We start from the raw sequence: 55,135 nt of genomic DNA, 5'->3' as shown, positions 1-55,135 counted from the left end.
TTCCATCCTCGGAGGGCCTCGACCCCTATCCAGCGACCGACGCGCCCAACCCGACTACACTCTCAGCTGCGAAGAGCCCCTTTGCCTTCGAGTCCTCCACGTAGATACGCGGTGTTGCCGTCATATACAGGCGTTTCTTCGCGCGAATGAATCCATCATTGTGTACACGCACAAAGGCGGAGTCGTCGGCTCCTGGCTGGGAAATGCCAGTGGTGCGGTGGGCTTCGTCGCAGATGATCAGGTCGAAGTCCGGCAAACCCTTTTCGAATGCGCCCATTCCGGGAAGTCCGGCTTCACCGCGCTGAGAACCCTGTTGCTGAGCTTGGTGAATGACGTCGATTGACTGGTAGGTGGAGAACACCACGCTGATTGACTCGTCACCGGTCGAGATATTGAAACGTGCCGCTAACTTGTTCGGGTCGGTCGTGGCAGGGAATCCGAGGTCGTGAACCGACACATCTTCAGACTGCTTCTGCCCCACAGAGGTATCCGAGCACACAGCGAAAGGGCGCAGATTCACGTTTGCCTGTGCCGTCCACTCGTTCAACGTCTGCTGCAACAACGCAATAGACGGCACGAGGAAGAGGACGCTGCCACCTGCTGGGACATACTGCTCGACCAGAGACAATGCAGTGAATGTCTTTCCTGTACCGCACGCCATGATGAGTTTTCCACGAGAATGAGTGGTGAAGCCGTCGATGACGTCGTCAATCGCTTCACGCTGGTACTTACGAGGTTGTTTGCCAGGCTTGGCGGTCAGTTCGTGGGGACGGTCGAGGTCGAAAACGGACCAGTCGATAGTGGACTCAGCGAAATCGCGCAAACGGATACGCTGGACTTCCTTCGTCTGCCCCGCCAGGGCAGCTTCGGCATGAGATGACCATTGGTCGGTCGATGACACGATCATGCCCCGAGCGAATGGCTCCTTACCGAGTTCGGTGAAGAACGAGTCAATGTGGTGTTTCTCGAGCTTACGCTCGGGATCGTAGAACTTTGCTTGGATCGCGACGAGTTCACCTGTGTACCGGTCTTCGGCGACGAGATCGATGCCGGTATCAACCCGCCCTGCACGGCCTGGCCAGTGTTGCCATCGCCAGACCTTAGAAAACTGGTCTGCATACTTCGGTTCCGTTTGGAGATAGGACTCGAGGAGTTCCTCGAACTTTGATCCCTTGTCGTGCTCGCTCGTCGCGGAGAAGTAGAGGCGGTCAAACACCTCGTCAAAAGCCATAGCCGTCATATAGACGATTATGCCTGCTTTGAAAGGCCTTTTCGTCAGTGAAAACCACGATCTTCATAACAAGTCGCCGCCCACGACGTGGATGAGCATCAGGCTCGATAGACACCGCCCCCTGGGCACAACCGGCTTGGAGGGTGCGACAATGGAATCACTAGCCCCTCAGCATCTTCACAGTCCGCATAGAGTCCGCAAGAGAGTCGCAAATGACCAACTTCAGTCAACATAGCCAACGCTATAACCACTGGTCAGCTCTAGTGTTCAAACACTGCCAACACCAGTCAACGCCAGTCCAGGCGTTCCCCTGGTACTACTGAGCCCGTGGCAGAGCTGACCCCAGCACAGCTGCCGGAGGCGATCGACCGGGCCCTTGCCGGGGAGTCGATCCTCCTCCTGCCGACCTCCCGGACCGGGTCCATCGCCGAGGCGGACCCCGCCCTCTGGCGCGGAGACGGACCCTCCCCCGCCCTCATCCTCCACACCTCGGGGTCGACGGGGGCAGCGAAGGCCGTCGCCCTCTCGTCCGAGGCCCTGACCACCTCGGCGCGGGCGACGGAGCGCTTCCTCTCCGGTCCCGGCCGCTGGTACCTCACCCTGCCGGTCAACCACATCGCGGGCTTCCAGGTCGAAATGCGCGCGCGCCTGGCCGGGGAGGACCCGGTCCGCTCGACCGCCGCCTCGTTCACCGCAGCGAACTTCGCCGAGGACGTCCGGGCGCTCGTCGCCCGCGGAGGCGAGCGCCCGCGGTACACCTCCCTCGTCCCCACGCAGCTGCACCGGATCCTCGCCGACCCCGCGGCCACCTCGGCGGCTGCGGACTTCACGGCGATCCTCCTCGGCGGATCCGCGATCTCCCCCGCCCTGCTCGAAGGAGCGGAAGCGGCGGGGCTGAAGATCGTGCGGACCTACGGGATGTCGGAGACCGCGGGCGGGTGCGTCTACGACGGCCGACCCTTCGACGGCGTGGAGGTGAGCATCACCGAGGCCGGCACGATCGACCTCACCGGACCCGTCGTCGCCGACGCCTACGTCGCCATCGCCGGGGACGGTGCCCTCACCCCGATCGACTCCCCGGCCCTCGTGGGCACGGGTGCGGGGAGGACGATCCGCACCTCCGACCTCGGGCGGATCGATAACGGGGTGCTCAGCGTCCTCGGCCGCGTCGATGACGTCATCGTCTCCGGCGGGGAGAACGTCTCCCCGCACGCCCTCGAATCCGCCCTCCTGCCGGCCTGGCAGGGCCACGGCATCGCCGAGGTGCTCGTCACCTCCGTGCCCGATGCGGAGTGGGGCCAGCGGATCGTCGCCCTCGTCCGCCTCGGCGAGGCAGCCTCGGAGGCGGTGCGGGCACGATCGGGATCCCCCACCGGACTCGGTGAGGTGCTGCGCGGCCTCGTCCCCCCGGACACGGCGGGAATGCTTCCGCGGGAGGTCCTCGTCGTCGATGAGATCCCCGTCCGTTCGATCGGCAAACCCGACCGCAGACAGGCCGCCGAGGTGGCCCGGGCACGGCTGCAGATGCTCACCGAACCGTGACCGATCGATGACCGGAGGGAAATTCCCGATCAAGTGAACTCTCGGTAATATGAGACGGTTCAACCAACCCGGAGGAAGGTGTCCGACCCCTATGGCAACTGCCGCGCAGTGGATCTCCGGCGCGCGACTGCGGACGCTGCCGCTCGCACTCGCCCCCGTGCTCATCGGCACCGGAGCGGCGATCGGAGCGGTCGGGGGCTTCACGTCGTTCATCATCGGCGACTACACGAACGACGGGCACGAGCACTCGTTCTCGGGGATCGTCTTCAAGGGCTTCCTCGCCCTCCTCGTCTCCCTGTTCCTCCAGATCGGCTCGAACTACGCCAACGACTACTCCGACGGCGTCCGCGGCACCGACGATGTGCGTGTGGGACCTGTGCGGCTGACGGCGACCGGTCTCGCCGAGCCGTCAGCGGTCAAGCGCGCGGCGTTCATCTGCTTCGGCATCGCCGGTCTCGTCGGAATCGCGCTCGTCCTCATCTCGCAGGCGTGGTGGTTCCTCCTCGTCGGGGCCGCGGCTGTGGCCGCCGCGTGGTTCTACACCGGCGGGACGCGGCCCTACGGGTACCTCGGACTGGGCGAGGTGTTCGTCTTCATCTTCTTCGGTCTCGTCGCCACCCTCGGCACGATGTGGATGCAGGTGGGAGCCCTGACCCTGAGCGGGTGGACAGGGGCCGTCTCGATCGGGCTGCTCGCCTCGGCGGTGCTCATGGTCAACAATCTTCGCGACATCCCCACCGACACCGAGGCGGGGAAGATCACTCTCGCCGTCCGCCTCGGCGACCATCGCGCGCGCATCGCCTACGCGATGCTCGTCCTCACACCCTTCGCGCTCTTGGCTCTCGCCATCCTCGACGGGCACCCTGCTGTGGCGCTTGCGGTGCTTGCTCTCGTGCCCGCGCTCTCAACGCTGAAGACCGTGCTCAGCGGGACGACCGGCGAAGGGCTCATTCCGACGATCAAGTCGACTGGGCTCACGGCACTGTGCTTCGCGGCGCTCATGGCGCTCGGTCTCGCGCTCTAGTCGATCTCTGCGGCGGGAAGCCGCGGACGGCATTCGTGCTCAGCGACTGAGTGCCGAGCTCGGCGGCGGAGCTGTGGGAGTCTCAGGCTCCCGATTCGGGCTTCTTGGCTTCTGACTTCGTCTCAGTCGCTGCGGCCTCGTCGGCGGCGTTCTCATCGACGAGGCTGTCCTCGAACGACTCATCGGCGCCCTTGCGCTTCTTGGACTTCCTGCGGTTGGCGAGCCGGTGCTCGATGTCGCCGGCGACCTTCGCCCGCATCCCACCAAGCGCGAGGTAGCTGATGAGTGCGCCGATGAGGATCGCCGCGACGGCCATGACGAGAGTGAACCCGAGGAAGGGTTGGAGAAGCAGCCCGACGGCGACGATGATGCCGAGCCGGGCGAGGGTGTAGATCCAGAAGCTGCGCATTGCACCCATTCTAGTCGGGTCAGCCTGCGTGGACTCTCAGAACCGCGCGCGGCCGTCCGGGGTGCAGCCGTGCACCGGTGATCGGGCAATGCGTCCTGTCGAAACTCATCACCCCCTGACTGAGCGGGTCTTCAGGTTGGTCGACTATCCTTGATCCATGGCTCGAGTACTCATTGCCGGGATAGTCCTAGCGGCAGCGATCACACTGTACGGACTCTTCGACTGTCTGCTGCGCGATCGGAGTCTCGTCCGAGTCCTGCCCAAGCCCGTCTGGGCGCTCATCATCCTCATCATCCCGATCATCGGCTTCGTCCTCTGGTACGTGTTCGGGCGCGGTTCCGAGGCCAGGCCCGACCCCTCGCCGAGGCGCAGCGGACCCACCGCCCCCGACGACGACGAGGACTACCTCCGCCAGGTCGACCGCGAGGTCAAGCTCGGCAAGCATCGCCCCCGTGACGACGAGCCGACCGACTCCGAGACCCCTCCCGGGGACACCCTCGATCCCGAGGACCGTCCCGACGACCCGGACTCCGAGGACGAGCACGGCTCAGAAGGCTCCAAGGGAGAGGGCCGCGGCCACACGGGCTGAGGCCGGCGTCAGTCGCGGGTGCCGACCTGTCCTGGGTTGCCATCACCTTGAGCGCCGAGCACCCTATGGAGATGTGCGAGCAGACGTCGGAGTGACGCAGCCAGATCATCACGCTCATGCTGTGGGAGACCCGCAAGCAGCCCTTCCTCGTGGCGCAGGACGGCCTCGACCAATTCGTCACTGACCCGCCGCCCGCGGTCGGTCAGCTCGACTTCCGCGACTTTCCTTCCAGGCGCGGTCACACGGCGCACGTACCCTTGCGCCTCTGCACGATCGACCCTCTGCGTGATCGCCCCCTTGGTGATGAGCGATGCTCTCGCCAGCTCACCCGTCGACATCCGATACGGCTGTCCTCCGCGCCGCAGTGTCGACAGCAGATCAAGCGTGGCCGGATCGGCATCGTGTCGCCTCAGCAGTCGATTCCGGTCATCTCCGAGCAGTTTCGACGCATGCCAGATCCGCGTCACGATGCCGATCGAGTCGCCCGGCAGGTCGGGGCGTTCGCGTGCCCAAGCACCGGTGATCGAATCAGCAGCGTCGCCGGGGTTGTCAGAGCTCATGTCTTCAGCCTACCGTGTTTAGATCTAAACGTTTAGATCTGAACGGAAGGACTGACCATGCCACGCACAATCGTCATCACTGGGGGCGGAACCGGGATTGGCCGCGCCTGCGCAGAACGCTTCGCACGGGAGGGCGAGCACGTCATCATCACCGGGCGGCGCCGGAGCGTCCTCGAGGCTACGGCTCGGGAAGTCGAGGGTGACATCGTTGTGAGACCCGTCGACGGCACCGATTCCGGCCAGGTCGAACGATTCGCAGAACAGCTGGAAGCCGTTGACGTCCTCATCAACAATGCCGGGGGCAACACCGATTTCGAACGCCCGCGACCCGCCAGCCTCGCCGACATCGCGGCGGCATGGCATGCGAACCTCGACGCCAATCTTCTCAGCGCCGTGCTCATGACAAGCGCTCTTCTGCCGAGCATGCGCGAGAACGGTCGCATCCTGTCGATCGGATCCATCGCCGCCGACAAGGGCGCGGAGTCCTACGGTGCCGCCAAGGCCGGAATCGCGTCATGGAACATCGGCCTGGCGCGCGAGGTCGGCGCCCGCGCAATCACCGCCAACGTCGTCTCTCCGGGATACATCGCAGACACGGAGTTCTTCGGTGACAACCTCACCGACGAGCGCCGGGCATCGCTCATCGACGCTGCGATGACGAAGCGCGCCGGGGCTCCGGAGGACATCGCAGAGACCATATGGTTTCTCGCATCGGCCGGCGCCGGTCAGATCACCGGCCAAACGTTCGCCGTCAACGGCGGAGAGCAGCCGACGCGCTGACTTCTGCCCGATCGAGTGCCTTCTGTGTCCGTCAGGCGCAGCGCACAAGGCCGGGACACAGAGCTGAGACCATGGGGCCATGGTGCTGGCCGTGACGGCGCTGCCCACCCCTGTATCACCCAAGACCCCACTTGTGACCCCAGTTGTGGTCGAAGAACCGAGGCCAAAACGCGAAAATGGCCGATCTGGCTCGGTCTTCCGACCGCACACGGGGTGGCGGCCACCGGCCACCGGCCACCGCTCCCGCCTCGGCGCGAACCAACGCAGTTGTGGTCGATATACCGAGGCCGAAACGCTCAAACGGCGTTTCGGCCTCGGTTTATCGACCACAAACGGTCTCGGTAGGGAGGAGAGAGCCTCACCCGAGCCCGGAGTAGGAGTGGAGTCCGTTGAAGTAGACGTTGACGACGGTGAAGTTGAAGATCACCGAGGCGATGCCGATGAGGTTGAGGACGGCGACCTTCGTCGGACCCCAGCCGCGGGTCGCGCGGGCGTGGAGGTAGGCGGCGTAGATGACCCAGACGACGAAGGTCCAGATCTCCTTCGTGTCCCAGCCCCAGTAGCGGCTCCAGGCGACCTCGGCCCAGATGGCGCCGGCGATGAGGGTGAAGGTCCACGTGATGAAGCCGACCGCGGCGAGCATGTAGGAGGTGCGCTCGAGGTCGGTGCTCGACGGCAGGCGGCGCATGAAGCGCAGCAGTTTGGGATCCTTGTCCTCGCTGACGGTCTTGAGGATCTGGAAGACGGCGAGGATCGCGGAGATCGAGAGCAGAGCGGTCGAGAGGATCGCGATCGGCACATGGATGGCGATCCAGTAGGAGTCGAGCGCCGGGATGAGCTGCGCCGCGGGCGTGTAGAACACCGTGATCGCCAGGCCGAGCGAGAGTAGCACCGCACCGGAGAGGAAGGTCCCGAGGTAGCGGATGTCCTTGCGGGTGAGCACGATGAGGTAGACGATGACGGTGATGGCCGTCGCCGTGAGCACGTACTCCATCATGTTGCCCCACGGCACGCGCATCACCGAGAACGTGCGGGTGAGCACCGAGGCGACGTGGAGGATGATGGCGAGGACGAGCAGCGAGGTGCCGATGCGGGCGCCGCGACGGGCACGGCCCTTGAGGTCCTCGGCACCGCCGGACGCCGACCCGGAGCCGGAGTCGTCACCGGCACCCGGCCGATCGAGCAGAGCTGTCGCGGTCCGCCTGTTGGTGCGTCTGACGGTGCTCGGCTTCGCGGCGACCGTCGCACCTTCGGAGCGCTTGAGCTCACGTCCGCCGAAGAGGTCGAAGGCGTAGAAGATCATCGCAACGGCGTAGACGACCATCGCGGAGACGATGAGCTGGTTCGACCACATCGCCAGATCAAGGTTGACGTCCATGATTCCTCCGCACCGTGAGGTGCTCAATTCCTAGCGTTGTCGGACTGCCGTGCTCGCTGCAGGGCAGCACACGGACACGATTCTACTCCCTGTAGTAGGCCCGGCTCATCTTTCCCTGTCGTCATCGTCGTCGCGGCTCTCGCTGCCGAGGTCCTTGGCGAGTTCGCGCGCGGCGCGTTCGACCATCGGATCCTCGCCGCGGGCGAGCGCCGCCACTTCGACATCGGCGCCCTTGATCCGCACCCACATGCGCCGGCGCGGGATGAACAGGGAGAGTCCGAGGCCGATGAGGACGAGGGCGGAGCTGATGAACATGAGCGCCTGGGTCGGGTCCTGGGAGATGTCGACGGCGATGAAGCGCTTGACCCCGTCGAACGTCACCGAACCCCCATTGGGCAGCTGCTGCGTCTCCCCCGGAACGAGCTGGATGACGAGCGGATCGCCTGAGGCATCGGTCATCTGCGTCATCCTCGAGGCGTCGAGGGTGTACACCGACTGCGGCACCCCCGAATCGAGGCCGAGATCACCGGTGTACCCGCTCATGACCAGGTAGGGATTGCGCAGCTCTGCGAAGTTCGAGACGAGGTCGCCCTGCTCGTTCTGCGTCGCCGTCGGCAGCAGGACGCCGACGAATCCCATCTGCTCACCCGCGGCATCGGGAACCTTGATGGCCCCCTCCGAGGTGTAGCCGGGGTCGCCGTTGGCGGGGATGAAGACCTGTGGGCCGGAGCGCACGACCTTGCCCGTCGCGTCCCGCACCGTCACCTCGGGAGCGTACCCGTTGCCGGTGAGGTAGATGCCGGTGTCGGCGACGCGGATGGGTTCGTTGACCTTGAGCGTCTCCGTCTTCGACTTCCCGTCCACCGTCGAGGTCACCTGCGCTTCGAAGGTGCGGGGCTGACCGAACTGGTTGCCGAGGGCCTGGTCGTCGAAGGTCGCTTCGAAGTCGTCGAGGGTGAGGCGGAACTGGGGAAGATTGTCGGGATCGTAGTAGGTGCCCGGATCGAAGGAATCGTAGGCGACGAGGGAGTTCGTGAACGTGTCCCCCTCGACGAGGACGCGCTGACCCTCGTACCCGAAGAGCGATCCGATCGCCATGGTCAGGGTCGTCATGAGGACCGCGATGTGGAAGACGAGGTTGCCGGTCTCGCGCAGGTAGCCGCGTTCGGCCGCGACATGGTCACCGTAGCGGGAGGTGCGGTAGCCGAGCTTCTTCAGCCGGGCCTGCGCGGCGTCGAGGAACTCCTCGTCGGTGAGTTCCCCGTCCTCGACCTCCGCCGAGGTGAACGCCACGTATCCGGGCATCCTTCCCAGCCGCCGCGGTCCCTTGGGAGGCGCGGAGCGCATCGCCTTCCAGTGCTGGCCGGCGCGTGGGACGATGCATCCGACCAGCGAGATCATCAGCAGCAGGTAGACCGCGGAGAACCAGATCGAGGAGTAGACGTCGAACATTCCGATGGCGTCGAGGAAGCCTCCCCACGCCCCGTTCTCGTCGAGGAAGGTGTTCACCCGCCCCGGATCCTGGATCCGCTGCGGCAGCAGTGAGCCGGGGATCGACGCGAGCGCGAGGACGAGGAGGAGGATGAGCGCCACGCGCATCGTCGTCAGCTGCCGCCACGCCCACCGGCACATGCCGATGAAGCCGAGCTGCGGTTGGGTCACAGCGGTGCGATCCGGGCCCTTCCCCGACGCGGGCGCCGTCGGGCCTGCGTCGCGGCCGCCCGCGGTCGTCGTGTTGTCAGCAGTCTTGTCTGCCACTAGATCACCACTTCAAATCCGTAGATGAGTCCCTGCAGGGAATTCATCCACTGGTTCCACAGTCCGATGGCCATGACGAAGCCGAGCGCGATGAGCAGGGCGCCGCCGATGCGCACGATCGTCGTCTGGTGCTCGCGCACCCAGGAGAGGCGGCCGGCACCCTTGTGGATGGCGATCGCCAGGAAGATGAAGGGGATGCCGAGGCCGAGGCAGTAGACGAACGCGAGGAAGGCGCCGCGCCACAGCGTTCCGTCGGAGCCGAAACTCAGCGACATCGTCAGCACGGCTGAGAGCGTGGGCCCCACACAGGGTGCCCACCCGATCGCGAACGTCGCTCCGAGCACCGGCGCACCCCAGAGTCCCGCCTTCGGCTTCTTCTGGATCCGCCGTTCCCTCTGGAGGAACCCGAAGGCTCCCATGAAGACGAGCCCGGCGATCATCACTCCGACGCCGAGGATCCGGATGACGATGTCCTGCCATTGGGAGAACAGGGCGCCGAGGGCGGAGAAGCCGGTGCCGAGGATGACGAAGACGATGGTGAACCCGAGCACGAAGAGCGTGATCCCGAGGACCACGCGCCACGTCTCCTTGTCCTTGAGGGAGGACCCGCTCAGTCCCGTGACATAGCCGACGTAGCCGGGCACGAGCGGGAGCACACACGGAGAGACGAAGGAGACGAGTCCGGCAAGCGCTGCGGCACCGGCCGCGAGCAGCAGAGGACCGGTGAGCACCGCCTGGGCGAAGTCCGCCCCGATCCCACTCACTCCGCCAGCACGTCCTCGATGAGTCCCCTGAGAGTCGACTCGTCGACGGCGCCGACGACACGGGCCGCGGCACGGCCCTGCGCGTCGAGGATGACGGTCGACGGCGTCGCCTGCGGCGGCAAGACACCGGAGAGGAGGGCGACCATGTCACCGTTCGAGTCGATCATGTTCGGGTACGGGATCTGGTAGTTCGCGATGAACGCGCTCGCCTCGGGCTCCTGGTCCCGGACGTTGACGCCGATGAACTGTGCCCGGTCGGCGAACTCCTCGGAGACGGCTTTGAGGTCGGGGGCCTCCACTCGGCAGGGCGGGCACGCGGCGTACCAGAGGTTGATGACGGCGGGCTTCGGGCGGATGTCGGCCAGCGACATCTGCGTGCCGTCGATCGTCGTGAAGCTCAGGTCGAGCGGTTCGCCGCGGTCTTTGAACGGCACCTGGGAGACGACGCCGGATCCGGAGACGTACCCCTGATCGGATCCCGCCTGGGCGGCGAGGTCGTCGTTCTCGCTGCACGCGCTGAGGACGAGCGCTGTGCCTGCGACGATGCCGGAGAGGACCGCTCGTCGGCCGAGGGGCCGGTTGTCGCCGATCATGCTCCTGCCACCGCGTGGCCGGGCTGGAGATCCGCGCAGATGTTCTCGTAGCTCACGGATACCAGTGTGGACGAGTCGAATGTGAAACTCGTGACAGAGGCCAGAGCGCATTCGCGTTTGCGCGGGTCGTGGACGAGGGAGCGTCCTTCGCCGGCGAGCCTGGCCATCCAGATCGGAAGCTGATGGGAGACGACGACGGCCTCGGCGTCCTCGCCGTGGGGTGCGAGCCGGGCTCGGAGGCTGGCCATGGCCGCCTGCATCCGCAGCACGATCTGCCGGTAGGGCTCGCCCCACGAGGGGATGAGCGGGTTATAGAGGCGCACGAGGTTCTTCGGTTCGCTGAGCTTGCGTGCCGAGAGCTTCTGCCCCTCGAACGAGTTCGCCGCCTCGATGACGCGGTCGTCGGTGGTCACCGGCAGACCGAGGCGCTCGGACAGCGGGGCCATCGTCTGCTGCGCGCGCAGCAGCGGGGAGGCGACGAGCGCGACGGGCTGCGTGTCGGCCTCCGCGAAGTGCTCACTGACCCGGCGCGCCATCTCGTGACCGCGCTCGGTCAGCCCGAAGCCGGGGATCCTGCCGTAGAGGATGCCCTCGGGGTTGTCGACTTCGCCGTGGCGGACGAGGTGGATCGTGCTCATCACGCCTCCTGGCCGGCGGGCTTATCGGGCACCGCGGCGGCGGCCTTCGCGGCGGCCGGCAGGGCCGCGATGATCCGCTCGAGGATCTCGTCGGTGTGGGCGTAGGAGAGGAACCACGCTTCGAAGACACTCGGCGGCATGTGGATGCCCGAGGCGAGCATCGAGTTGAAGAACGCCGAGTAGCGCTCGACGTTCTGCGCCCGGGCGTCGTCGTAGTCGACGACCTCGCGGTCGGTGAAGAAGACGGAGAACATCGAGTTCGCCGACTGGATCGTGTGGGCCACCCCCTCGGCCGCGAGCGCTTCGGCGACCGCGGGACGGAGGATGTCGGCAGCCCGGCCGATGTGCGAGTAGACGTCGAGGTCGGTGGTCAGCCGCAGCGTCGCGAGTCCCGCTGCCGTGGCGACCGGATTGCCCGAGAGCGTGCCCGCCTGGTAGACGGGACCGGCCGGAGCGAGGTGGGCCATGACGTCGGCGCGACCGCCGAAGGCCGCGGCGGGGAATCCGCCGCCCATGACCTTGCCGAACGTGAAGAGGTCGGCCGGACCCTCGGGGTAGCCGAGCGTCTCGGATTCGTAGCCGTACCATCCGGCGGCGGAGACGCGGAACCCGGTCATCACCTCGTCGCTGATCATCAGCGCACCGTGCGCCTTCGTGAGTTCGCGGATCGTGTTCGTGAAGCCGTCCCGGGGCGGGACGACGCCCATGTTGCCGGGACTCGCCTCGGTGATGACGCAGGCGATGGAGTCCCCGTGTTCGGCGAAGACGGCGCGCAGGCCCTCGGCGTCGTTGTAGTCCACGACGATGGTGTCCTCGGCCTGGGCCCCGGTCACCCCCGGCGTGTCGGGGAGGGAGAAGGTCGCGAGCCCGGATCCGGCCTGCGCGAGCAGCGAGTCGACGTGACCGTGGTAGCAGCCGGCGAACTTGACGACCTTGGGTCGGCCCGTGAAGCCGCGGGCGAGGCGGATCGCGCTCATCGTCGCCTCGGTGCCCGAGGACACCAGGCGCACCTCCTCGACGGGGTCGACTCGGGAGACGATCTCCTCGGCGAGTTCGACCTCACCGACGGACGGGGTGCCGAAGGAGAAGCCCTTGACGGCGGCCTCCTGGACTGCGGCGAGGACCTCGGGGCGCGAATGGCCCATGATCATCGGCCCCCACGAGCCGATGAGGTCGATGTAGTCGTTGCCGTCGGCGTCGCGCAGCCAGGCCCCCGTCGCCGAGGTGATGAAGCGCGGGGTGCCTCCGACCGCCCGGAACGCCCGCACCGGCGAGTTCACCCCGCCGGGGATGACGCGTTCGGCTCGGGTGAAGAGCGCCGCCGATTCGGTGGTCGGCTGGTTCGCGGTGGTCCGGGTCTCGGTCATGAGTTCTCCTTCGCCCTGAGGTGCCGGGTGACCTTCGTGAAGATGGTTCCGAGTGTCGCCATCTCCTCGGGTTCGAGCAGGTCGACGAGGTTGTCGCGCACGCTCTCGACGTGCGTCGGGGCGGCCGAGACGAGGAGGTCCCATCCTGCGTCGGTCATCGCACAGCTCACGCCGCGACCGTCCTCGGGGATCGGGCACCTCGCGAGCAGCCCCTTCTTCTCCATTCTCGCAACACTGTGGGTCAGACGCGAACGCGACATCGTCGTGTCCGCGGCGAGCTGCGCCATGCGCAGCGAGCGGTTCTCGCTCTCGCTCAGGCGCACGAGGATCTCGTACTCGGGCAGGCCGATGCCGAAGTGCTCGCGCAGGTCGGCTTCGACCTGGGTGTGGAGCAGCTGGCTGCCGGTGAGGTACTTGCGCCACGACTTCTGTTCGGCGGTCGAGAGCCAGCGCGGTTCGCTCATCGTCGGCCTCCCGTCAGCTGCCGGGCGACCTCGGTGGCCCAGTAGGTGAGGATCGCGTCGGCTCCGGCGCGCTTGAAGCCGATGAGGGACTCCTCGATCGCCCTCTCCCGGTCGATCGCCCCGGCCGCCGCGGCGAACTCGATCATCGCGTATTCGCCGGACACCTGGTAGGTCCACACGGGCACCGGGGACTCGGCGGCCACCTCGGCGAGGACGTCGAGATAGGGCTGGCCGGGCTTGACCATGACGATGTCCGCGCCCTCGGCAAGGTCGAGGTCGAGTTCGTGCATGGCCTCGCGGCCGTTTGCGGGATCCTGCTGGTAGGTCTTGCGGTCGCCCTTGAGCTCGGAGTCGACGGCTTCACGGAAGGGCCCGTAGAACGCCGAGGCGTACTTCGCGGTGTAGCCGAGGACGACGACATCGGTGAAGCCGTGGTCGTCGAGGGCCTCCCGGCACACGGCGACCTGGCCGTCCATCATCCCCGAGAGACCGACGACGTGGGCACCGGCGCGGGCCTGGGCGACCGCCATCGACGCGTAGCGCACGAGGGTCGCGTCGTTGTCGACGCGGCCGGTCTCGTCGAGCACGCCGCAGTGGCCGTGGGAGGTGAACTCGTCGAGGCAGAGGTCGGCCATGATGACCGTCTCGTCGCCGAACTCATCACGCAGCAGTCGCAGCGCCCGGTTGAGGATGCCTTCGGGATCATCGGCCTGTGACCCGGTCTCGTCGCGGACCTCGGGGATGCCGAAGAGCATGAGCCCGCCGACTCCGGCCGCAACCGCTTCGCGTGCGGCGTCGAGGAGCGAGTCGAGGGTGTGCTGGACGACCCCCGGCATGCCCGAGAGCGGCGCGGGCTGGCTGAGGGACTCCTTGACGAACATGGGCAGGACGAGGTCGGCCGGATGGAGCCGCACCTCGCTCACGAGGCGGCGCATCGCCGGTGTCGAGCGCAGGCGGCGCGGACGGATGATCGGTGCCATGTCAGGCCTTCTTTCTCCGGCGTTTCTGGCTGGGGCGCATCGGGGTCTGCCCCGCGGCGAGGTCCTCATCGCGCATCGTCGTCGCAAACGCGACGAGTCCGTCGATGAGGGAGGTGAGGTTGGCCTCCTCGGCGAGGACGTCGACGCGCAGGCCGTGCTCCTCCGCGGTGTTCGCCGTGGCCGGTCCGATGCAGCAGATCACCGAGGTGGCCGCGGGCTTGCCGGCGATGCCGACGAGGTTGCGCACCGTCGACGACGACGTGAAGAGGAACGCGTCGAAGTCGCCGGCCTTGATCGCCTCCCGGATCGGCGCCGGCGGCGGGGAGGCGCGAACCGTGCGGTAGGCGGTGACGTCGTCGACGTCCCAGCCCTTCTCGAGCAGGCCGGCCACGAGCACCTCGGTGGCGATGTCGGCACGCGGCAGGAGGACGGTGTTCATCGGGTCGATGTCGTCGACGTAGTCCGGCCAGGAGGCGGCGAGTCCGCGGGCGGAGTGCTCGCCGTCGGGGACGAGGTCAGGGGTGATCCCCCAGTCGAGCAGCGCCGCGGCGGTGCGTCCGCCGACGGCGGCGACCTTGACACCTGCCAGGGAGCGGGCGTCGAGGCCGAAGTCCTCGAACCACATGCGCACGGCGCGCACGGCATTGACCGAGGTGAAGCCCACCCATTCGTAGGATCCGTCGACGAGGCCGCGGATCGCCTTCTCCATCTGCGTGGGGGTGCGCGGCGGCTGGACCGCGATGGTCGGCACCACGGTGCCGACGGCGCCGAGCTCGGCGAGCGCCTCGGCGGTCGAGGTCCCCTGCTCCTTCGTCCGCGGGATGAGGACCTGCCAGCCGAACAGGGGCTTGGTCTCGAACCAGCTGAGCTCTCCGCGGTCCTCGACGCCCTGGCCCATGATGACGACCATCCGGTCCCCGGCGGACCGGCACAGGGCTGCGGCCTGGCCGAGGGTCGTCTCCACCGTCGTCTGCTCCGTCGTCGAGATCCCCCAGCCGACGAGGACCTTCGTCGTCTCGTCCCAGCCGTCGGCGAGCAGGGCGCGGAAGGCCTCTTCGTGCTCGGCGGCAGTGCCGGTGAGCACGTGCGTGGTGTTGCGGTGCTTGGACACGTCGACGTGGGTCTGCGGGCCGGACTCGATGTAGCGCACCGAGCGGACGCGGTTCGTCGTCAGCGGAGTGCCCGTGTAGGCGGCGGTCGCCGCGGACAGGCCGACTCCGGGGACGATCTCGACGTCGATGCCGGCCTTGCGGCACACGGCCGCCTCGGTGGTCGTCGTCGTGAAGAGGAGTCCGTCGTCCGAGCTCAGGCGCACGACGGTCTTGTCGGGGCGGGCGAGGTCGGCGAGGCGGCGCCCGCGGGTCGAGGCGGCCTGGCCGAGTTCGGCGGCGTCGATGACCTCGGCCGCCTGCGGGACGTAGGCGGTGACGATCTCTGCGTGGACCTGGGCGTCGTAGACGACGAGGGAGGCGTCAGCGAGGATGTCAGCACCCCGGGCGGTCATCAGTCCCGCCTCCCCGGGCCCGGAGCCGATGAAGACGACGCGTGGGGCCACCGGCAGCAGCCGACGGGGCTGGACCTGTCCCGTCGGCGCTTTCTCCGGCATCTCCGCGCTGCTCATGCGCGCCCCTGGGACGACGATTGGGCGGCGGCCTTGACGGGGGTGAGGTGGTCCGACGACTGCGCAGGGTCGATGTCGAGTCGGCGCAACAGGTCCTCGGCGGCGGCGGTGCCGAGTTCGTCCGCGACACGGGCGATCTCCTTGCCCGCGACCTTGAGCGCTTCGTCGTCGCGGGAGGAGAGGTCGCCGTCGACGACGGGCAGCGGCGCGGACATCCGGGTGCGGGCGATGGTGCCGTCGTCATCGGCCATCATCGCGGTGACGACGACCTCTTCGCCCTCGATCGTCGCAAGGGCCCCGATCGGGGCCGAGCAGCCGGCTTCGGCGCGGGAGAGGATGGCCCGTTCGCAGGTCACGGCGAGGTCGGTGGCCTCGTCGTGGAGGCGGCGCAGGGCCGTGCGGATGGCGACGTCGCCGGCCATGAGCTCCTCGTCCTGGGTGAACGGGCTGTCGGCGCCGCGGGTCTCGATCGCCAGCGCCCCCTGTCCGGGAGCGGGAAGCATCGTGTCGAAGTCGAGGAGGTCGGTCGCCTCGGCGAGGCGCCCGATGCGACGGACACCGGCTGCGGCGAGGACGACGGCATCGAGGCGGCCGTCGCGGACATGGGCGATGCGGGTGTCGACGTTGCCGCGGACCCCGCGGACCTCGATGTCGGGGCGGGCGGCGCGCAGCTGGACGGCGCGCCTCGGCGAACCGGTGCCGACGACGCTGCCGGCGGGCAGCTCGCTCAGGCTGAGGCCGTCGCGGCCGATGAGGACGTCGGCGGGATCGACGCGGGGCGGGATCGCTGCGAGCTGGATGCCCGGCTCCGGCGTCGTCGGCAGGTCCTTGAGCGAATGGACGGCGACGTCGATCTGGCCCTGGTGGAGGGCCTGGCGCACGGCGGAGACGAACACGCCCGTGCCGCCGAATCCGGCGAGCGGGGACATGTTGACGTCGCCTTCGGTGACGACCTCGACGATCTCGACCCGCCAGCCGGTCAGGGCCGCGATCTGGTGGGCGATCGCCGTCGACTGCGAGCGGGCGAGCTGGGAGCGGCGGGTGCCGAGTCGGATCGTCCGGCCCGTCGGATGCTCGGGTTCGACGACGTCGAGGGTGTGGTCGGCGACGGGACGGAGTCCGTCGGCTTCGATGTGCTCGGGGCTCGAGGCCTTCGCGACCTTCGTCTCCGGGGTCGCCTTCGCGTGGGCGACCTTGATCGTCGGCAGGTCGAAGAGCTGGATGAGGGCCTGGGCGTAGTCGACGTCGGAGTCGGAGACCGCGAGCTCCTTGACCTTGACGGTCGGGGTGTGGATGAGCTTCTCGGCCACACGGTGCAGCGACTTGCGGATCTCGGCGAAGACCTTCTCGTCGACGGATTCGCCGATCTTCTTCTCCAGGCGCTCGGTCTCGGCGGCGATGACGTCCTTGGCATGCGTGCGCAGGGCGGTGACGGTGGGGGCCACGGCGCGTTCCTTCGCCCCGGACTCGAGCTTGTCGGCCTCCTCGGCGATGATAGCGCGCACGGCTTCGACGGTCTCGACGACGGCGGCGTCGCGTTCGTTCGCGGAGCTCGTGAGCAGATTGCGGATCTCACCGAGGCCGAAGAGGGCGACGTGTTCGAACTCGCGCACGCTCGGGTCGATGTCATGCGGCAGGGCGAGGTCGATGAAGGCCTTGTTCGCCGCGGACTTCGAACTCTGCGAGAGACCGGCGACGATGTCGTCGCGGGTGACGACGACGCCGCGGGCGCCGGTGCAGGAGATGATGAGGTCGGCGTCGGCGATCTCCTCGGCGAGTGTCCGCGGAGTGAGCTCACGGGCACGGCCGCCCACCTCGGCGATGAGGCGTTCGGCCTTCTCGATCGTGCGGTTGAGCACGGTGAGGTGGTTGACGCCCTCCTTGTGGAGGCCTGCGACGACGAGGCCCGACATCGCACCGGCCCCGATGACCAGCGCGTTCGCCGCGCGCAGCGAACCGATGTGGGCCTGGGAGGCCTCCAGGGCGGCACCGAAGAGGGAGCGGGCCACCTGGTCGAGGCCGGTCTCGGAATGGGCTCGCTTGCCCACCCGCAGGCTCTGCTGGAGGGCATGGGAGAGGTCGGAGGTCAGGGCTCCGGCCGCCATCGAATCGGTGAACGTCGAGCGCAGCTGACCGAGGATCTGGGCCTCGCCGATCGCCATCGAGTCGAGTCCGCAGGCGACCTTGAGGAGGTGCTGGAGGGCCTGGGAGTCGTAGTGGGCGTAGAAGTGCCCGGCGATGTCCTGCCATTCCTTGTCGATCGAGGACACGAGTGCGTTGCCGAGGTCGGCGAGCCCGCCGTGGAAGGCGGAGACGTCGGCGATGAGTTCGAGGCGGTTGCACGTCGAGAGGACGGCGAGACCGTCGACGCTCGCACCGCCGAGGGCGTCGGTCCGCAGACGGTCGACGTCATCGGTGCCGAAGGCCAGGGCGTCGAGCATGTCGATCGGCGCCGACTGGTGGGAGATGCCGAGAACCAAGAGAGTCAATTGCTGTGCTCCTCAACTGGAGTGCCGGCGTTGTCATCGAGCGCCGAGTAATACGCGAGTACTTGCAGCTCACTGGCCAGATCCACCTGTCGGACCCGCACGGAGTCCGGGGTCTCGAGCACTGTGGGTGCGAAGTTGAGAATGCCGCGCACGCCGGCGTCGGCGGCGATGCGCGCCGCCGCCGGTGCCGCGGAGGCGGGAACCGCCATGACCACGAGGTCGATGTCATCGGGCCAGGTGGCGAGTTCGCTGAGGTCGGAGACGGTGAGCGCTCCGATGGTGGTGCCGATCTTCGCCTCGTCGACGTCGAAGATCGCTGTCAGCCGCAGGCCCCGGCCGCGGAAGCCGGCATAGTCGGCGAGCGCGGAGCCGAGCCGTCCGGCGCCGATGATCGCCACGCTCTGAGCGCGGTCGAGGCCGAGGAAGGACCGCAGCGTCGCCGCCAGCTCCGCACACGCGTAGCCGACGCCGCGGCGTCCGGGACGGCCGAGCTGGGAGAGGTCCTTGCGCAGGATCGACGGGGAGACGCCGCTGCGGCTGGCCAGCGCCTCCGAGGACACGGTGGTCTGGCCGGTGGCCGCGATCGTCTCGACCGTCTGGAGGTAGATCGGGAGTCGGGAGATGACGCGCTCGGGGACGTCCTTGCGAACGACACCCTCGATGCTGCCCGCGGAGAGAATCTCGCCCACTGGACCGTGTCACTCCTTCACTCTGCTCATGCGTTCCGGGATGCGGCCGCTGGGCGCCTCATGCGCCCAGCGCCTCGAGCGCCCGGGACAGCCTGTCCCGGTCGACCCGGTGGAAGCTGTGCTGTCGTCCTTCGAGGAGCACCACGGGGACGTCCCAGCCGTACCGGCCGGTCAGCTCCTCGTCGGTGTCGATGTCGATCTCGGTCACGGTGACGTCCCTGCCGGACACCACCTCGGCGACGGTGGCCTTCGCGGTCTCGCACAGGTGGCAACCGGCGCGGGTGAGGAAGGTCAGCTCGACCACGACACACTCCTGTTGTGAAGGTGACAACAAACCCCGCCGAAATGGGATTCGAGCGGGGGCGTAGGACCGTACCCGGTCTTACTTCTTGTTGCGACGCTGGTGACGTGTCTTGCGAAGCAGCTTGCGGTGCTTCTTCTTCGACATACGCTTGCGGCGCTTCTTGATGACTGAGCCCACGCGGGTACCCCTTGTGCTTGTCGGTGGAGGTGAACTTCAGGTGCCCACCCTTTGAACTAACCGTGCAATTCTATCGCCCCGGCCCGTTCTTTCCCAAAACTGTGTCGAGATCCACAGCGGGCGCGGAGGCCGTTCGGGTCAGTCGAAGTACGGGTCGAGGCCGAAGAAGGGGAAGAGGTTCTTCCGGGTGCCCATGACCGCGCGGTCGAGCTCGGTTTCCGGGTCGAATCCGTGCGACCACGGGGTGAAGGAGCCGTCGAAGCCGTCGGTCATCGTCAGCGGCGCTTCGCGGCCGGTCTTCGTCTGCGCGTAGTGCGCCCAGCGCCCGGGGATCCGTGTCCCCGGGTCGATGTCGGCGTCGGCGGCGATGGCGATGAGGTTCGTCCAGGCGCGCGGCACGACATCGATGATCGCGTACCCTCCTCCCCCGGTCGAGAGCCACCTGCCCTCGGCATGGTCCTCGGCGAGCCGGCGGACGCGTTCGGTGGCGACGCGCATCGCATCGATGCTCAGACGCATGTGGGTGAGCGGGTCCATCCGGTGTCCGTCGCACCCGTGCTGGGAGACGATGACCTGCGGGGAGAAGGCCTCGACGAGGGCGGGCACGGTGGCGTCGAAGGCGCGCAGCCAGTCCTCGTCGCCGGTGCGCGGGGGCAGGGCGATGTTCGCCGCCGAGGCGGCCGCCCGGAGTCCGCCGATGTCTGCCGGGTACCCGGTGCCGGGGAAGAGGTATTTGCCGGACTCGTGGATGGAGATCGTCAGCACCCTCGGGTCATCCCAGAAGAGGGCTTCGACGCCGTCACCGTGGTGGGCGTCGAGGTCGATGTAGACGATGCGCTCGAAGCCGGCGTCGAGGAACTCGGTGATCGCCCCGGCGACATCGTTGTAGACGCAGAATCCGCTCGCCCGATCCGCCATCGCATGGTGCATGCCGCCGGAGAAGTTCACCGCGCGGCGGTAGTCGCCGCTGGTGATCGCCCGGGCCGCATCGACCGACCCCTGGAAGAGCATCGCCGAGGCGGAGTGCATGTTCTCGAACACGGGCACGTCGTCGGTGCCGAGCCCGAACCGCTCCGCCTCCCCATGGTCGAGACCGGCGGGACTGCCCGCCTCCTTGACGGCGGTGATGTAGTCGTCGTCGTGGACGCGGGCCAGCGCCGCCTCGTCGAGGTCGGAGATGGAGCGGACGTCGACGCCGTCGCGGTCGAAGAGCTCGAAGTCGATCGCAAGCTTCGCGGTGAGGTCGAGTCTCAGGGGGTGCATCGGATGGCTGGGACCGAAGTCGTACCCGGTCACCGCCTCGTCCCAGACGACGTAGACATCGCTATCTGCCATGGGGCAATGCTATATGGCGCGGCTCACCTACGGGGATTCGCCCCTCGTCCGTCCTACCATGGAGTCTGTGTCCACCAATTCCCCCTGGAGCCTCGACCGCTTCCTGCGCCCGGGGCGCTGGGTCCGCGACTTCGTCGACGACCTCGCCGTCGCCTCCCCCGCGCGGCTGGCGATCGTCTCGTTCGTCGCCGTCGTCGCGGTCTTCGCCGTCATCCTCATGCTGCCGGCGAGCATGCGCGACCCCGCATCGGTCCCTCTCTCCGAGCACATCGCCAACGCCGTCTTCGTCGCCGTCTCCGCGGTCTGCGTCACCGGCCTGACCCCGGTGGTCACCGAGGACTACTGGTCGGACTTCGGCATCTCCGTCATCACCGCCGGCATCCAGGTCGGCGGTCTCGGCATCCTCACCCTCGCCTCGCTGCTCGGGATGGCGGTCTCGAGGCGGCTGGGAGTCCGGCAGCGCCTCATCGCCCAGCAGGCCACCTCGGCGCTCAACCTCGGTCAGGTCGGCACCCTGCTCAAGACGGTCTTCGTCACGATCCTCACCGCCGAGGCGATCCTGGCGATCCTCCTCTTCCCGCGCTTCCTCATGCGCGGCGACAGCGTCGGCGATTCGATCTGGTACTCGGTGTTCTACGCGATCTCCGCGTTCAACAACGCCGGCTTCACGATCCACCCGGGTGGGGCCGAGTACTTCTCCGAGGATCCGTGGATCCTCTCGCTCATCATGATCGGCGTCTTCGTCGGCTCCCTCGGGTTCCCCGTCGTCCTCATGATCGCGATGAACTGGAACCGGCCGAAGAACTGGGACCTGCACACCCGCCTGACCCTGACGACGACGACGATCGTGCTCGCGCTCGGGTTCGTCTTCCTCCTCCTCTTCGAATCGGGCAACCCGAAGACCCTCGGGGACAAGAACGCCGGCCACACGCTCATGGAGGTCCTCTTCATGGCCGTGATGCCGCGTTCGGGCGGGTTCTCGACGATGGATGTCGCTGATATGAGCCAGTCGACGCACCTGCTCATGGACGTGATGATGTTCATCGGCGGCGGGTCGTCATCGACGGCGGGCGGCATCAAGGTGACCACAGTGGCCGTGCTCGTCCTCGCCGCCTACGCCGAAGCGCGGGGCCTCACCGATGTCAACGGGTTCGGTCGCAGGCTCACCGCCTCGACGATCAAACTCTCGATCTCCATCCTGCTCACCGGCGCGACGATCGTCTTCGTCGGCACCCTCGTCATGCTCCAGATCAGCGACGAATCCCTCGACCGAGTGCTCTTCGAGGTGATCTCGGCGTTCGGCACCGTCGGGCTGAGCGCCGGCGTGTCCGCCTCGGTCTCGGAACCGGGGCTCTACACGCTGTCCGTCCTCATGCTCATCGGGCGTCTCGGTACGATTACACTGGCGGCAGCCCTGTCGATGCAGGACTCTGCCCGTCTCTACCGCTACCCCGAAGAAAGGCCGGTCGTTGGCTAACGAGAACTCCTCCATCCTCGTCATCGGGCTCGGACGCTTCGGCTCGGCGACTGCGGTCACGCTCACGCGACTGGGACGCGAGGTCATGGCCATCGAGCACAACGCCGAGCTCGTCAAGGACTGGAGCGGCAAACTCACCCACGTCGTCGAGGCCGATTCGACGAACATCGACGCCCTGCGCCAGGTCGGTGCCGCGGACTTCCAGACCGCGGTCGTCGGCATCGGCACCTCGATCGAGGCGAGCGTGCTCACGACGGCGAACCTCGTCGACCTCGGGGTCTCGCAGGTGTGGGCGAAGGCGATCTCCCCGGCCCACGGCAAGATCCTCCACCGCATCGGCGCCCACCACGTCCTCTACCCGGAGTCCGATGCCGGCATCCGCGTCGCCCACCTCGTCAGCTCCCGGATGATGGAGTACATCGAGTTCGACGAAGGCCACTTCGCGGTCGTGAAGATGCGCCCACCGCGGGAGATCCAGGGGTTCACCCTCGGCGAGGCGAAGGTCCGCGACAAGTACGGCGTGACGATCGTCGGCATCAAGAGCCCGGGCCGCGACTTCACCTACGCCGAACCGACCACCCGCGTCGGCAAGCAGGACCTCCTCATCGTCGCGGGCAACGTCGAACTCCTCAGCCGCTTCGCCGGACGCCCGTAGGGGGCGCCGCGCTCTCCTGGGGCAACCGCTCGGTGTGAATCCGTATGGCATGGATCGATCCATGCCATACGGATTCACACCGAGCGATTGCGAGTCACGCGCCCTCGCAGCCACGGAGCTTGCCCGTAGAGCTTCGTCGCGAATGCTTCGAGGTCCATCACCTCGGCGAAGGTGAACCTCACGATGCGGTAGCCCAAGGCGACCAGGCGGTTGAATTGAGTCGCCTCCTTCTGCAGCCGCGCTCCCCCGTTCTCCACGTATTTGGCGGCCCCGTCGACGAAGAGCACAGTCTTCGCCACCCGGTCCATGAAGTCGACGCGCGCGACGAGTCGGCCTTTCTCGTGGACCTGCACCTGCTGTTCGAACCCGCAGAGCCCGAGGAGGCTGAGGTTGTAGGAGCACCGGCTCTCCGCGTAACTCTCCGAGCGAGCGCCGATCCGACCGATGAGCCGCGCGGCACGCGCCCGCCCCTTGGGCAGACGCGCGAGCACGGGGGCGAAGTGCTCCTCCACCGCCTTCCGCTCCAATTGCCCGACGTCGGGCGGATATCCGAATCGCCCTGCACTGGCCTCCTCGGCCCCGAAGACTGAGCGCCTCACGACCGATTCCATCGCGGCGAACGCCCCCGGCTCCCCGATCTGCGGAATCAGGTCCAGGCTTGTCAGCGCAGGTGAGGTGAGTCGCATCTTGCCGACCATGACGGTGTCGGCTGCAGGCACCTCTCGCGTCGTCCGGCTGACGATGCCGGTCCTCAGTCTGTGCGATGGCGAGGCGATGTGGATGCGCTGGGTTCCCACACGATACAACGGCAGGTCGTGGATGCGAGCCGCAGAGACGCCGCAGATGACGTCATCCACCCGGTAGTGGGGGTAGGACGCGATCTTGAGTTTCTCGAGCAGGTCGGCGTATTCGTAGTCGTGCTTCTGTGTGCTCTGAGCGTGCTCCCTGACTCGCCGCAGCCAGTCCTCATCGGTGATCAGCTCGGCGATCCGCGCATGCTGGGGATTCTCGCACCGGCGGATGACGCTGTACATCCCGCGGGTGAGTCTGAGCAGACAGCAGTCCACCGCGGACTTGACGACTCGGCTGTGCACTCCATGTGCTCGAAGCTCCTGTGAGCGGATGACGTTGTACATCTGCACACGGTCACCGCGGGACTTCGACAACGTCAATGGGGACGCAGTCGGCCTGTGGAGTGTTCGTCGGCGTCCTCAGGCGATCTGAGCACCGGTCGCAGACATTCCCACAGCCGATCGCACAGAAGTGGCGCCGGTCGCTGCGGACGGCGGGCAGCGGGAGAACAGGGCACCCGAGCGCGGACGATGCCCGTCGCGCCGGTCCCAGACCCAACCGACTGCGCGACTGGTCGGCCGAGCGCGAGCCCCAGACGCCGGCGGCTGGTCGCAGTGTCATCCACAGTTCGGCGAGCGCAAGTCGCAGAGATGACAACCGCTCGGTTCCGATCCCTATGGTATGGATCAGAGTCCTCCCTGGGGATCAGAACCGAGCGGTTGCCGCTGCAGCGGGTCAGCGGGGCGTCGGCAGCGGGGCGTCGGAGGCAGCGCCGCAACGGCCGCCCGCCGCAGCGCCGCGCCGACCGGCGCGCCTCACCTCGTCTAGTGCTCGACGGCCGCCTCGGCGCCGAAGCCGGTGTGGGCACGGACGTCCATCTCGGCTGCCAGCTCGGGACTCTCGACCGTCCTGTCGGTGATCGACCCGAGCCACCCGAGGATGAACCCGAGCGGGATGGAGATGATGCCGGGGTTCGACAGCGGGAAGATCGCGAAGTCGGCGCCGGGGATCATCGCGGTCTCGGAACCGGAGACGACCGGGGAGAATGCGATGAGCAGGATCGCCGAGCCCAGTCCGCCGTAGATCGACCACACCGCACCGCGCGTGGTGAAGCGGCGCCAGAACAGCGAGTAGATGATCGTCGGCAGGTTCGCACTCGCCGCGACCGCGAAGGCGAGCGCGACGAGGAACGCGATGTTCTGTCCCTGCACCCCGATCCCGCCGAGGATGGCGACCGCGCCGATGACGACGACGGTGCGGCGGGCGATCTTCACCTCAGCGTCGGGGTCCTCGACCTTGCCCTTCTTGATCACGCTCGCGTAGATGTCGTGGGCGAAGGATGCGGCTGCGGTGATCGCGAGCCCCGCGACGACGGCGAGGATCGTGGCGAACGCGACCGCGGAGATGAAGCCCATGAGCAGCGGACCCCCGAGCTGGAGGGCGAGCAGCGGAGCCGCGGAGTTCACCCCGCCGGGAGCGTTCTTGATCGCATCGGCGCCGACGAGCGCGGCCGCACCGTAGCCGAGGACGAGGGTGAAGAGATAGAACGCGCCGATGAGCCAGATCGCCCAGACCACCGACCGCCGCGCCTCCCGGGCCGTGGGCACCGTGTAGAAGCGCATGAGCACGTGCGGCAGACCCGCGGTGCCGAGGACGAGCGCGAGGGCGAGTGAGATGAAGTCGAGCGGGTTCGACCCGTACTGGAGTCCGGGATTGAGCACGCCCTCCCCCACTCCCTCGGCGGCATTGGCGACTGCGTTGGAGAGCAGGGTCGAGAGGTTGAAGCCGTTGAGCGCGAGCACCCAGATCGTCATCGCCCCGGCTCCGGCGATGAGGAGGACCGCCTTGACGATCTGCACCCAGGTCGTGCCCTTCATGCCGCCGACGAGGACGTAGAGGATCATCAGGGCGCCGACGACGGCGATGACGAGCGACTGTCCGAGTTTGCCGTCGATGCCCATGAGCAGCGAGACGAGACCGCCGGCTCCGGCCATCTGCGCGAGCAGGTAGAAGAAGCACACGGCCAGCGTCGAGATCGCCGCGGCCATGCGCACCGGGCGCTGCCGGAGGCGGAAGGAGAGCACATCGGCCATCGTGAACTTGCCCGTGTTGCGCATGAGCTCGGCGACGAGCAGGAGCGCGACGAGCCAGGCGACGAGGAAGCCGATGGAGTAGAGGAACCCGTCGTAGCCGTTGACGGCGATCGCCCCGCAGATGCCGAGGAACGACGCCGCCGAGAGGTAGTCGCCGGAGATCGCGAACCCGTTCTGCGGCCCGCTGAACGACCGTCCGCCCGCGTAGTAGTCCGACGCGGTCTTGTTGTTCCGGCTCGCCCGCAGGACGATGAAGAGGGTGACCGCGACGAAGGCCGCGAAGATCGTGATGTTGAGGATCGCGTTGTTCTCGACCTCTGTGGTCGCCTGAGCGAAGATCTCGGTCATCGGGTGACTCCTTCCGATTCCTGTTCGAGGCGCTCACGGATCGCGGTGGCCGGTGGGTCGAGCTTCTTGTTGGCGAACGAGACGTAGAACATCGTGATCGCGAACGTCGTGACGAACTGCAGCAGGCCGAGCACGAGGCCGACGTTGATCTCCCCGACGACCTTCGTCGACATGAAGTCGTGCGCGTACGTGCTGAGGATGACGTAGAGGAAGTACCACGCAAGGAACGCGATCGACAGTGGGATCACCACTGAGAAGCGCTTGCGCTTGAGGGCCTTGAATTCGGGGTTCTCCTCCTCGGCGAGGAAGTCCACCCCTCTCGGCGACGGATCGGACATGGTTTCTCCATTCGAATGTGGTTCGAGCGTCAGTGGTCTGAATCACACATCGTCAACCTATCGTCCGCTCGGTCATGGGGAATACCACCGAAAGTTGGTAGCGTATTCACATGAACGTCATGGCCAAGGAAGCTCGGGCGCTGAAATCCGAATCCCGCCGTCTCTTCGCCGAGGCGGTCGACTCCCTGCACGCGAACGGCACCGGCGACGTCGTCTTCGGCGGCATGGTCGAAGAGGGGGCGGTCGCCGTCGAGGCGGTCGCCGGAGCGAGCCGGGACGGCCTGGCCTCGCTCATCGTCAGCACCGGCCGCGGCCTCGGCGGGCGCGCCCTGACCGAGGGCACCCCGCAGCTCACCCGTGACTACGAGATCGACCCGTTCATCACGCACCATTACGACGAGGAGGTCCTCGGCGAGGGCATCCAGGTGCTCATCGCCGTCCCCACCCTCCTCGGCGGCGAGGTCACCGGGATGGTCTACTGCGGACATCGCAAGGCCTACGCCGAGGCGGCCCCGCAGACCGGCGACCTCGTCCGCCGGGTGCGTCAGCTCTCCGTCGACCTCGGGCGCCTCGGACTGCGCCGACCGCAGCCGGTCACCCCGGTCGTCGAGCCTCTCGCCGACCTCGACTCCTCGAGTCGCGAAGCGCTGCGCCGCACGTTCGCCGAGCTGCGGGCGATCCGCTCCGACGTCGCCGACGACGCCACCCGCGAACGACTGACCTCGATCGAGACCCGACTCGCCGACATCCTCTCCGGGCACAACCCGGAGTCCGCTCCCGAGCCGACGACGTCGGTGAGCCTCTCACCACGGGAGACCGACATCCTCTCGCACGTGGCCCTGGGATGGTCGAACGCCCGCATCGCCGAGGCACTGGGACTGCGGGAGTCGACCGTGAAGTCCTACCTCAACACCGCGATGGTCAAGCTCACCGCGCGCACCCGGCACGAGGCCGTGTCGATCGCCCGGGCCGCGGGCATCCTGCCCTGACGCGACGCCCGGCACCCGGGCCTGCCCCGGCACCCGGCCCGGCTTCGGCACCGCACTCAGGCCGCCGTGCCGCGGCATCCCGCCCGAACGCGACGATTCAGTCCGACCGACCGGCTCCGCTGCCGCCCGACTGATTCCGAACGCACCCGCGCTGCCCGCTCGAACCGCATCCGATCGCACAGATCACCCGTCGATCGCGGCGGAGTTCTCCTTCTCCATCTCGAGCGAGCGGTCAGCGGCCGCGGTGACGGCCGCCTCGGCGAGGTCGAAGATGCCGCCGTCGATGAAGGTGTTGAGCGCGGCCAGGGTGGTCCCGCCCTTGCTGCTCACGGCCTTCCGCAGGGCCGCGGGGTCAGGGTTGTCGGCCAGCAGGCGTCCGGCGCCGTCGGCGGTGGCGACGACCATCTTCGCTGCAGTCTCCTCGGTGAGCCCGAGCTTGACGCCGGCGGTGATCATCGCCTCGGCGAGGAGGAAGAAGTACGCCACACCGGACCCGGAGATCCCGGTCATGGCGGGGATCTCGGCTTCGTCGAGGGGGACGACGAGGCCTGCGCCCGAGAGCAGCCTGCGCAGAGTCGCGGCGGCGGTCGGGTCGACTCCGGGAGCCGGGGACAGGGCGATGACGCCGTGGCCGATCGCGCTCGGGGTGTTCGGCATGATCCGCACGATCGGGCTGTTCGGGGCGAGTCGGGCGAGGTCGGCGGCGGAGACGCCGGCGGCCATCGACACGAGCACGGACTGCCCGGTCAGGGCGGGGGCGAGGTCGCGCACGGTCTCGGCCATCATCCACGGCTTGACGCCGAGGAAGACGAAGTCCGCGGATTCGGCCGCCGCCCGGTTGGCGTCGGGATCATCCTCCACCGAGGTGACGGTGGCGGCAGGCAGGGCGGCGGCGAGGCGCTGCGCCGAGGCGGCGGAGTGCGTCGTCGCCCGCACCTCGATGCTCGGATCCGCGTCGAGGATGCCCTTGATGAGCGCCGTGCCCATATTGCCGGTGCCGATGGAAGCGATCGTGGTCATGGAGGTCAGCCTTTCTGAAGTCGTCCCTCCCCGATGGTGTCAGAGGAGCCGGTGACCGCGAAATCGGTGCCGCGACCGCGCGACAAGAGTGGGCGGAACTCCGAAGGGGTGCCCTCCGTGCGGGCACGCCGCAGGCACGGCGCAGGCAGGTGACGAGGTCAGATGGTCAGCTCGCGTCGGCGGAGGCGCGCTTCGACGACGCTGACCGGTGAGAAGTCCCCGGTTCCGGCGAGGTCTCCACAGGCGACGCCTCCCCAGGAGTCGTCGGCTCTGAGTGGGAGGTCCCACCGTCCGGTGCACCAGCGCCCGCAGCCCCGGTTCCGGAGCCCGCGGACCCCGACCCCTCCCCCGGCACACCGTCGAGTCCGAGGTGCTTGCGGGCGACGGCGAGGGAGTCGGCGAGCATCTGCTCACGGGTGGACTTCTTGGCGACGAAGCGGGTATTGACCTCGACGACGACGTCGCCGGACCAGTTGTGCTTCGCGAGGTATTGGAGCGTCTCGGCCACGGGCATGGTCCCCGCCCCGGGCACGAGGTGCTCGTCCTTGAGCGAGCCCGCACCGTCGGTGAGGTGGACGTGGCGCAGGCGCGGGAAGATCTCGGCGACGGTGTCGAGCGCGTTCATCCCCGCCGTCGAGGCGTGGGAGAAGTCGAAGGTGAGAGCGTCGTAGTCCTCGTCGAGCGGGTTCCAGTCGGGGTAGTAGACGAGGATCTCGCGCACTCCCGCCCGCCACGGGTACATGTTCTCCACCGCGAGGACGACTCCGGTCTCCTCGGAGACCTCTCGCACCCCGTCGACGAATTCGCGCGCGTACGCCCCCTGCCAGCGGAAGGGCGGGTGGAGGACGACGGTGGTCGCCCCGACCTCGCGGGCGAGGTTCGCTGTGATCCGCAGCTTCTCCCAGTGGTCCTTGTGGAGGACGCGGGGCAGGAAGAGCAGCGTCGGCGCGTGCAGCGACATGACGTCGAGGCCGGTGTCCGCGGCGAGTCCGGTGATGAGGTCGACGTCCCTCGTCTCGGCGTTGTGGGTGACCATGATCTCGACGCCGTCGTAGCCGATCGACGAGGCCTGCGCGAACGTCTCCTCGACGGTCATCGGCGAGACCGACGAGGAGGAGAGTCCGATCCTGATCGGGTGGTCGGAGACGTGATGGGTGTCGTGGTCGTACACCTGGTTCGCCGCGAAGAACTCACGGTGGCGCCGGGAGTTCGACCGCGCCGAGTTCTTCGCAGTCAGAACCTTGCGCCCCGACTTCGACTTCTTCGCCTTGCTCATCTCCACCAGTCTAGTCCTCCTCGCCGGCCCTGCCGCTCCGGTTTTCCTCGGAATCGTCCCTCGCCCTCTCCTCGGAATCACCCACTCGCCTTCTCCGCGGAGTCGCCCACTCGCCGTGGTCTGGGAATCCCCCTCGCCGAGGTGACCGGATAGTCTGTGCCCATGATTCCTGCCGACGTCCGTCCCGCCCGCGTCTCCGACGTCCCCCGCCTCGCCGAGATCCACGTCGCCGCATGGCGGGCCGCCTACCGCGGCATCATGGCCGACGAGTTCCTCGACGGATTGGACGAGGACCGTTTCGCCGCGAACTGGACTCAGGCGCTCAGCGACCCCGACAACCGGGTCCGCAACTTCGTCGTCGTCGCGGGCGACCGGATCCTCGGCTTCGGCGGGGTGAGCGCACCCCGTGACCCCGCCGAGGTGCTCGACCGTCTCCCCGTCACCGCGGACCTCGGCCAGCTCGCCCATATCAACCTCGCCCCCGAGGCCTTCGGCACCGGGGTCGCCGCCGTCCTCTTCACCGCACTCGAGGACGAGCTGCGCCACGACGGCTATGCACGCGCCTACCTCATGGTCGCCGAGGGCAACGACCGGGCGATGCGCTTCTACGAGAAGCAGGGGTGGGCGCGCACGGAGATCACGCACGTCTACGACGGCGTCGAACCCGCGGTGCCCGAGCGGATGTACACGGTCGAGCTCTGAGTCTGGCCGCCTCGGCGGGGTCCAGGGTTCGCTGACCCGACGATCGGCACCCGCCCCGGCAACCCGAAGGGCGCCCAGCCACCCGGCGAAGGGTGGCTGAGCGCCCGGAAGGCGGCTCAGACCGCGCGGCTGAATGCGTGCCGCTCAGACCGCGCGGTTGAATGCGTCGCGGCTCAGCCGTAGAGCTCCTCGACGTCCTCATCGACCCAGCCCTTGGACTTGTCGACGGCCTTGTTCCACAGCCGGTAGACGCGGGCGACCGTCTCGTCGTCCATCTCCGGCTCCCAGCGCTTGTCCTCGTGCCAGTTGTTCTTCACGTCCTCCTCGCCGCTCCAGAACTTCACGGCGATGCCCGCTGCGTACGCGGCACCGAGCGCCGTCGTCTCGATGACCTCGGGGCGGATGACGGGCACGCCGAGGAGGTCGGCCTGGAACTGCATGAGCGTCTCGTTGGCGACCATGCCGCCGTCGACCTTGAGCTCGGTGAGCTCGACGCCGGAGTCGAGGTTCATCGCATCGAGGACCTCACGGGACTGGAAGGCGACCGATTCGAGGGCGGCCCGGGCGATGTGGTTCTTGTTGACGTACCGGGTGAGGCCGACGATGACGCCGCGGGCGTCGGACTCCCAGTGCGGGGCGAAGAGACCGGAGAACGCGGGCACGATGTAGCAGCCGCCGTTGTCCTCGACCTTCTTCGCGAGCACCTCGACCTCGGGGGCGTCCTTGATGAGTCCGAGGTTGTCGCGGATCCACTGGACGAGCGAACCGGTCACGGCCACCGACCCCTCGAGGGCGTAGACCGCGTCGTCCTCGCCGATCTTGTAGGCCACGGTCGTGAGCAGGCCGTTCTTGCTCGCCACCGGCTCGGTGCCGGTGTTGATGAGCATGAAGTTGCCGGTGCCGTACGTGTTCTTCGCCTGCCCCTTCTCGAAGCACGCCTGCCCGAAGGTCGCCGCCTGCTGGTCGCCGAGGATGCCGCAGATCGGGGTGTCGATGAGCAGGGTGTTCTTCGCGCCGTAGCCGTAGATCTCCGAGCACGACTTGATCTCCGGCAGCATCGACATGGGGATGCCCATGTCGGCGGCGATCTCCTCGTTCCAGTCGAGGGTGTCGATGTTCATGAGCATCGTCCGCGAGGCGTTGGTGACGTCGGTGATGTGGACGCCGCCGTTGACCCCGCCGGTGAGGTTCCACAGCACCCACGAGTCCATCGTGCCGAAGAGGAGGTCGCCGTTCTCCGCGGCCTCCCTGGCGCCGTCGACGTTGTCGAGGATCCACTTGGCCTTGGGGCCGGCGAAGTAGGTCGCCAGCGGCAGGCCCACCCGGTCCTTGTACTTGTCGGCACCCTCGTCGCCGCCGAGTTCGTCGGCGATCTTCTGCGTGCGCGTGTCCTGCCAGACGATCGCGTTGTAGACGGGTTCGCCGGTGTTCTTGTCCCACACCACCGTCGTCTCGCGCTGGTTGGTGATGCCCACGCCCTCGAGCTGGTGGCGGTTGATGTTCGCCCGCGACAGCGCCTGGCCGATCGCTTCGTTGGTGTTGCGGATGATCTCCTTCGGGTCGTGTTCGACCCACCCGGCGCGGGGGAAGATCTGCTCGTGCTCGAGCTGTCCGCTCGAGACGATCTGCCCGTTATGGTCGAAGACGATCGCCCGCGACGAGGTGGTGCCCTGGTCGATTGCGAGGATGTACTTGTCCTGGCTCATGAAGACTCCTGTGTCCGTTCGGCACCCCGGGCGCCGAGCTTCGTGGTGGTTTCTAGGATGTCACTGTTCTCAGATGAAGGCATTCGAGACGAAGCCGGCGAGGACGCCGCCGAGAATGGGGCCGACGATCGGCACCCACGCGTAGCTCCAGTCGGAGCTGCCCTTGTTCGGGATCGGCAGGATCGTGTGCGCGATGCGCGGGCCGAGGTCGCGTGCCGGGTTGATGGCGTAGCCGGTCGGACCGCCGAGGGAGGCGCCGATGACGACGACGACGAGCGCCACGGCCAGCGGTCCCAGCCCGCTGGGGGTGCCGCCGAAGAGGAGGATGATGAAGACGAGGACGAAGGTGCCGATCGCCTCGGTGAGGACGTTCCAGCCGTAGCTGCGCACCTCGGGCCCGGTGGAGAAGGTGCCGAGGATGTTGCCCGGCTCGGTCTCGGCGTCGTAGTGGTTCTTGTACGCCAGCCACGCGATGATCGCACCGAGGGTCGCACCGACGATCTGCGCGAAGAGGTAGGCGATCGTCGTCCCGAACGTGATCGGGATGCCGGGGGCGTATTCGGTGGCTCCACTGGAGAGGATGCCCAGCGTCACCGCGGGGTTGAGGTGGGCGCCGGACTTGTAGGCGACGTAGACGCCGGCGAAGACCGCGAGGCCCCAGCCGAGCGAGATCATCAGCCAGCCGCCGGCATTGCCCTTGGTCTTGGCGAGCACCGCGTTCGCGACGACGCCGACGCCGAGCAGCAGCAGCATCGCTGTGCCCGCCGTCTCATGGAGGAGGATCGTGCCAATCGGTCCCATGGTGGGTGAACTCCTTTGTTGAGATGGGATGGGAGGGGATCGTGGTCGACCCGGTGAGGGTCGGAGCGGCGGGGGCGACGTCCTCGTCCCTCCCCCGCCGAGGCGGTGTGCCGTGTCCTCCTAGCGTGCGCTCCAGCTGTCGGTGACGAGCGCTGCCGCGGCGGCGTCGTCGTGCGTGGACTCCGCGGCGACCTGGGCGTCGACGTGGGCGCGGAAGGCCGCGACCTCGGCGGCGACCTTCTCCGCGTCCCAGCCGAGGACGGGGGCGATGATCTCCGCGACCGCCTCGGCGGCGGCCTTGCCCCGGTCCCTGACCTCATAGTTGAGCCGCATCCGACGCTCGAGGACGTCCTCGAGGCGGACGACGCCCTCCGAGGTGGCCGCGTAGTGGGCCTCGACGCCGAGATAGCGCTCTGCTCCCGGCAGGGGCTGACCGAGCTCGGGGTTGTCGTCGATGAGGTCGAGGAGGTCCTCGAGCATCGTCCCGTAGCGGCGGATGAGGCGCTTGACCCGGGCCTCGTCCCAGCCGTAGCGCTCAGCGATGCCGGCCTGGCCGCGGCGGACCGCGCCGACCCCCTGGGCGCCGAGCAGCGGCACGGACTCCGTCAGCGAGGTCCGGTCGGAGGCTTCGTCGCCGAGGGCGAAGTCGACGGCGTCCTCGGCCATCACCCGGTAGGTCGTGAACTTGCCGCCGGCGATCGCCGAGAGGCCGGGCTCGACCTCCATGACGGTGTGCTCGCGGGAGACCTTCGTCGAGGCCTCGCCGTCCTTCTCCACCGGCTGGAGGAGCGGGCGCAGACCCGAGTAGACGCCGACGACGTCGTCGCGGCTGAGCTTGTCCTCGAGGATCGCGTTGGCGTGTTCGAGGAGGTAGTCGATGTCGTCGGAGGTCGCGACCGGGGCGGCGACGTCCTCCTTCCACGGGGTGTCCGTGGTGCCGATGACCCAGTAGCCGTCCCACGGGATGACGAAGAGCACTGACTTCTCGGTCTTCGAGATGATGCCGGTATCGGGGTCGGCCTTGATCTTGTCCTGGTCGACGGTGATGTGGATGCCTTTCGAGGCGAGCACCTTGAGACCGGCGTCGGCCTTCGCGAGGTCCTGCTGCTGTTCGGTCCAGACGCCGCCGGCGAGGATGGTGCGGCGGGCGTGGACGTCGAACTCCCGGCCCGAGACCTCGTCGCGCACGCGGACCCCGGACACCCGGTCCCCGTCGTGGAGGTAGTCGATGACGGAGACGTGGTTGGCAGCGGCGGCGCCGAAGCTCACGGCCGAGCGCACGAGCGTCATGACGAAGCGGGCGTCGTCGACCTTCGCGTCGTAGTATTCGAGCGCGCCGACCGCTGCGTCGTCGGCGAGTCCCGGGAAGTGCGCGCTCAGCGCCTTCTTGCCCAGGTGGCGGTGCATCGGCACGGCGCGCTTGCGGCCGGGCCGGGTGGCCATCGTGTCGTAGAGGAGGACGCCGGAGCCGATGAAGGCCCGGTCGATGAGGCGGTGTTCGAAGGGGAAGACGAACGCGACGGGTTCGACGAGGTGGGGCGCGGTGTGCGTGAGCAGCAGGTCGCGTTCCTTGAGCGCCTCGGCGACGAGTTTGAAGTCGAGCATCTCGAGGTAGCGCAGGCCCCCGTGCATGAGCTTCGAGGACCGCGAGGAGGTGCCCGATGCCCAGTCGTGGGCGTCGACGACGCCGACCTTGAGGCCGCGGGTGGCGGCGTCGAAGGCGGAGCCCGCTCCCGTCACCCCTCCCCCGACGACGAAGACGTCGAGCGGATCGTCCGGGCTCGTCGCTTCCATGGTGCGCAGGGACTCTTCACGGAACGAGGGGGATAGCTCGCCGTTTCGCATTGCCGTCTTGCCTCCAGAGATCGGGGAAACTGCCCCGTGGCGGCCGGCCCAGGTGACTGGCCGGTAATCACAAGCTAACAGGTGCGGAGAGCAAATGGGAACAGATCCGGCTGTGACTCCGGCCATCGATTCAGTCGGCGGATCTGCCCATCGCCGAGGTGGTCTCCGCCGAATCCAGCAGGTCGAGTTTCCGCATGATGATGCCCTCGCGCAGCGCCCACGGGGAGATGTTCATCACCGTGATGTCGAAGATCGTGAAGGCCGCCTCGGCGACGATGGCCCCGGCGAGGACCTGACCGGCGCGGGCCTCGGAGACCCCGGGCAGCGTGGCGCGTTCGGCCGGGGTGCGCGCGGAGAGGGTGTCGATGATGCCGGGCAGGTCGCGGCGGAAGAGCTTGCGGGGGACGTAGATTCCGTCCCCGCTCGGTGCGGCGCCGGCGATACGGGCCAGCGACCGGAAGGTCTTCGAGGAGCCGACGACCTGATCGGGTGTGCCGACCCGGTTGATCTCACCGGCGATGCGCCCGATCTGGGCGCGGGCGTACTTGCGCAGCCGGTGGATGTCGGATGCGTCGGGGATCTCCCCGGGCAGGAAGTCCGCGTACGTGCGCCCGGCCCCGAGTGGGACGGAGACCGCTGCCTGCGGGTACTCGTCCTGGCCGGCGGCGATCTCGAGCGAGCCCCCGCCGATGTCGAGCAGCAGGATCTTCCCGGCCGACCATCCGAACCAGCGGCGGGCGGCGAGGAACGTCACCCGGGCCTCGTCCCTGCCGGACATGACGGTGAGTTTGACGCCCATCTGCTCGCTGATCGAGGCGATGAGCTCCTCCCCGTTGGGGGCGTCCCTGACCGCCGAGGTGGCGAAGGCGAGGATCTGCTCCGCGCCCTGGTCCTCGGCGATCTCGACCGCCTCGGCGACGAAGTCCCGCAGCCGCTGCTGGCCCTCCTCGCCGATCGACCCGTCGGGTCCGAGGTACTCGGCGAGGCGGAGGATCTCCTTGTGCGAGGTCGCCGGCAGCGGCGGTGCCCCGACGTGGGCATCGACGACGAGGAGGTGGACGCTGTTGGATCCGATATCGAGGACGGCGAGGCGCATTCGCTCAGTGTATCCCGCGGCAGGGCCCCTCAGCCCCGCCAGTCGCCTGCGCTGAAGCCGAACTCGGGGGTCTCCTTGGCGAAGAACGCCGCCTGGCCGCGGGCGATCTCCGCACGGTAGGCCTCATCGAGCCACCGCGGCGGCTGCCCACCCCCGTCGAACTCGCCGTCGAGGACGGCTTTGGCCCCGATCTGGCTGAGCTGGGACAGGGAGGCGATGCGCTCCCCCAGCTCCTGGGCGCGGGCGAGCGGGTCGTCGGCGGTCTCGTGGATGAACCCGAGACTCTGCATCTGGTCGAAGTCGACGATCGAGGCCGTGAGCAGCAGGTACCGCGCCCACGCGTCGCCGAGGACGCGGGCGAGGCTCCTCGTCGGTCCCGGCGGGTAGACGAGTCCGAGCTTCGCGGCGGTGACGCCGAACTTCGACCCGGGGGCGGCGATGCGGATGTCGCAGGCGGCGGCGATCTCGGTGCCGCCGCCGACGCAGTTGCCCTCGATCGCGGCGATGGTCACGGTCCGCGCCGAGGCCAGGGCCGCCTCGGCGGAGGAGTTGAGCTCCCAGAAGTCGGCGATGGGGACGTCGAGGTCGGCGATGTCCGAGCCGGCGGAGAAGTGACCGCCGGCACCGGTGATGATCAGCGCACCGATCGTGTCATCGGCGTCGACGCCGGCGACGATCTCCGGCAGGGCCCGCCACATCGCCCGGGAGAGGGCGTTGCGTTTGTCGGTCCGATCGAGAACGAGGGTCCCGACCCCACCGGTGACGGTGAAGTCGAAACCCTCGAGGTCGACCGGACGGTAGCGGCCCGGGGTGGGCCGACCGTCGGTGCTCATGCTCAGCCCCGGCTGTCGGGGACTTCGCGCTGCGGCTCGCCGTCATAGGCGCTCAGCGGGCGGATGAGCGCGTTCGAGGCCTGCTGCTCGAAGATGTGCGCGGTCCAGCCGGTGATGCGGGCCATGACGAAGATCGGCGTGAACTGCTCGGTGTCGAATCCCATGAGGTGGTACGCCGGACCCGACGGGTAGTCGAGGTTCGGGTAGATGCCCTTGCGGGAGACGAAGTCCTCTTCGAAGGTGTTGTAGAGGTCGAGGAGGTCGGTTGCGCCCTTGACCTCGGCCATCTCCTCGAACGCCTTGCGCATGGTCGGCACGCGCGAGTCGCCGTTCTTGTACACGCGGTGTCCGAAGCCCATGATCTTCGCCTTGCGGGCCAGAGCGTCGTCGATCCACGCCGAGGCCTTGTCGGCGGTGCCGACCTCCTCGAGCATCGCCATGACGGCTTCGTTCGCGCCGCCGTGCAGGGGTCCCTTGAGGGCACCGATCGCTCCGGCGACGGCCGAGTAGAGGTCGGAGGTCGTCGAAGTGATGACGCGGGCGGTGAACGTCGAGGCGTTGAAGGAGTGCTCGGCGTAGAGGATCATCGAGATGTCGAAGCTGCGCACCACCTCGTCGGCGGGGACCTCGTCGAAGACCATCTTGAAGAAGTTCGCCGCGTAGTCGAGGTCCTTCGTCGGCGCCACCGGGTCGAGCCCGTGGCGACGGCGGTGGTCGATCGCGACGATCGTCGGCAGCTGCGCGTAGAGGCGCTCGGCCTTCGCGAGGTTGGCCTCGGGTCCCTCGACGTCGGCCTCGGGGTCGACGGCGCCGAGGTAGGCGACCGCGGTCTGGACGACGTGCATGGGGTGCGCGTCCTTGGGCAGGCCGAGGATGATCTCGACGAGCTCCGGCGAGATCTCACGCTGGGCGTGCTCACGGGCCTTGAACTCGGCCAGCTGCTCCTCGGTGGGCAGTTCGCCGTTCCAGATGAGGTAGGCGACGTCCTCGAAGTTCCGCTTGGCAGCGAGCTCTTGGACGGGGTATCCGCGGTAGGTCAGCGAGTTGGTTTCCTGGACTACCTTCGAGACGGCCGTGGTGTCGACGACGACTCCGGCGAGGCCCTTCTTGATTTCTTCGGTCACTGGTGACCCTCCTGTGAGAAGTTGAATACGGCCGCGTCGAAGTCGTTGTACGCGGCGTAGTCGATGGTGTCGTAGAGGTCCGCGCGGGTCTGCATCCCCTCGAGCAGGTCCACCTGAGTGCCCTTGTCCCGGATCGTCTGCAGGCCCGACTTGATCGCACCCATGGCGAGACGCAGGGTCGTGACCGGGTAGATCACGAGTTTGACCCCGACGTTCGCCAACTGCTCGGTGGTGAACAGTTCGCTCTTTCCGAATTCCGTCATGTTCGCCAGGATCGGCACGTCGACGCTGGCGGCGAAGCGCTCGAACTCGTCGAGGTCGCGCATCGCCTCGGGGAAGATCATGTCGGCTCCCGCGTCGACGTAGGCCTTCGCCCGGTCGATCGCGGCGTCGAGTCCCTCTCCCGCGCGGGAGTCCGTGCGGGCGCAGATGACGAAGTTCTCGTCCCGCCGGCCCTTGACGGCCGCGGCGATGCGCTTGGTCATCTCGACGGTGGTGACGACCTCCTTGCCGTCGAGGTGGCCGCACCGCTTCGGGTTGACCTGATCCTCGAGGTGCATGCCGGAGATCCCTGCGTCCTCGAACTCCTGGACGGTGCGGGCGACGTTCATCGCCTCGCCCCACCCGGTGTCGGCGTCGATGAACGTCGGCAGGTTCGTCACCCGGGCGATCGCACGGCCGTGGTCGGCCACCTCGGTGAGGGTGGTCAGGCCGATGTCGGGCACCCCCAGGGCCGCGGAGAACGCGCCCCCGGAGATGTAGACGCCCTCGAAGCCGATCTGCTCGATGATCTGGGCGTTGATCGGGTTGATGGCGCCGGGGAACTGGACGATCCCGTCGCCGGCGAGGAGCTCGCGGAACCGCTTCCGGCGCTCGGCCGGTGTCGTGGTGGCCCCGAGCATCAGAAGATGCCCTTCGAACCGCTGTGCTTCAGCCCTTCGACGGCGAAGCTGAGCTGGCCCACGCCTGCCGCGTCGAGGCTCTCGAGGTTCTCGGCGAGGTCGAGGAAGCGGTTCGCCTCGGCCTCGGTGAGGATGCCCGCGGAGAGCGTGCGGAACTTCTCGACGTAGTTCTCGCGGACGAACGGGCGGGCGCCGAGCGGGTGGGCGTCGGCGACGGCGATCTCGTCGGTCAGGGTCGACCCGTCCTCGAACTCGATCTCCACGCGACCGCCGAAGGCCTTCTCGTTCGGGTCGGTCGAGTGGTAGCGGCGGGTCCACTCGGGATCCTCGGTCGTCTCGATCTTGTGCCAGAGCTCGACGGTCTCGGGACGGGCGGCCCGCTCGGGGGTGTACGAGTCCTCATGGTGCCAGCCGCGGTCCTCGAGGGCGACGGCGAAGATGTACATGATCGAGTGGTCGAGCGTCTCGCGGCTGGCCTTCGGATCCATCTTCTGCGGATCGTTCGCGCCGGTGCCGATGACGTTGTGCGTGTGGTGCGAGGTGTGGATGATGATGCGCTTGATCTTCGTCAGGTCCTCGATCTCACCGCCGAGCTTGCGGGCGAGGTCGATGAGCGCCTGCGCCTGGTATTCGGCGGAGTGCTCCTTGGTGTAGGTGTCGAGGATGGCGCGCTTGGCCTCGCCCTTGCCCGGCAGCGGGATCGTGTAGCGGGCCTCGGGGCCTGAGAGGATCCACGCGATGAAGCCGTCCTCGCCTTCGTAGATCGGGTTCGGGGCGCCTTCACCGCGCATCGCCCGGTCGACGGCCTCGACGGCCATCTTCCCGGCGAAGGCCGGTGCGTGGGCCTTCCACGAGGAGATCTCACCCTTGCGGGACTGGCGGGTCGCCGTCGTCACGTGCAGGGCCTGCTGGATTGCCTGGAAGGTCACCTCGGTGGGCAGGTGGAGCATCGCCCCGATGCCGGCCGCGGCCGAGGGGCCGAGGTGGGCGACATGGTCGATCTTGTGCTGGTGCAGGCTCATGCCCTTGACGAGGTCGACCTGGATCTCGTACCCGGTGGCGATGCCGTTGATGAGGTCCGCTCCCCCGATGCCCATGTGCTGGGCGACGGCGAGGATCGGCGGGATGTTGTCACCGGGATGGGAGTACTCGGCGGCGAGGAAGGTGTCGTGGAAGTCGAGTTCGCGCACGGCCACGCCGTTGGCCCAGGCCGCCCACTCCGGGGAGAAGCGCTCGGCGAGGGGAAGTCCGAAGATCGTCGCACCCGGGGTGAAGGGGTGCGCCTGTGCCTGCTCGCGGGCGTGGGTGGGGGCCGAACGGTTCACCGAGGCGGCCGCGACGGCGGCGTTGTCGATGACGCGGTTGATCACCATCTCGGTGACCTCGGGATCGACGGGCGTCGGGTCGGAGGCGACCTCGGCGATCTTCCAGGCGAGCTGATCCTCACGAGCCAGGTTCTCTGAGCTCTTGTGGGTACGGACCTCATGATCAATCATGGACAATCCCTTCAATCGTCGTTGACCGCTGCGGGCCATGTCACGACCGCCGCTGGCCGGAGAGTGGTTGACTCAACTGTAGGCCACGTCACTGCGACGCTGCGGCCCGGCCGGAGTTTTATCTTGACATCAAGATACTTTACCCGACCGGCATGAGCCGCCTCGACCCCCCTCCTCCCACCCGTCCGTCGAGGTGAACTGTGACACAATCGGGATATGACCCGCACTGCCCTCGACTTCGACGAGAACTGGTTCGACGACAACGAGTTCGCCCAGCTTCGTCGCCGTCTCCCCATCCCCTATGTCAATGCCATCCCCGTCCGCGTCGGAGAGGCCGGCGATGTCGAGGAGATCGGCCTCCTGCTGCGCCGCCTCGACGACGGCACCCTGGGTCGCGAGGTCGTCGGCGGCCGCATCCGCTACCACGAGTCGATCCGCGCGGCTCTGCTGCGCCATGCCGAGAACGACCTGGGTCCGCTCGCGCTGCCGGTCGTCCCCCCGGCCATCGCGCCGTTCCACATCGCCGAGTACTTCCCCACCGAGGGAGCGGCGCTCCTCCACGACCCGCGTCAGCACGCGATCTCGATGTGCTTCGTCATGGAGGTCCGCGGCGAGTGCACCCCGCGCGCGGACGCGCTCAGCCTCGACTGGCTCACGCCGTCGGAGGCGCTGCGCGAGGACATCGCGAGCGAACTCTCCCACGGTCAGGAGCACATCATCCGCGCGGCCCTGAGTTACCTCGGCTTTCCCATCTGAGGCCGGGCTGTCCATCGGGCCTGCGCCCGGCGCCTACGCGGGGTGCCGCCCGGTTTTCCGCGGCGCGCTGCGACTCGAGGACGCTCAGTGTCGATTCGCGAGCCAGAAATCGACACTTGGCGTCCTCGACTCGGCAACCCCATGCGCCCGCCGGCCGCTCAGCCACCCCGCGGGCGTACAGCCACCCCGCGGCGCCACAGCAACTCGGCGGTGCCACAGCCACCCCGCGGCGCCACAGCAACCCGGCGACCGCCTCGGCGACTTTTCTACACGCTGTAGAAGTGCACTGGTAGACTGGAGGCGACGACGACGGATGTGGTTTTCGGGGCCGCCGTCATCGTCAGGGTTGGTCAGGCCCCGTCGAGAGGACTGCCATGAACGCTGACGCCCACCGGAACCCCGCTCGCCAGGCCGCTGCGAACCCGACCGATGACCGCGCCGCCGACCCGCGGCCCGCCGAGTCCGGACTCAGCCGCGACCTCGGCGTCCTCGTCGGCTTCGACGGATCCGAACTCGCGGCCCTGGCCCTGCGCTACGCCGCGATCGAAGCCCTCCACCGCGGCGTCCCCCTGACCGTCGTCACGGCGTTCACGATGCCGCTGATGATCTACCCGAACATGGCCTCCATACCCTCCGAACCCGAGGACGAGGCCGCACTGCGGGGAGCCGAGAAGCTCCTCGCCGAGGCGTCCGAACTCCTCGCCGATCATCCCGAACCCGTGACTTACGCGGCCGAATCCGGCGACGCCGCCGGCGTCCTCGTCAACCTCAGCTCCAACGCCGAGGTGGTCATCGTCGGCGCCCGAGGGCGCGGCGGGTTCCTCGGTCGCATGCTCGGATCGGTCTCCACGGCCCTGCCCCCGCACGCGCACTGCCCGACGATCGTCGTCCCCCAGCACTCAGCACAGCGCGGCGAGGCCCGCGGACCGGTCGTCGTCGCCGTCGACGGTTCGGAGGCCGCGCGGATCGCGATGTTCACCGCCGCCGAGGTGGCCGCCTCGAGGGAGGCCGGACTCGAGGTCGTCTCCGTCCTGCCCGCCGGCGAGGAGTGGCTCTACTGGTATCCCGAGCTCGAGCTCGGCGCCGACGTCGCCGACCGTCGGCAGAAGCAGCTCGAGACCGCGCTCTCGGCGGAGGCGGATGCGCTCGGCGAGCAGTTCCCGAGTCTGCCGATCTCCACCTCGGTGGTCGTCGGCGATGCGACCGCGATGCTCTCGGAGGCGACGAAGCGGGCGCAGCTGACGGTGATGGGCACGCGTGGTCGCGGAGCGGTCAAGAGCGCGCTGCTCGGCTCGGTCTCCCGCGGGGTCCTCCACCATGCCGAGGGTCCGGTGATGATCGTCCCGAGCTGGCCACAGCCGCACGACACATGACGACCATCGCCGCCTGCCTGATCGCCTGACGCGGTCCCGACAGGCGGCGCGGCGGGTGCTGTACAGTAAGTCTCACGACAGGGGAGCGCCAGCAGGGGCGCTGAGAGTGCAGATCATGCTGCAGACCCTCGAACCTGATGCGGCTAGCACCGCCGAAGGAAGTCGAGACTCTTCTACCCCTCCTTGAGACACGAGGAGGCACAATGCCGAGAACCACCGCGCCCGGAACCGCCGCGAAGTCCGCACCCGCCTACACGCAGGCCCCGCCGACGAAGAAGTGGCGCGTCGTCGACTACGTCGTCACCGCGGTGCTCGGCATCGCGGTCGGCCTGATCTTCTGGGTGCTCGCCGCCAGCTGGAAGGTCATCGAACTCGGCTTCCAGGCCTTCCCGCCCTCGATCGGACTCATCGCCGGACTCTGGGTGCTCGCCGGACCTCTGGCCGGCGCCATCATCCGCAAGCCCGGTGCCGCGCTGCTCTGCGAGGTGCTCGCCGCGATCGTCGAGGGCGTCCTCGGCTCCCACTTCGGCTCGACCGTGCTCCTGTCGGGCTTCATCCAGGGCCTCGGTGCCGAACTCGTCTTCGCCGCCTTCGGCTACCGGAGGTTCACGCTGTGGGTGACGACGCTGTCCGGTCTCGTCGCAGCCGCCTTCATGGCCGTGAGCGAGAACATCCTCTACAACGCCGAATGGCAGCTGACCTACCAGCTCGCCTACGCCGTGTGCGCGATCGTCTCCGGCATCGTCATCTCCGGCATCGGTGCGTGGTACGCCTACCGTGCGATCGCGAAGACCGGGGCGCTGTCCTCGTTCGCCTCCGGCCGCATCCGCTGATGGGTCTGCCGATCCGCGCTCGCGGCTATTCGTGGCGGCACGCCGATCGGGACACGCTCGCCGTCGGCCCCCTCGACCTCGACATCGCCGCAGGTGAGAAGGTTCTCCTCCTCGGCCCGTCAGGGGCGGGGAAGTCGACACTGCTCCACGCGATCGCGGGTGTCCTCCCCGTCGAATCGGGTGAGGCCGGAGGAGAGCTCGTGATCGGTGACGCCCCACCGGATCCTCGCCGAGGTGTGACCGGGCTCGTCCTCCAGGACCCCGATTCGCAGGTGATCTTCTCCCGCGTCGGCGACGACGTCGCCTTCGGAATGGAGAACATCGGGATGAGCGCCGAAGTCATCGACGAGCGCATCCCCGCCTCCCTGGCAGCGCTCGGCCTCGACCTGCCCCTCGACCACCCCACGGCCGCACTCTCCGGGGGCCAGAAGCAGCGCCTCGCACTCGCCGGCATCCACGCGATGGCACCCGAGGTCATCGTCCTCGACGAACCGACGGCGAACATCGACCCCGCCTCGGCGGCCTCGGTCCGGGACGCGGTGCTCACGGTCCAGGCGGCCACCTCGGCGACGATGATCGTCGTCGAGCACCGGGTGAGCCTGTGGTCGGACGACGTCGACACCGTCATCGTCCTCGGCCGCGGTGGGGTCGTCGCGCAGGGATCGCCGTCCGCGGTCTTCGGTGATCCCGCCCTCGCCGAGGTGCTCCGGGCCACCGGGATCTGGGTGCCCGAGTCCGGCTCCCGCACTCCCCCGCGTCAGCCGGGAGCGTTGCGATCCGGCGAGCCGGGAGGGACGGTGCTCACCGCTGAGAGGCTGAGTGCGGCCCGGCCACGGGCGGGGGTGCCTGCGACCACCGACCACTCGCTCGAGATCCGAGCCGGCGAGGCGGTCGGCATCGTCGGACCCAACGGCGCCGGCAAGTCGACGACGGCGCTCACCCTGGCCGGACTCATTCCCGAGTTCGCAGGCGAAGTGCGCGCCCACGGGACACTGGCCGAAGGCGCAAAGCACGAACGGCCCTTCCGCTGGCCGTCGGCCTTCCTCGCACCGAGGATCGGAATGGTCTTCCAGGAGCCCGAACACCAGTTCCTCAAGGCCAGCGTGGCCGACGAGCTCGCCCTCGGCCCCAGGTTGGCCGGATGGAGTGAGAGCGAGGTCGAATCGCGGGTGACCAGCCTGCTCGAGACACTCGGGCTCACCGAGATCGCCGACGCCCACCCGCAGGGACTCTCCGGCGGCGAGATGCGGCGGCTGTCAGTGGCGGCGATGATCGCGCCCAGGCCGCGGGTCCTCATCGTCGACGAGCCGACATTCGGTCAGGATGCGCTGACCTGGGCGGGACTTGTCACGCTCTTCCTCGACGTCCTCGACCACGGCAGCGCGGTCGTCGCCGTCAGCCACGACCACGACTTCCTCGACGCGATCGGGGCCAGGCGTGTGAGCCTCGGAACGAGCGCGCAGCCGCTGCGAGGTGAGCGCGTTGAGTGAGGCCGCGCCCGCCCGAGAGAGGGTCGCGATCGAGGATCCCGGTCAGCTCATCCCCGTCGTCCGGTCGACTGTGCTGGTCCGGTGCAATCCGCTGACGAAGATCGCCGTCGCCCTCATCCTCATGGTCGGGGCGCTGCTGAGCATCGACATCGTCTCGGCCGGGGTCGTCCTCGGCTTCTCCCTGCTCGCTCTGCCGCTGAGCGGGCTCGACCTGTGGGCAGCACTCAAGCGCCTGTGGTTCCTGCCGCTCGGGGCGCTGCTCGCGGCATGGGGCACGGCGATCCTCGCGGAGAAGACCGGGGCGGTCGTCGTCGATCTCGGTCCGATCCTCATGACGACCGGGTCCCTCGAATCCGCCGCGGCGATCTTCGTCCGTGCCCTTGCGCTTGCCGTCCCGCTTGTCGTCCTCGCCTCGACGATCGATCCGAGGGATCTCTCGGATGCGCTCGTCCAACATCTGCGACTGCCGGAGACCGTCGTCGTCTCGGTGCTCGCGGCCTCGCGTCTGCTCGGCCTCCTCGTCACCGAATGGCAGACCCTGGCGATGGCGCGTCGCGCCAGGGGGCTCGCCGGCGGGTCCGTGCTGCGGCGCACCGGAAGCCTCTTCGCCGGGATCTTCGTCCTCCTCGTCCAGTCGATCAGGCGGGGGACGAGGCTGGCGATGGCGATGGAGGGTCGCGCCTTCGGGCGACGGGGACGCACGTGGCGGCGACGCTCACGATTCGGGATCGCCGACGCGGTCGTCGTGCTCACCGCGCTGGCCGTCACCGTGGCGGCGATCGCCTCGGCGCACCTGCTGGGGACATGGAACCCGATCATCCCCGGCTGAGGCGGGCTCACACCTGACCGATGAGGTCCTTGAGGTGGGAGCGCCAGTCTTCGAGCGCCTCGGCGCTGGGCAGCTTCGAGGCGGTGAGGGCGAGGAGGGTGCGGTCGTCGTCCTTGGGTTCGGCGGCGGCTTCGACCTTTGTGCCGTCGACGAGGTTCGCTCGCCAGTAGGAGCGCTTGGGTGTGGTTGAGACCCGCGGTTCACCGTCGAGCGCGACCCCGCCGAGTTCGCCGTCGACGAGGGCGGCGACGCGGTCGATGACGTCGCCGCGCTCGCCGGTCACAGTCCGGGAGACGGCGACGTCGAAGGTGCCGTCGGCGCGCTGGCCGGGGACGCGGCGCCCGATCTCCTGCTCATAGGCGACGACGGCCCCTTGCACCCACCATCCGTGGTTGTCGACGACGCCGTCGAACTGCGGGTAGAGGGCGTCGGCGAGTTCCTTGTGGCTCGCGTCCTTCCCGCCGGCTTTCTCGAGGCGCTGCCGGGTCGTGGACCAGGGCTCGCCGAGGGCCCGTTCGATGGACTCGATGTTCTGCGCTTTCGTCGCCATGGTCTGAGTCTATGACGCGTGCGCGGTCGCGGCATCGCTGCGGCTCTGCCTGCTCGACGTAGACTGCCGCCATGGCGGGCGAGGCTGAGTACACCGAAGACGAGAAGTGGCTGGTCGTTCGCGGTCGGCGATGGCGGCGGACCGATCCCGCCCTGCCCGATCGTGTCGTCGAGGACCTCAAGAGCCACCTCGGTCGGGCGCGCAACGCGGTGAAGGCGGCGAGGAAGGCCGAGGATTCAGCGGCACTGCGGCGAGCCCGGGATCGCGTCGACCTCGCGAAGAGAGGGCTGGGCGAGCGCGGGGAGAAATGGTGGGAGCTCCCCGTCGATGAACGGCTGACCCGAGCCGAGGAGGCTCTGAGCGAGCTCAGTCGATGACGACGAGCTCAGTCGATGACGAGTTCGCCCATCTCGTCCCAGCCCTCGCCGTCGATCTTGCGGGAGATGATCTTCGGTGTCGAGGCGAGCAGCGGACGCATGGATTCGAGGCCGGCGGCGAAGTGGTCGCTGTTGACGTGCGGCTCGGCGCCCTCGTCGGTGAATGCCTCGACGAGCACGAACTCGTTGGGCTTGTCCAGGCTGCGCGACCATTCGAACCAGAGGTTGCCCGGTTCGGAGCGGGTGCCTTCGGTGAAGTCCTTGACGACGGCGGGGAAGGATTCCGCGTTCTCAGGCTTGACGTCGAATTTCGCGACGATGAAGATCATTGTGCTTCCTTGTCTCTCGGCAGCTGGACTCTGCGGGCAACGGGCCCTGCCACCACCCAATCATGAACAGCCCGCTTTGACGAGTCCGCGCCCGTGCTGCCTCAGGGCGGGCCGCGCCTGACTGCGAACGCTCACCCCCGGAACCCCCCCAGGCACCCGTCCACGAGGAGGATCCAGTGCGATCCGGGCCCGATTTTCGGATCGGATCCTCCTCGTGGGGGCGATCAGTCGGCAGTCGCCCGACGCAGAAGAGCGACGAGCGCATCCCGCTCCTCGCCGCTGAGCGCATCGACCGGTGCCTCAACGGCCAGCGCGTCGAGCACGTTCGCACGACAGTGGAGTCCAGCCTCGGTGAGCGAGACGAGTTTGGCGCGTCGGTCCTGCGGATGCGGACGACGTTCGACGAGCCCCTGATCCTCCATCCGGTCGACGACGTAACCGGCGTTCGACGTCTCGCAGCTCATGTGCTCGGCGAGCTCGGTCAGGCGCATCGGCTCGCCCAGCTCGCGCAGCGCGATGGCCTGTGAGGCTGTGATGCCGAGACGGTCGGCGACACGACGGATATGAGAGTCCAGACGCTGGTTGAGGCGGGCGACGAGGCCGCAGAGTTCGACGTCGCTCCCGAGTCCGGACAGGGATTCAGCCATGTGCCGAGAATACCAGAATTTATCCGAACTCATATAGTCAAAGTTCGGAATCTATGTTTAGACTTCGTATTATCCGAACTCGGACCATATGGAGGTCTACGATGCCCACGACACACGCTCCCGATCGCCTGCGCAGCCCCGCCGCACTCCTTGCCGCACTCGGTCTCGCGCAACTGCTCATCGGCCTCGACTACAACATCGTCTTCGTCGCCCTCCCCGAAATCGCCTCACTCGGCTTCTCCCCGCAGACTCTGCAATGGGTCGTCAGCGCCTACGCCATCGCCTTCGGCGGCTTCCTTCTCCTCTGCGGCAGACTGACCGACACCCTCGGGCGTCGCCGGATGTTCCTCGCAGGCCTGGGACTCTTCATGTTCGGCTCGCTGCTCGGCACTTTCGCGGTCGCCGAATGGATGCTCATCCTCGGGCGCGGATTCCAGGGTCTCGGCGGTGCCGCACTGGCACCCGCGACTCTCGCGCTCCTCAGCGTCGGGTTCCCGGAAGGAGCTGAGCGCAACCGCGCCCTGGGCATCTGGGGAGCCGCAGGATCCGCGGGAATGGTCCTCGGATCCATCCTCGGCGGAGTCCTCACAGACGCCTGGGGGTGGCGCGCCGTCTTCGCCGTGAATATCCCGATCGTCGCCGCAATCGCAGTACTCGCCGTGATCGCGGTCCCGGCGGACAGACTTCGTCCATCCCTGCGCCGACTCGACGTTCCCGGTGCCGCGCTCACCACCGCCTCGGCGATTCTCATCGTCATGGGGCTGACCTTCGCCGCGGAGAAGGGATGGACGGCGGCACCGACTCTGCTCAGCCTCGGTGTGGGTCTGCTCAGCGCCCTCACCCTCGTCATCATCGAACGACGCACGAGACACCCGCTGCTCGACTTGGCCGGGTTCCGCAGCCGACACCTGGCCACGGGCGTCGCATCGACGTTCCTGTTCATGGCCGGCTTCGGCGCTTCGGCATATTTCCTCACGCTCTACTTCCAGGAGACGCGGGGCCTCAGCCCCCTCGCCACCGGGCTCGCCTTCGTCATCCCCTGCCTCGGGGTGCTGGCGGGAACTATGCTCGGGGGTCGCCTGGCGACGAGGGCGGGGCTGCGCACGACGATGGCCACAGGACAGGTGATCGGTCTCCTCGGCGTCGGGGCGATCGCTGTCGTCGTCGGTGCCCACACCGTCTGGATCGTCGTGTTCGCCCTCGTGCTCCTCTTCAGCCTCGGGCAGGGCATCGTCTTCACGACGATGTTCGCGACCGCGACCACCGGCGTCGACGAGTCAGCGCAGGGCTACGTGGGCGGTCTCGCAACCGCCGGTCAGCAGATCGGCGGGGCGATCGGCCTCGCCGTGCTCATCACGTTGACCACGGCGATGTCGGGTCCGAGCCTGAGTATCGGAATGACCGGGATCGCCGCGATCATCGGTCTCGGTCTGCTCGTCGCACTCCTCGTCCCCGCGAAGCAGCCCACAGGGCAGTCAGGTCGGCGGCACGACCGCTCGCCCGCGAACTCGTAGGCGCTTCCCCGCGGTCGAGCGACGCCTCTGCGAGGTGGATCCAGTGCGAATCCGGGCCCGATTTCGAATCGGATGCTCCTCGCTGAGGCCCGCGGCCTTCTGCCAGACCGGCTCTGTTGATCAGACCCGTTCGGCGATGAGGACGAGGAAGCCGCTGTCGGGCTCGAAGGGGTGGATCTCCCACGTCGAGAGCTTGAGGCTGACGATCATTCCGCTCGCCTCGACATCGTCGATGAAGTCGTCGAAGTCATACCCGCGTCCGGCCCCGAAACCGGCGACGAAGCGGCCGCCGTGCTTGAGGGTCGACCGGATGTTGGCAAGCGTCTGTCGCCGGGAGGCCGGATCGAGGAAGGCGAGCACGTTGCCGGCGCAGACGGTGACGTCGATGTCAGTGATGCCCGCCGCCGCGAAGTCGAAATCGGCGATGTCGCCGGTGTGCCATTCGCCGGAGGGGAAGTCCTCCTCGGCTACGGAGATGAGGAATTCGTCGAGGTCGACCCCGTAGACCGTGTGACCGGCACCGATGAGCAGTCCGCCGACTCGGCCGGTGCCGCAGCCGGCATCGAGGATCCGTCCCCCGCGCGGTGCCATGGCGTCGACGAATCGCGCCTCTCCCCCGATGTCGTGCCCGGCGTCGACGAGCTTGCGCCAGCGCTGGGCGTAGTTCGCGGAATGGTCGGGGTTGTTCGCGCGGATCCGGTTCCACTGGTGGTCGAAGCTCATGGCCTCAGTGTATTCCCCGGGCGCCTCCCAGCAGCGCCGGAACCGCTCATGCGAGGACCTCGGCGACCACCTCGGCGACGGAGGCGACGGGGGCGGGAGGTTCGGGCGACGTGAGGACGATGATGTTCCGTCCTCCGGCGCCGTCCACGGGATGGAGGTCGATGTCGTGCCCGACGAGGGCCATCATGATCGGCGTCGCCAGGGTGAGTCCGAGCCCGGTGCCGGCGAGGGCGAGCGCGACTGCGGTGTCGGTGACGATGTGCGTCTCCTTCGCGTTGATCCCCATCGCCGAGGTGGCCAACCGCATCGCCCGCCCGAAGAGGTCCGTGGCCGGAGGCAGGATCCAATCCGCCTCGGCGAGGTCATCGGGGCCGGGCAGCGGCACACCTCGCGGGGTGACGACCCCGAAGGGTTCGGTCGCCACCGTCGTCCACCTCAGTCCGCGCATCGGCGGCAGCGGCACGGCCGGGTAGTCGATGCCGATGCCGAGGTCGATCGCGCCTTCGATGACGGCCGCCGACATCGTCTCGACGTTGACCTCGCGGGCGCGGACTTCGATGTTCGGATGCCGGCGAGCGAGGATGGCGACGATCGCCGGCAGCGCGACGACCGACGTCGACCCGAAGACGCCGAGGGTGACGATCGCCTCCGAGCCGAAGTCACGGCCGAGCATCGCCGTCTCCGCCTGCTGGTGGGCGGCGAGGATGTGGCGGGCGCGCGGCAGCAGGGTGCGACCGGCCTCGGTGAGGGTGAGACCCCGACCGCGACGGAGGACGAGGTCGGCACCGACGGTGCGCCGCAGTGCGCTCATGTGCTGGGAGACCGCGCCGACACTGTAGCCGAGCTGGTCGGCGGCTCGCGTCATCGACCCGAGCTCGGCGACGGTGACGAAGGTCTGCAGCTGCCCGAGCGTCCATGCCATGGGCTCACCCTATGTGTTTTAAGGAATCGTGAAAAGCGTGTTCACGAACTCTGCCTTGTCCTTAACTGTGAGGGACAGCACAATGGTGTGCAAGCCGACGAAGGCGTCGGCCGTACACAGAGCGAGGTGGAACGTGCAGGCTGATGTTGTCGTCATCGGCGGCGGGGTGATGGGCGCCTCGATCGCTGCGAACCTGGCCGAACGCGGCGCCGGGACCATCGTCCTCGTCGAACGCGACGTCCCGGGATGCGGGTCGACGTCGAAAGCGGCAGGCGGAGTACGCTGCCAGTTCTCCGACGAGGTCAACATCGCCCTGTCCGTGCGCAGCCTCGAGATCCTCCGCACCTTCGAGGCGGACTACGGCGTCGACATCGACCTCGTGTCCAACGGCTACCTCTTCCTCCTCGACTCTCCTGAGTCGGTCGCGGCGTTCGAGGCCAACGTCGCCCTCCAGCAGCGCATGGGCCTCGACTCCCGGATGCTCACCGTCGCCGAGGTCGCCGAGCTCGCTCCCTTCGTCGACACCACGGGTCTCCTCGCTGGGGCATTCAACCGCGGCGATGGGCACTGCACGCCGGAGGCCGTCGTCGCCGGCTACATCTCGGCCGCCCGGGCGCGCGGAGTCACGGTGCGCAAGTCATGCGAGGTCACGGGTTTCGCCACGAGGGGCGCCGAAGGGAAGCGGACGATCACCGCGGTGGAGACCTCGCTGGGTCCCATCACCTGTTCGCAGGTCGTGTGCGCGGCCGGGGCATGGTCGGGCCTCATCGGGGAGATGGCCGGCGTCGACCTTCCCGTGACCCCGCTGCGCCGCGAGATCATGGTGTCCGAACCGGTCGACTTCGACACATCGACGATGCCGTTCACCATCGACTTCGCCACGAGCTACTACGTCCACCCCGAAGGTCCCGGCCTCCTCTTCGGCTGCCCCGATATCGAGGACCGGTGGGGCTTCGACGAACGCCGCGACCCCGAGTGGCTGTTCCGACTCTCCGAACTCATCGAGCAGCGGACCCCGGACCTCGCCGACGTCGAAGTCAAACGCGGGTGGGCGGGTCTCTACGAGATGACCCCCGACCACAACGCACTCATCGGCCAGGCGCCCGAGCTCGACGGATTCACCTACGCGTGCGGGTTCTCCGGACACGGGTTCCTCATGGGTCCCGCGGTCGGTGAGGTCGTCGCCGACATGATGACCGGACGCACACCGTTCGTCGACGTCTCACCCCTGAGCAAGGACCGTTTCGCCGCCACCGGCCTGCGCAAGGAGCTCAACATCGTATGACTGCTGACCATGCCCCTCCCTCCTGGTCGGCCCGCACCGACCCGATCGATGCCCGCACCCTAACCGACGCCACTGACACAACCCACCGGAGCAGATCTCCGCTGACGAAAGGACCACGATGACCACCGCACCCACGGCCACGACCGCCCTGCCCTCCGATGACACGATCACCGGTCTCCTCGATGAGGGCTTAAGGGCCTGCGGTGTCGACGCCGCGGTCCTGTCACCCGATGCCGGCGCCGGGGCGAGGCTCACGGCCCGCTCCCCCATCACCGGCCAGGTCCTCGGGACCCTCGTCGCGGACACCCCGGAGACCGCCTCGGCGAAGATCGGACAGGCTCTCACGGCCTTCGAGACTTGGCGCGACGTCCCGGCACCGGTGCGCGGTCAGCTGGTGGCCCGGTGGGGTGAGCTGCTTGCCGAGCACAAGGAGGAGCTTGCCAAGATCGTCACCGTCGAGGCCGGCAAGACCCCATCCGAGGCCGCCGGCGAAGTGCAGGAGATGATCGACATCTGCGAGTTCGCCCTCGGTCAGTCCCGCCAGCTGTGGGGCAAGACGATGCCGAGCGAGCGCCCCGGCCACAGGCTCATGGAGACGTGGCATCCTCTCGGCGTCGTCGGGGTCATCTCCGCCTTCAACTTCCCCGTCGCCGTGTATTCGTGGAACACCGCACTCGCGCTCGTGGCCGGGGATGCCGTCGTGTGGAAGCCCTCGGAGAACGCCGTCCTCGCCGCCCTCGGTGCCCAATCCCTGCTCGCCCGAGCCGCCGCCGAGGTGGGGGCACCGGAAGGGCTCGTGCCCGTGCTCATCGGGGGCCGGGACATCGGTGATGCGATGGTCCGCGACGACCGCGTCGCCCTCGTCTCGGCGACGGGGTCGGTGCGGATGGGACGCGAGGTCGGGCCCGTCGTCGCCGAGCGCTTCGGGCGGGTGCTGCTCGAACTCGGCGGCAACAATGCCGCGATCGTCGCCCCGAGCGCCGACATCGACCTCGCCCTCCGTGGTGTCGTCTTCGCCGCCGCCGGGACGGCTGGTCAGCGGTGCACGACTCTGCGAAGGCTCATCGTCCATGAATCGATCGCCGAGGCCTTCGTCGAGAAGATCGTCGCCGCCTACCGGACGTTGAGCATCGGCTCCCCCACCGAGGACGGCGTCCTCGTCGGCCCGCTCATCAACGAAGCAGCGTACGAGGCGATGCAGAAGACGCTGCGCCAGGCGGAGGACGAAGGCGGGGAGATCCTCGTCGGCGGCGGCCGGGTGCTCGCCGACGAGCGACCCGACGCCCACTACGTCGAACCCGCCGTCGTGCAGATGCCCGCACAGACCCCGGTGATGGAGTCAGAGACGTTCGCCCCGATCCTCTACGTCGTCACGTACACCGACCTCGACGAGGCGATCACGCTCCACAACGGTGTGCCGCAGGGTCTGTCCTCGGCGATCTTCACCTCAGACCTCGCCGAGGCGGAGACCTTCCTCTCCCGGTCCGACTGCGGTATCGCCAACGTCAACATCGGCACCTCGGGTGCTGAGATCGGCGGCGCCTTCGGCGGGGAGAAGGAGACCGGCGGAGGACGGGAGTCCGGGTCGGATTCGTGGAAGGCCTACATGCGCCAGGCCACGAACACGATCAACTACTCCGGTGAGCTGCCTCTGGCGCAGGGCGTCGAGTTCCTCTGAGCCAGCGTTGGCGCCCGTGGCCTCAGCCGCGGAGCGCGTCGGAGAGTTCGTCGGCGCGCTTCGGTGAGTAGCCGCCGCTGGGCTGCTCACCGCGGAGGATCTCACCGTGCCCGGCCTCCGGTTCGCCGAGGACGCGGTCGGGGTCGACGAGCCTGACGTCGAAACCGCGCTGGTCGAGCTGCCGCATTCCCTCAAGGACGATTCTGCGGGCGATGTCGTTGACCCGGTGCACACGCGTGACGTCGACGACCAGCGGCCCGCGCCCGGTGCTTTCAGCGAGGAAGGAGCGGAGCACTCGTTCGGATTCGACGAAGCGCAGATCGCCGAAGATCTCGTGGACGGGGATGTCGTCGACGATGCTGCGGCGGACGACGGAGGAGGCCACCTCGGCGACGTCCATGAGATGCAGGCCCATGTCGTGGTTGAAGCGTTCGAAGATCCGGACTCCGCGGGTGCTGTTGCCGTGCTCATCGAGCCGCGGGGAGAAGACCGCGATGCCGAGTTGACCGGGGAGGACGCCGATGAGACCGCCGGCAACGCCGCTCTTGGCAGGGATGCCGACGCCGGTGAGCCAGTCACCGGCGGAGTCGTACATTCCGCACGTCGTCATGACGCTGAGCACCTGACGGTTGACCTCGGGATCGATGACCTGTTCCCCTTCGGGGGTGCGGCCTCCTGCGCCGAGGACAGCGGCCATGCGTGCAAGGTCGCCCACCGTCACCGAGGCGGAGCACTGGCGAGTGTACCCACGCACGACCTCGGTGGGGTCGCCTTCCAGGACACCGACCGAGTTGAGCATGTAGGCGATCGCGAGGTTGCGGTCGGCATTGGCCGACTCGGACTCGAACACGTCCTCGTCGACAGTGATCTCCCGACCGGCGAGTCGCGACATGAAGTCGAGGACTCGGTCCACGCGCTCTTCGGCACTGTCTCCGGCGATGAGCGCGTGGGAGGCGATGGCTCCGGCGTTGATCATCGGGTTGCGCGGGCGGCCTGAGACAGGGTCGAGGGAGATCTCGTTGAAGGCATCGCCGGAGGGCTCGACATCGATGTGGGCGAGCACATCATCGAGGCCGTTGTCCCCAATGGCCAGGGCGTACGCGAACGGCTTCGAGATCGACTGGATCGAGAAGCGGTCCTCGTCGTCGCCCGCCGAATAGAGTTCGCCGTCGGGGGTCGCAAAAGCGATCGCGAGCCGATCAGGATCAGCGTGCTTGAGTTCGGGAATGTAATCGGCGACAGCTCCGCCGTCCTCGTGGCAGGATTCGAGCAGCAGTCCCATGTACTGCTCCATCGGGGTGGTCGTGGATCCCACTTCTCTAACCCACCGCCACGAATTCGAGCTGGACGTTGTCGGGGTCCCTGAAGACGACAGTCGAATAGGAGAACGGTTCGGTGAGGTCGCGGATACCGGTGTGCGCAATTCCCAGCTCATCGAGCCACTCGACCCAGTTCTCCAGGGTCGCACGGTCCTCGACCTGCAGCGAAACATGATCGAGACCGGTGCGCGACTCTTCGAAAGTCTCACCCTCATTCGCAGTGTTGGTGTGGAGTCCGATGATCATGCCCGATGCGGGGTCGGCGAGGAGGACGCCGTAGCCGGTCGATTCGCGGTCGTAATGGGGAAACGTTCCCGGCTGGCGC

Annotated in this window: 54 protein-coding genes and 1 riboswitch (1 of these 55 running past the window's edge); of the genes, 17 read left to right on the top strand and 37 right to left on the bottom strand. The window is 68.0% G+C overall.

What is annotated here, in order from left to right; all coding sequences use genetic code 11:
• Positions 1 to 25: 25 nt before the first annotated feature.
• Positions 26 to 1,231 carry a DEAD/DEAH box helicase family protein gene (locus EZE58_RS02035; protein WP_240941052.1) on the bottom strand — a complete coding sequence of 402 codons (1,206 nt, stop codon included), beginning with the start codon at positions 1,229 to 1,231 and terminating at the stop codon, positions 26 to 28.
• Positions 1,232 to 1,558: 327 nt separating this feature from the next.
• Between EZE58_RS02035 and EZE58_RS02030 the strand changes: the two genes are divergently transcribed.
• The gene (locus EZE58_RS02030; RefSeq protein ID WP_063249228.1) at positions 1,559 to 2,773 is read left to right on the top strand and encodes an AMP-binding protein; all 1,215 of its coding nucleotides are present in this window, start codon (positions 1,559 to 1,561) and stop codon (positions 2,771 to 2,773) included.
• 91 nt (positions 2,774 to 2,864) lie between these two features.
• Complete coding sequence (locus EZE58_RS02025; RefSeq protein ID WP_119296364.1) at positions 2,865 to 3,797, top strand: 1,4-dihydroxy-2-naphthoate polyprenyltransferase; 933 nt, start codon at positions 2,865 to 2,867, stop codon at positions 3,795 to 3,797.
• 82 nt (positions 3,798 to 3,879) lie between these two features.
• On the opposite strand, the gene EZE58_RS02020 is transcribed toward EZE58_RS02025, so the two are convergent.
• Positions 3,880 to 4,206 carry a DUF4229 domain-containing protein gene (locus tag EZE58_RS02020; protein WP_009380541.1) on the bottom strand — a complete coding sequence of 109 codons (327 nt, stop codon included), beginning with the start codon at positions 4,204 to 4,206 and terminating at the stop codon, positions 3,880 to 3,882.
• Between the two features lie 157 nt (positions 4,207 to 4,363).
• On the opposite strand from EZE58_RS02020, the gene EZE58_RS02015 reads away from it, so the two are divergent.
• Positions 4,364 to 4,795, top strand: a complete 432-nt coding sequence (locus EZE58_RS02015; RefSeq protein WP_009380543.1) for a PLDc N-terminal domain-containing protein — start codon at positions 4,364 to 4,366, stop codon at positions 4,793 to 4,795.
• A gap of 8 nt (positions 4,796 to 4,803) precedes the next feature.
• On the opposite strand, the gene EZE58_RS02010 is transcribed toward EZE58_RS02015, so the two are convergent.
• Entirely contained in the window at positions 4,804 to 5,355 is a 552-nt protein-coding gene (locus EZE58_RS02010) for a MarR family transcriptional regulator (protein ID WP_040342412.1), read from the bottom strand.
• Between the two features lie 57 nt (positions 5,356 to 5,412).
• Here EZE58_RS02010 and EZE58_RS02005 point away from each other — a divergent pair, with 57 nt between their 5' ends.
• Complete coding sequence (locus EZE58_RS02005; RefSeq protein ID WP_063249232.1) at positions 5,413 to 6,135, top strand: SDR family oxidoreductase; 723 nt, start codon at positions 5,413 to 5,415, stop codon at positions 6,133 to 6,135.
• Between the two features lie 358 nt (positions 6,136 to 6,493).
• Here EZE58_RS02005 and ccsB read toward each other — a convergent pair whose 3' ends face one another.
• From ccsB to EZE58_RS01935, 14 genes are all read right to left on the bottom strand, one after another.
• Entirely contained in the window at positions 6,494 to 7,513 is a 1,020-nt protein-coding gene (ccsB, locus tag EZE58_RS02000) for a c-type cytochrome biogenesis protein CcsB (protein WP_009380547.1), read from the bottom strand.
• A gap of 105 nt (positions 7,514 to 7,618) precedes the next feature.
• Complete coding sequence (locus EZE58_RS01995; protein WP_009380549.1) at positions 7,619 to 9,271, bottom strand: cytochrome c biogenesis protein ResB; 1,653 nt, start codon at positions 9,269 to 9,271, stop codon at positions 7,619 to 7,621.
• Positions 9,271 to 10,026 carry a cytochrome c biogenesis protein CcdA gene (locus EZE58_RS01990; protein ID WP_040342424.1) on the bottom strand — a complete coding sequence of 252 codons (756 nt, stop codon included), beginning with the start codon at positions 10,024 to 10,026 and terminating at the stop codon, positions 9,271 to 9,273. The genes EZE58_RS01995 and EZE58_RS01990 overlap by 1 nt, the downstream gene beginning before the upstream one ends.
• Before the next feature lie 5 nt (positions 10,027 to 10,031).
• Positions 10,032 to 10,628 (bottom strand): TlpA disulfide reductase family protein, encoded by a 597-nt coding sequence (locus EZE58_RS01985; RefSeq protein ID WP_009380553.1) that lies wholly within the window; start codon positions 10,626 to 10,628, stop codon positions 10,032 to 10,034.
• Positions 10,625 to 11,266: a histidine phosphatase family protein gene (locus tag EZE58_RS01980; protein WP_009380560.1), complete on the bottom strand. Its 642-nt coding sequence runs from the start codon at positions 11,264 to 11,266 to the stop codon at positions 10,625 to 10,627. The genes EZE58_RS01985 and EZE58_RS01980 overlap by 4 nt, the downstream gene beginning before the upstream one ends.
• On the bottom strand, positions 11,266 to 12,633 hold the full coding sequence (gene hemL / locus EZE58_RS01975; protein WP_009380561.1) for a glutamate-1-semialdehyde 2,1-aminomutase: 1,368 nt from the start codon (positions 12,631 to 12,633) through the stop codon (positions 11,266 to 11,268). The genes EZE58_RS01980 and hemL overlap by 1 nt, the downstream gene beginning before the upstream one ends.
• On the bottom strand, positions 12,630 to 13,097 hold the full coding sequence (locus EZE58_RS01970) for a MarR family winged helix-turn-helix transcriptional regulator (protein ID WP_009380562.1): 468 nt from the start codon (positions 13,095 to 13,097) through the stop codon (positions 12,630 to 12,632). The genes hemL and EZE58_RS01970 overlap by 4 nt, the downstream gene beginning before the upstream one ends.
• A complete protein-coding gene (gene hemB / locus EZE58_RS01965; protein WP_009380563.1) occupies positions 13,094 to 14,077 on the bottom strand; it encodes a porphobilinogen synthase in 984 nt (327 codons plus the stop codon). Before hemB ends, EZE58_RS01970 begins: the two co-directional genes overlap by 4 nt.
• A 1-nt stretch (position 14,078) precedes the next feature.
• Positions 14,079 to 15,698 carry a uroporphyrinogen-III synthase gene (locus EZE58_RS01960; RefSeq protein WP_238614638.1) on the bottom strand — a complete coding sequence of 540 codons (1,620 nt, stop codon included), beginning with the start codon at positions 15,696 to 15,698 and terminating at the stop codon, positions 14,079 to 14,081.
• On the bottom strand, positions 15,695 to 18,187 hold the full coding sequence (gene hemA, locus EZE58_RS01955; RefSeq protein ID WP_100227532.1) for a glutamyl-tRNA reductase: 2,493 nt from the start codon (positions 18,185 to 18,187) through the stop codon (positions 15,695 to 15,697). The genes EZE58_RS01960 and hemA overlap by 4 nt, the downstream gene beginning before the upstream one ends.
• Positions 18,184 to 18,876, bottom strand: a complete 693-nt coding sequence (locus EZE58_RS01950) for a redox-sensing transcriptional repressor Rex (protein WP_009380567.1) — start codon at positions 18,874 to 18,876, stop codon at positions 18,184 to 18,186. The genes hemA and EZE58_RS01950 overlap by 4 nt, the downstream gene beginning before the upstream one ends.
• Before the next feature lie 58 nt (positions 18,877 to 18,934).
• Positions 18,935 to 19,180 carry a glutaredoxin family protein gene (locus EZE58_RS01945; protein WP_009380568.1) on the bottom strand — a complete coding sequence of 82 codons (246 nt, stop codon included), beginning with the start codon at positions 19,178 to 19,180 and terminating at the stop codon, positions 18,935 to 18,937.
• Between the two features lie 78 nt (positions 19,181 to 19,258).
• On the bottom strand, positions 19,259 to 19,357 hold the full coding sequence (locus EZE58_RS01940) for an AURKAIP1/COX24 domain-containing protein (RefSeq protein WP_005504750.1): 99 nt from the start codon (positions 19,355 to 19,357) through the stop codon (positions 19,259 to 19,261).
• 138 nt (positions 19,358 to 19,495) lie between these two features.
• A complete protein-coding gene (locus EZE58_RS01935) occupies positions 19,496 to 20,692 on the bottom strand; it encodes an acetoin utilization protein AcuC (protein ID WP_009380570.1) in 1,197 nt (398 codons plus the stop codon).
• A 58-nt stretch (positions 20,693 to 20,750) separates the two neighbouring features.
• On the opposite strand from EZE58_RS01935, the gene EZE58_RS01930 reads away from it, so the two are divergent.
• Together EZE58_RS01930 and EZE58_RS01925 are read left to right on the top strand one after the other, a co-directional pair.
• A complete protein-coding gene (locus tag EZE58_RS01930) occupies positions 20,751 to 22,169 on the top strand; it encodes a potassium transporter TrkG (protein WP_240941050.1) in 1,419 nt (472 codons plus the stop codon).
• On the top strand, positions 22,162 to 22,824 hold the full coding sequence (locus tag EZE58_RS01925) for a TrkA family potassium uptake protein (protein WP_009380573.1): 663 nt from the start codon (positions 22,162 to 22,164) through the stop codon (positions 22,822 to 22,824). The genes EZE58_RS01930 and EZE58_RS01925 overlap by 8 nt, the downstream gene beginning before the upstream one ends.
• A 74-nt stretch (positions 22,825 to 22,898) precedes the next feature.
• Here EZE58_RS01925 and EZE58_RS01920 read toward each other — a convergent pair whose 3' ends face one another.
• The 3 genes from EZE58_RS01920 to EZE58_RS01910 all read right to left on the bottom strand — a co-directional run bounded on the left by EZE58_RS01920 (position 22,899) and on the right by EZE58_RS01910 (position 26,395).
• Positions 22,899 to 23,990: a hypothetical protein gene (locus EZE58_RS01920; RefSeq protein WP_131248332.1), complete on the bottom strand. Its 1,092-nt coding sequence runs from the start codon at positions 23,988 to 23,990 to the stop codon at positions 22,899 to 22,901.
• A gap of 450 nt (positions 23,991 to 24,440) precedes the next feature.
• Complete coding sequence (locus tag EZE58_RS01915) at positions 24,441 to 26,057, bottom strand: cation acetate symporter (protein ID WP_009380577.1); 1,617 nt, start codon at positions 26,055 to 26,057, stop codon at positions 24,441 to 24,443.
• Positions 26,054 to 26,395 (bottom strand): DUF485 domain-containing protein, encoded by a 342-nt coding sequence (locus EZE58_RS01910; protein ID WP_009380586.1) that lies wholly within the window; start codon positions 26,393 to 26,395, stop codon positions 26,054 to 26,056. Before EZE58_RS01910 ends, EZE58_RS01915 begins: the two co-directional genes overlap by 4 nt.
• Positions 26,396 to 26,505: 110 nt before the next feature.
• On the opposite strand from EZE58_RS01910, the gene EZE58_RS01905 reads away from it, so the two are divergent.
• Positions 26,506 to 27,384: a LuxR C-terminal-related transcriptional regulator gene (locus tag EZE58_RS01905; protein ID WP_009380593.1), complete on the top strand. Its 879-nt coding sequence runs from the start codon at positions 26,506 to 26,508 to the stop codon at positions 27,382 to 27,384.
• Positions 27,385 to 27,567: 183 nt separating this feature from the next.
• On the opposite strand, the gene proC is transcribed toward EZE58_RS01905, so the two are convergent.
• Both proC and EZE58_RS01895 read right to left on the bottom strand, forming a co-directional pair.
• Positions 27,568 to 28,404 carry a pyrroline-5-carboxylate reductase gene (gene proC, locus EZE58_RS01900; protein ID WP_119296374.1) on the bottom strand — a complete coding sequence of 279 codons (837 nt, stop codon included), beginning with the start codon at positions 28,402 to 28,404 and terminating at the stop codon, positions 27,568 to 27,570.
• A gap of 166 nt (positions 28,405 to 28,570) precedes the next feature.
• Positions 28,571 to 29,680, bottom strand: a complete 1,110-nt coding sequence (locus EZE58_RS01895; RefSeq protein ID WP_119296399.1) for a sugar phosphate isomerase/epimerase — start codon at positions 29,678 to 29,680, stop codon at positions 28,571 to 28,573.
• A 162-nt stretch (positions 29,681 to 29,842) separates the two neighbouring features.
• Between EZE58_RS01895 and EZE58_RS01890 the strand changes: the two genes are divergently transcribed.
• Positions 29,843 to 30,382 carry a GNAT family N-acetyltransferase gene (locus tag EZE58_RS01890; protein WP_095376691.1) on the top strand — a complete coding sequence of 180 codons (540 nt, stop codon included), beginning with the start codon at positions 29,843 to 29,845 and terminating at the stop codon, positions 30,380 to 30,382.
• Between the two features lie 173 nt (positions 30,383 to 30,555).
• On the opposite strand, the gene glpK is transcribed toward EZE58_RS01890, so the two are convergent.
• From glpK to EZE58_RS01850, 8 genes are all read right to left on the bottom strand, one after another.
• Positions 30,556 to 32,088: a glycerol kinase GlpK gene (glpK, locus tag EZE58_RS01885; protein WP_167559702.1), complete on the bottom strand. Its 1,533-nt coding sequence runs from the start codon at positions 32,086 to 32,088 to the stop codon at positions 30,556 to 30,558.
• Positions 32,089 to 32,157: 69 nt separating this feature from the next.
• Entirely contained in the window at positions 32,158 to 32,880 is a 723-nt protein-coding gene (locus EZE58_RS01880) for an MIP/aquaporin family protein (RefSeq protein WP_167559714.1), read from the bottom strand.
• Positions 32,881 to 33,009: 129 nt separating this feature from the next.
• The gene (locus EZE58_RS01875; protein ID WP_240941048.1) at positions 33,010 to 34,683 is read right to left on the bottom strand and encodes a glycerol-3-phosphate dehydrogenase/oxidase; all 1,674 of its coding nucleotides are present in this window, start codon (positions 34,681 to 34,683) and stop codon (positions 33,010 to 33,012) included.
• Between the two features lie 181 nt (positions 34,684 to 34,864).
• Positions 34,865 to 35,830: a Ppx/GppA phosphatase family protein gene (locus tag EZE58_RS01870; protein ID WP_167559698.1), complete on the bottom strand. Its 966-nt coding sequence runs from the start codon at positions 35,828 to 35,830 to the stop codon at positions 34,865 to 34,867.
• A gap of 29 nt (positions 35,831 to 35,859) precedes the next feature.
• Positions 35,860 to 36,663 carry an enoyl-CoA hydratase/isomerase family protein gene (locus EZE58_RS01865; protein ID WP_167559696.1) on the bottom strand — a complete coding sequence of 268 codons (804 nt, stop codon included), beginning with the start codon at positions 36,661 to 36,663 and terminating at the stop codon, positions 35,860 to 35,862.
• A 2-nt stretch (positions 36,664 to 36,665) separates the two neighbouring features.
• Positions 36,666 to 37,787, bottom strand: coding sequence for a bifunctional 2-methylcitrate synthase/citrate synthase (locus EZE58_RS01860; protein WP_167559694.1), 1,122 nt, complete (start codon positions 37,785 to 37,787; stop codon positions 36,666 to 36,668).
• Positions 37,784 to 38,689 carry a methylisocitrate lyase gene (gene prpB, locus EZE58_RS01855; protein WP_167559692.1) on the bottom strand — a complete coding sequence of 302 codons (906 nt, stop codon included), beginning with the start codon at positions 38,687 to 38,689 and terminating at the stop codon, positions 37,784 to 37,786. Before prpB ends, EZE58_RS01860 begins: the two co-directional genes overlap by 4 nt.
• Positions 38,689 to 40,185 (bottom strand): MmgE/PrpD family protein, encoded by a 1,497-nt coding sequence (locus EZE58_RS01850; protein ID WP_063249255.1) that lies wholly within the window; start codon positions 40,183 to 40,185, stop codon positions 38,689 to 38,691. The genes prpB and EZE58_RS01850 overlap by 1 nt, the downstream gene beginning before the upstream one ends.
• 216 nt (positions 40,186 to 40,401) lie before the next feature.
• On the opposite strand from EZE58_RS01850, the gene EZE58_RS01845 reads away from it, so the two are divergent.
• The 5 genes from EZE58_RS01845 to EZE58_RS01825 all read left to right on the top strand — a co-directional run bounded on the left by EZE58_RS01845 (position 40,402) and on the right by EZE58_RS01825 (position 45,466).
• Positions 40,402 to 40,941: a DUF4916 domain-containing protein gene (locus tag EZE58_RS01845; protein ID WP_009380619.1), complete on the top strand. Its 540-nt coding sequence runs from the start codon at positions 40,402 to 40,404 to the stop codon at positions 40,939 to 40,941.
• Positions 40,942 to 41,315: 374 nt separating this feature from the next.
• Positions 41,316 to 42,314, top strand: coding sequence for a universal stress protein (locus EZE58_RS01840; RefSeq protein ID WP_167559690.1), 999 nt, complete (start codon positions 41,316 to 41,318; stop codon positions 42,312 to 42,314).
• Positions 42,315 to 42,383: 69 nt separating this feature from the next.
• Positions 42,384 to 42,492: riboswitch (TPP riboswitch) on the top strand.
• Between the two features lie 25 nt (positions 42,493 to 42,517).
• Positions 42,518 to 43,147 (top strand): ECF transporter S component, encoded by a 630-nt coding sequence (locus EZE58_RS01835; protein ID WP_009380623.1) that lies wholly within the window; start codon positions 42,518 to 42,520, stop codon positions 43,145 to 43,147.
• Positions 43,147 to 44,637 carry an ABC transporter ATP-binding protein gene (locus tag EZE58_RS01830; protein WP_167559688.1) on the top strand — a complete coding sequence of 497 codons (1,491 nt, stop codon included), beginning with the start codon at positions 43,147 to 43,149 and terminating at the stop codon, positions 44,635 to 44,637. Before EZE58_RS01835 ends, EZE58_RS01830 begins: the two co-directional genes overlap by 1 nt.
• The gene (locus tag EZE58_RS01825) at positions 44,630 to 45,466 is read left to right on the top strand and encodes an energy-coupling factor transporter transmembrane component T (protein WP_095376684.1); all 837 of its coding nucleotides are present in this window, start codon (positions 44,630 to 44,632) and stop codon (positions 45,464 to 45,466) included. Before EZE58_RS01830 ends, EZE58_RS01825 begins: the two co-directional genes overlap by 8 nt.
• Before the next feature lie 7 nt (positions 45,467 to 45,473).
• On the opposite strand, the gene EZE58_RS01820 is transcribed toward EZE58_RS01825, so the two are convergent.
• Entirely contained in the window at positions 45,474 to 46,016 is a 543-nt protein-coding gene (locus EZE58_RS01820) for a hypothetical protein (RefSeq protein ID WP_063249258.1), read from the bottom strand.
• Between the two features lie 71 nt (positions 46,017 to 46,087).
• Here EZE58_RS01820 and EZE58_RS01815 point away from each other — a divergent pair, with 71 nt between their 5' ends.
• Complete coding sequence (locus tag EZE58_RS01815) at positions 46,088 to 46,393, top strand: hypothetical protein (protein ID WP_063249259.1); 306 nt, start codon at positions 46,088 to 46,090, stop codon at positions 46,391 to 46,393.
• A gap of 8 nt (positions 46,394 to 46,401) precedes the next feature.
• Here EZE58_RS01815 and EZE58_RS01810 read toward each other — a convergent pair whose 3' ends face one another.
• Positions 46,402 to 46,722 carry a putative quinol monooxygenase gene (locus EZE58_RS01810; RefSeq protein WP_167559686.1) on the bottom strand — a complete coding sequence of 107 codons (321 nt, stop codon included), beginning with the start codon at positions 46,720 to 46,722 and terminating at the stop codon, positions 46,402 to 46,404.
• 224 nt (positions 46,723 to 46,946) lie between these two features.
• A complete protein-coding gene (locus tag EZE58_RS01805; protein ID WP_009380644.1) occupies positions 46,947 to 47,369 on the bottom strand; it encodes a MarR family transcriptional regulator in 423 nt (140 codons plus the stop codon).
• Between the two features lie 101 nt (positions 47,370 to 47,470).
• On the opposite strand from EZE58_RS01805, the gene EZE58_RS01800 reads away from it, so the two are divergent.
• On the top strand, positions 47,471 to 48,883 hold the full coding sequence (locus tag EZE58_RS01800; RefSeq protein WP_101623995.1) for an MFS transporter: 1,413 nt from the start codon (positions 47,471 to 47,473) through the stop codon (positions 48,881 to 48,883).
• A 120-nt stretch (positions 48,884 to 49,003) separates the two neighbouring features.
• On the opposite strand, the gene EZE58_RS01795 is transcribed toward EZE58_RS01800, so the two are convergent.
• Together EZE58_RS01795 and EZE58_RS01790 are read right to left on the bottom strand one after the other, a co-directional pair.
• Positions 49,004 to 49,606 (bottom strand): class I SAM-dependent methyltransferase, encoded by a 603-nt coding sequence (locus EZE58_RS01795; RefSeq protein WP_009380648.1) that lies wholly within the window; start codon positions 49,604 to 49,606, stop codon positions 49,004 to 49,006.
• 46 nt (positions 49,607 to 49,652) lie between these two features.
• Complete coding sequence (locus EZE58_RS01790; RefSeq protein WP_167559684.1) at positions 49,653 to 50,528, bottom strand: LysR family transcriptional regulator; 876 nt, start codon at positions 50,526 to 50,528, stop codon at positions 49,653 to 49,655.
• A gap of 133 nt (positions 50,529 to 50,661) precedes the next feature.
• Here EZE58_RS01790 and EZE58_RS01785 point away from each other — a divergent pair, with 133 nt between their 5' ends.
• The gene (locus EZE58_RS01785; RefSeq protein WP_259801041.1) at positions 50,662 to 51,813 is read left to right on the top strand and encodes an FAD-binding oxidoreductase; all 1,152 of its coding nucleotides are present in this window, start codon (positions 50,662 to 50,664) and stop codon (positions 51,811 to 51,813) included.
• A gap of 118 nt (positions 51,814 to 51,931) precedes the next feature.
• Positions 51,932 to 53,491 carry an aldehyde dehydrogenase family protein gene (locus tag EZE58_RS01780; protein WP_167559680.1) on the top strand — a complete coding sequence of 520 codons (1,560 nt, stop codon included), beginning with the start codon at positions 51,932 to 51,934 and terminating at the stop codon, positions 53,489 to 53,491.
• Positions 53,492 to 53,513: 22 nt separating this feature from the next.
• Here EZE58_RS01780 and EZE58_RS01775 read toward each other — a convergent pair whose 3' ends face one another.
• A complete protein-coding gene (locus EZE58_RS01775; protein WP_342474440.1) occupies positions 53,514 to 54,806 on the bottom strand; it encodes a glutaminase in 1,293 nt (430 codons plus the stop codon).
• 4 nt (positions 54,807 to 54,810) lie between these two features.
• A protein-coding gene (locus EZE58_RS01770; protein WP_167559678.1) for a VOC family protein crosses the window boundary here: on the bottom strand, positions 54,811 to 55,135 show its 3' portion. 107 nt of this gene lie beyond the right edge of the window; only the last 325 of its 432 coding nucleotides appear in the window; the start codon falls outside the window, past its right edge — the gene reads right to left on this strand; the stop codon is at positions 54,811 to 54,813.

The sequence above is a fragment of the Brevibacterium sp. LS14 genome (assembly GCF_012027885.1).
GTDB lineage: Bacteria > Actinomycetota > Actinomycetes > Actinomycetales > Brevibacteriaceae > Brevibacterium > Brevibacterium casei.
The sequence above is the reverse complement of the archived record's forward strand: the minus strand, read 5'-3'. Positions and strand labels throughout refer to the sequence as shown.

Bases quoted from the DNA above. Each gene is read 5' to 3' on its own strand.
- EZE58_RS02035 (WP_240941052.1), bottom strand. From the start codon at position 1,231: ATGGCTTTTGACGAGGTGTTTGACCGCCTCTACTTCTCCGCGACGAGC.
- EZE58_RS02025 (WP_119296364.1), top strand. From the start codon at position 2,865: ATGGCAACTGCCGCGCAGTGGATCTCCGGCGCGCGACTGCGGACGCTG.
- EZE58_RS02020 (WP_009380541.1), bottom strand. From the start codon at position 4,206: ATGCGCAGCTTCTGGATCTACACCCTCGCCCGGCTCGGCATCATCGTC.
- EZE58_RS02015 (WP_009380543.1), top strand. From the start codon at position 4,364: ATGGCTCGAGTACTCATTGCCGGGATAGTCCTAGCGGCAGCGATCACA.
- EZE58_RS02010 (WP_040342412.1), bottom strand. From the start codon at position 5,355: ATGAGCTCTGACAACCCCGGCGACGCTGCTGATTCGATCACCGGTGCT.
- EZE58_RS02005 (WP_063249232.1), top strand. From the start codon at position 5,413: ATGCCACGCACAATCGTCATCACTGGGGGCGGAACCGGGATTGGCCGC.
- ccsB (WP_009380547.1), bottom strand. From the start codon at position 7,513: ATGGACGTCAACCTTGATCTGGCGATGTGGTCGAACCAGCTCATCGTC.
- EZE58_RS01985 (WP_009380553.1), bottom strand. From the start codon at position 10,628: ATGATCGGCGACAACCGGCCCCTCGGCCGACGAGCGGTCCTCTCCGGC.
- EZE58_RS01980 (WP_009380560.1), bottom strand. From the start codon at position 11,266: ATGAGCACGATCCACCTCGTCCGCCACGGCGAAGTCGACAACCCCGAG.
- hemL (WP_009380561.1), bottom strand. From the start codon at position 12,633: ATGACCGAGACCCGGACCACCGCGAACCAGCCGACCACCGAATCGGCG.
- EZE58_RS01970 (WP_009380562.1), bottom strand. From the start codon at position 13,097: ATGAGCGAACCGCGCTGGCTCTCGACCGCCGAACAGAAGTCGTGGCGC.
- hemB (WP_009380563.1), bottom strand. From the start codon at position 14,077: ATGGCACCGATCATCCGTCCGCGCCGCCTGCGCTCGACACCGGCGATG.
- EZE58_RS01960 (WP_238614638.1), bottom strand. From the start codon at position 15,698: ATGAGCAGCGCGGAGATGCCGGAGAAAGCGCCGACGGGACAGGTCCAG.
- EZE58_RS01935 (WP_009380570.1), bottom strand. From the start codon at position 20,692: ATGGCAGATAGCGATGTCTACGTCGTCTGGGACGAGGCGGTGACCGGG.
- EZE58_RS01930 (WP_240941050.1), top strand. From the start codon at position 20,751: ATGGAGTCTGTGTCCACCAATTCCCCCTGGAGCCTCGACCGCTTCCTG.
- EZE58_RS01915 (WP_009380577.1), bottom strand. From the start codon at position 26,057: ATGACCGAGATCTTCGCTCAGGCGACCACAGAGGTCGAGAACAACGCG.
- EZE58_RS01910 (WP_009380586.1), bottom strand. From the start codon at position 26,395: ATGTCCGATCCGTCGCCGAGAGGGGTGGACTTCCTCGCCGAGGAGGAG.
- EZE58_RS01905 (WP_009380593.1), top strand. From the start codon at position 26,506: ATGAACGTCATGGCCAAGGAAGCTCGGGCGCTGAAATCCGAATCCCGC.
- proC (WP_119296374.1), bottom strand. From the start codon at position 28,404: ATGACCACGATCGCTTCCATCGGCACCGGCAATATGGGCACGGCGCTC.
- EZE58_RS01895 (WP_119296399.1), bottom strand. From the start codon at position 29,680: ATGAGCAAGGCGAAGAAGTCGAAGTCGGGGCGCAAGGTTCTGACTGCG.
- EZE58_RS01890 (WP_095376691.1), top strand. From the start codon at position 29,843: ATGATTCCTGCCGACGTCCGTCCCGCCCGCGTCTCCGACGTCCCCCGC.
- glpK (WP_167559702.1), bottom strand. From the start codon at position 32,088: ATGAGCCAGGACAAGTACATCCTCGCAATCGACCAGGGCACCACCTCG.
- EZE58_RS01875 (WP_240941048.1), bottom strand. From the start codon at position 34,683: ATGGAAGCGACGAGCCCGGACGATCCGCTCGACGTCTTCGTCGTCGGG.
- EZE58_RS01870 (WP_167559698.1), bottom strand. From the start codon at position 35,830: ATGCGCCTCGCCGTCCTCGATATCGGATCCAACAGCGTCCACCTCCTC.
- EZE58_RS01865 (WP_167559696.1), bottom strand. From the start codon at position 36,663: ATGAGCACCGACGGTCGGCCCACCCCGGGCCGCTACCGTCCGGTCGAC.
- prpB (WP_167559692.1), bottom strand. From the start codon at position 38,689: ATGCTCGGGGCCACCACGACACCGGCCGAGCGCCGGAAGCGGTTCCGC.
- EZE58_RS01850 (WP_063249255.1), bottom strand. From the start codon at position 40,185: ATGATTGATCATGAGGTCCGTACCCACAAGAGCTCAGAGAACCTGGCT.
- EZE58_RS01845 (WP_009380619.1), top strand. From the start codon at position 40,402: ATGACCCGCACTGCCCTCGACTTCGACGAGAACTGGTTCGACGACAAC.
- EZE58_RS01840 (WP_167559690.1), top strand. From the start codon at position 41,316: ATGAACGCTGACGCCCACCGGAACCCCGCTCGCCAGGCCGCTGCGAAC.
- EZE58_RS01835 (WP_009380623.1), top strand. From the start codon at position 42,518: ATGCCGAGAACCACCGCGCCCGGAACCGCCGCGAAGTCCGCACCCGCC.
- EZE58_RS01830 (WP_167559688.1), top strand. From the start codon at position 43,147: ATGGGTCTGCCGATCCGCGCTCGCGGCTATTCGTGGCGGCACGCCGAT.
- EZE58_RS01820 (WP_063249258.1), bottom strand. From the start codon at position 46,016: ATGGCGACGAAAGCGCAGAACATCGAGTCCATCGAACGGGCCCTCGGC.
- EZE58_RS01815 (WP_063249259.1), top strand. From the start codon at position 46,088: ATGGCGGGCGAGGCTGAGTACACCGAAGACGAGAAGTGGCTGGTCGTT.
- EZE58_RS01810 (WP_167559686.1), bottom strand. From the start codon at position 46,722: ATGATCTTCATCGTCGCGAAATTCGACGTCAAGCCTGAGAACGCGGAA.
- EZE58_RS01805 (WP_009380644.1), bottom strand. From the start codon at position 47,369: ATGGCTGAATCCCTGTCCGGACTCGGGAGCGACGTCGAACTCTGCGGC.
- EZE58_RS01800 (WP_101623995.1), top strand. From the start codon at position 47,471: ATGCCCACGACACACGCTCCCGATCGCCTGCGCAGCCCCGCCGCACTC.
- EZE58_RS01795 (WP_009380648.1), bottom strand. From the start codon at position 49,606: ATGAGCTTCGACCACCAGTGGAACCGGATCCGCGCGAACAACCCCGAC.
- EZE58_RS01790 (WP_167559684.1), bottom strand. From the start codon at position 50,528: ATGGCATGGACGCTCGGGCAGCTGCAGACCTTCGTCACCGTCGCCGAG.
- EZE58_RS01780 (WP_167559680.1), top strand. From the start codon at position 51,932: ATGACCACCGCACCCACGGCCACGACCGCCCTGCCCTCCGATGACACG.